This window comes from Flammeovirga aprica JL-4 (genome assembly GCF_012844305.1).
Lineage (GTDB): Bacteria > Bacteroidota > Bacteroidia > Cytophagales > Flammeovirgaceae > Flammeovirga > Flammeovirga aprica.
Genome location: NZ_JABANE010000003.1, coordinates 1 through 57,671 on the forward strand (window position 1 = coordinate 1; position 57,671 = coordinate 57,671).

42 protein-coding genes (1 of these 42 running past the window's edge) are annotated in these 57,671 nt (G+C 36.0%); 13 read left to right on the forward strand and 29 right to left on the reverse strand.

The window, feature by feature from the left end:
• Positions 1–864: 864 nt before the first annotated feature.
• From HHU12_RS01485 to HHU12_RS01495, 3 genes are all read right to left on the reverse strand, one after another.
• A complete protein-coding gene (locus tag HHU12_RS01485) occupies positions 865–1,221 on the reverse strand; it encodes a carboxymuconolactone decarboxylase family protein (protein ID WP_169654371.1) in 357 nt (118 codons plus the stop codon).
• Between the two features lie 36 nt (positions 1,222–1,257).
• The gene (locus HHU12_RS01490) at positions 1,258–1,836 is read right to left on the reverse strand and encodes a TetR/AcrR family transcriptional regulator (RefSeq protein WP_169654372.1); all 579 of its coding nucleotides are present in this window, start codon (positions 1,834–1,836) and stop codon (positions 1,258–1,260) included.
• A 572-nt stretch (positions 1,837–2,408) separates the two neighbouring features.
• On the reverse strand, positions 2,409–4,124 hold the full coding sequence (locus HHU12_RS01495) for a SulP family inorganic anion transporter (protein ID WP_169654373.1): 1,716 nt from the start codon (positions 4,122–4,124) through the stop codon (positions 2,409–2,411).
• 285 nt (positions 4,125–4,409) lie between these two features.
• Between HHU12_RS01495 and HHU12_RS01500 the strand changes: the two genes are divergently transcribed.
• Both HHU12_RS01500 and HHU12_RS01505 read left to right on the forward strand, forming a co-directional pair.
• Entirely contained in the window at positions 4,410–5,138 is a 729-nt protein-coding gene (locus HHU12_RS01500; protein ID WP_169654374.1) for a metallophosphoesterase, read from the forward strand.
• Positions 5,139–5,246: 108 nt separating this feature from the next.
• Positions 5,247–6,149 carry a diacylglycerol/lipid kinase family protein gene (locus HHU12_RS01505; protein WP_169654375.1) on the forward strand — a complete coding sequence of 301 codons (903 nt, stop codon included), beginning with the start codon at positions 5,247–5,249 and terminating at the stop codon, positions 6,147–6,149.
• On the opposite strand, the gene HHU12_RS01510 is transcribed toward HHU12_RS01505, so the two are convergent.
• Positions 6,144–7,004: a LysR family transcriptional regulator gene (locus HHU12_RS01510; protein WP_169654376.1), complete on the reverse strand. Its 861-nt coding sequence runs from the start codon at positions 7,002–7,004 to the stop codon at positions 6,144–6,146. The two genes, HHU12_RS01505 and HHU12_RS01510, sit on opposite strands and share 6 nt — an antisense overlap.
• Before the next feature lie 155 nt (positions 7,005–7,159).
• Here HHU12_RS01510 and HHU12_RS01515 point away from each other — a divergent pair, with 155 nt between their 5' ends.
• Positions 7,160–7,567, forward strand: coding sequence for a hypothetical protein (locus tag HHU12_RS01515; protein ID WP_169654377.1), 408 nt, complete (start codon positions 7,160–7,162; stop codon positions 7,565–7,567).
• A 134-nt stretch (positions 7,568–7,701) separates the two neighbouring features.
• Here HHU12_RS01515 and HHU12_RS01520 read toward each other — a convergent pair whose 3' ends face one another.
• The 5 genes from HHU12_RS01520 to HHU12_RS01540 all read right to left on the reverse strand — a co-directional run bounded on the left by HHU12_RS01520 (position 7,702) and on the right by HHU12_RS01540 (position 17,051).
• Positions 7,702–9,864 carry an endonuclease gene (locus HHU12_RS01520; protein ID WP_205959743.1) on the reverse strand — a complete coding sequence of 721 codons (2,163 nt, stop codon included), beginning with the start codon at positions 9,862–9,864 and terminating at the stop codon, positions 7,702–7,704.
• A gap of 124 nt (positions 9,865–9,988) precedes the next feature.
• Complete coding sequence (locus tag HHU12_RS01525) at positions 9,989–12,268, reverse strand: DUF5689 domain-containing protein (RefSeq protein WP_169654378.1); 2,280 nt, start codon at positions 12,266–12,268, stop codon at positions 9,989–9,991.
• Between the two features lie 101 nt (positions 12,269–12,369).
• On the reverse strand, positions 12,370–15,093 hold the full coding sequence (locus tag HHU12_RS01530) for a TonB-dependent receptor (protein WP_169654379.1): 2,724 nt from the start codon (positions 15,091–15,093) through the stop codon (positions 12,370–12,372).
• A 2-nt stretch (positions 15,094–15,095) separates the two neighbouring features.
• Complete coding sequence (locus HHU12_RS01535) at positions 15,096–16,133, reverse strand: endonuclease/exonuclease/phosphatase family protein (RefSeq protein WP_169654380.1); 1,038 nt, start codon at positions 16,131–16,133, stop codon at positions 15,096–15,098.
• A 21-nt stretch (positions 16,134–16,154) separates the two neighbouring features.
• Positions 16,155–17,051: an endonuclease/exonuclease/phosphatase family protein gene (locus HHU12_RS01540; protein ID WP_169654381.1), complete on the reverse strand. Its 897-nt coding sequence runs from the start codon at positions 17,049–17,051 to the stop codon at positions 16,155–16,157.
• A 650-nt stretch (positions 17,052–17,701) separates the two neighbouring features.
• On the opposite strand from HHU12_RS01540, the gene HHU12_RS01545 reads away from it, so the two are divergent.
• A complete protein-coding gene (locus HHU12_RS01545; protein WP_169654382.1) occupies positions 17,702–18,823 on the forward strand; it encodes an MBL fold metallo-hydrolase in 1,122 nt (373 codons plus the stop codon).
• A gap of 170 nt (positions 18,824–18,993) precedes the next feature.
• On the opposite strand, the gene HHU12_RS01550 is transcribed toward HHU12_RS01545, so the two are convergent.
• The 11 genes from HHU12_RS01550 to HHU12_RS01600 form a co-directional block, all read right to left on the reverse strand.
• Entirely contained in the window at positions 18,994–19,824 is an 831-nt protein-coding gene (locus HHU12_RS01550; protein WP_169654383.1) for a hypothetical protein, read from the reverse strand.
• 107 nt (positions 19,825–19,931) lie between these two features.
• Positions 19,932–20,831: a homocysteine S-methyltransferase gene (gene mmuM, locus HHU12_RS01555; protein ID WP_169654384.1), complete on the reverse strand. Its 900-nt coding sequence runs from the start codon at positions 20,829–20,831 to the stop codon at positions 19,932–19,934.
• A gap of 167 nt (positions 20,832–20,998) precedes the next feature.
• Entirely contained in the window at positions 20,999–22,963 is a 1,965-nt protein-coding gene (locus HHU12_RS01560) for a DUF3857 domain-containing protein (protein WP_169654385.1), read from the reverse strand.
• Between the two features lie 2 nt (positions 22,964–22,965).
• Positions 22,966–24,828 carry a DUF3857 domain-containing protein gene (locus tag HHU12_RS01565; protein ID WP_169654386.1) on the reverse strand — a complete coding sequence of 621 codons (1,863 nt, stop codon included), beginning with the start codon at positions 24,826–24,828 and terminating at the stop codon, positions 22,966–22,968.
• Positions 24,829–24,926: 98 nt separating this feature from the next.
• The gene (locus tag HHU12_RS01570) at positions 24,927–25,511 is read right to left on the reverse strand and encodes a hypothetical protein (RefSeq protein ID WP_169654387.1); all 585 of its coding nucleotides are present in this window, start codon (positions 25,509–25,511) and stop codon (positions 24,927–24,929) included.
• On the reverse strand, positions 25,511–26,494 hold the full coding sequence (locus tag HHU12_RS01575; RefSeq protein WP_169654388.1) for a Smr/MutS family protein: 984 nt from the start codon (positions 26,492–26,494) through the stop codon (positions 25,511–25,513). Before HHU12_RS01575 ends, HHU12_RS01570 begins: the two co-directional genes overlap by 1 nt.
• 3 nt (positions 26,495–26,497) lie before the next feature.
• Complete coding sequence (locus HHU12_RS01580; RefSeq protein ID WP_169654389.1) at positions 26,498–27,223, reverse strand: carboxypeptidase-like regulatory domain-containing protein; 726 nt, start codon at positions 27,221–27,223, stop codon at positions 26,498–26,500.
• Positions 27,220–27,822, reverse strand: coding sequence for a ribonuclease HII (locus HHU12_RS01585; RefSeq protein ID WP_169654390.1), 603 nt, complete (start codon positions 27,820–27,822; stop codon positions 27,220–27,222). Before HHU12_RS01585 ends, HHU12_RS01580 begins: the two co-directional genes overlap by 4 nt.
• Before the next feature lie 283 nt (positions 27,823–28,105).
• Entirely contained in the window at positions 28,106–29,320 is a 1,215-nt protein-coding gene (locus tag HHU12_RS01590) for a peroxiredoxin family protein (RefSeq protein ID WP_169654391.1), read from the reverse strand.
• A gap of 161 nt (positions 29,321–29,481) precedes the next feature.
• On the reverse strand, positions 29,482–30,498 hold the full coding sequence (locus HHU12_RS01595) for an ABC transporter ATP-binding protein (RefSeq protein ID WP_169654392.1): 1,017 nt from the start codon (positions 30,496–30,498) through the stop codon (positions 29,482–29,484).
• A 337-nt stretch (positions 30,499–30,835) separates the two neighbouring features.
• The gene (locus HHU12_RS01600) at positions 30,836–31,960 is read right to left on the reverse strand and encodes a PAS domain-containing sensor histidine kinase (protein ID WP_169654393.1); all 1,125 of its coding nucleotides are present in this window, start codon (positions 31,958–31,960) and stop codon (positions 30,836–30,838) included.
• A 467-nt stretch (positions 31,961–32,427) separates the two neighbouring features.
• On the opposite strand from HHU12_RS01600, the gene HHU12_RS01605 reads away from it, so the two are divergent.
• A complete protein-coding gene (locus HHU12_RS01605) occupies positions 32,428–33,210 on the forward strand; it encodes a nuclear transport factor 2 family protein (RefSeq protein WP_169654394.1) in 783 nt (260 codons plus the stop codon).
• Positions 33,211–33,450: 240 nt separating this feature from the next.
• Here HHU12_RS01605 and HHU12_RS01610 read toward each other — a convergent pair whose 3' ends face one another.
• The 6 genes from HHU12_RS01610 to HHU12_RS01635 form a co-directional block, all read right to left on the reverse strand.
• Positions 33,451–35,961, reverse strand: coding sequence for an endonuclease (locus tag HHU12_RS01610; RefSeq protein WP_169654395.1), 2,511 nt, complete (start codon positions 35,959–35,961; stop codon positions 33,451–33,453).
• Positions 35,962–36,226: 265 nt separating this feature from the next.
• A complete protein-coding gene (hemF, locus tag HHU12_RS01615; protein ID WP_169654396.1) occupies positions 36,227–37,138 on the reverse strand; it encodes an oxygen-dependent coproporphyrinogen oxidase in 912 nt (303 codons plus the stop codon).
• Positions 37,119–41,678: a translocation/assembly module TamB domain-containing protein gene (locus HHU12_RS01620; protein ID WP_169654397.1), complete on the reverse strand. Its 4,560-nt coding sequence runs from the start codon at positions 41,676–41,678 to the stop codon at positions 37,119–37,121. The genes hemF and HHU12_RS01620 overlap by 20 nt, the downstream gene beginning before the upstream one ends.
• 332 nt (positions 41,679–42,010) lie before the next feature.
• A complete protein-coding gene (locus HHU12_RS01625) occupies positions 42,011–43,135 on the reverse strand; it encodes a phytase (protein ID WP_169654398.1) in 1,125 nt (374 codons plus the stop codon).
• Between the two features lie 92 nt (positions 43,136–43,227).
• Positions 43,228–43,770, reverse strand: coding sequence for a 5-formyltetrahydrofolate cyclo-ligase (locus HHU12_RS01630; protein WP_169654399.1), 543 nt, complete (start codon positions 43,768–43,770; stop codon positions 43,228–43,230).
• Entirely contained in the window at positions 43,763–45,148 is a 1,386-nt protein-coding gene (locus tag HHU12_RS01635; protein ID WP_169654400.1) for an MATE family efflux transporter, read from the reverse strand. The genes HHU12_RS01630 and HHU12_RS01635 overlap by 8 nt, the downstream gene beginning before the upstream one ends.
• 347 nt (positions 45,149–45,495) lie before the next feature.
• On the opposite strand from HHU12_RS01635, the gene HHU12_RS01640 reads away from it, so the two are divergent.
• Positions 45,496–47,934, forward strand: a complete 2,439-nt coding sequence (locus HHU12_RS01640; protein WP_169654401.1) for a bifunctional UDP-N-acetylmuramoyl-tripeptide:D-alanyl-D-alanine ligase/alanine racemase — start codon at positions 45,496–45,498, stop codon at positions 47,932–47,934.
• A gap of 70 nt (positions 47,935–48,004) precedes the next feature.
• On the opposite strand, the gene HHU12_RS01645 is transcribed toward HHU12_RS01640, so the two are convergent.
• Together HHU12_RS01645 and HHU12_RS01650 are read right to left on the reverse strand one after the other, a co-directional pair.
• Positions 48,005–48,502 (reverse strand): hypothetical protein, encoded by a 498-nt coding sequence (locus HHU12_RS01645; RefSeq protein WP_169654402.1) that lies wholly within the window; start codon positions 48,500–48,502, stop codon positions 48,005–48,007.
• Position 48,503: 1 nt separating this feature from the next.
• The gene (locus HHU12_RS01650; protein ID WP_169654403.1) at positions 48,504–49,229 is read right to left on the reverse strand and encodes an outer membrane beta-barrel protein; all 726 of its coding nucleotides are present in this window, start codon (positions 49,227–49,229) and stop codon (positions 48,504–48,506) included.
• 172 nt (positions 49,230–49,401) lie between these two features.
• On the opposite strand from HHU12_RS01650, the gene HHU12_RS01655 reads away from it, so the two are divergent.
• A complete protein-coding gene (locus tag HHU12_RS01655; RefSeq protein WP_169654404.1) occupies positions 49,402–49,908 on the forward strand; it encodes a biotin/lipoyl-containing protein in 507 nt (168 codons plus the stop codon).
• A 68-nt stretch (positions 49,909–49,976) separates the two neighbouring features.
• Here the strand turns inward: HHU12_RS01655 and HHU12_RS01660 are convergent, their stop codons facing one another.
• Positions 49,977–50,783, reverse strand: a complete 807-nt coding sequence (locus HHU12_RS01660; protein ID WP_169654405.1) for a hypothetical protein — start codon at positions 50,781–50,783, stop codon at positions 49,977–49,979.
• A gap of 462 nt (positions 50,784–51,245) precedes the next feature.
• On the opposite strand from HHU12_RS01660, the gene tgt reads away from it, so the two are divergent.
• The 6 genes from tgt to HHU12_RS01690 form a co-directional block, all read left to right on the forward strand.
• Entirely contained in the window at positions 51,246–52,382 is a 1,137-nt protein-coding gene (gene tgt / locus HHU12_RS01665; RefSeq protein ID WP_169654406.1) for a tRNA guanosine(34) transglycosylase Tgt, read from the forward strand.
• Positions 52,383–52,785: 403 nt separating this feature from the next.
• On the forward strand, positions 52,786–53,355 hold the full coding sequence (locus tag HHU12_RS01670) for a hypothetical protein (protein WP_169654407.1): 570 nt from the start codon (positions 52,786–52,788) through the stop codon (positions 53,353–53,355).
• A 96-nt stretch (positions 53,356–53,451) separates the two neighbouring features.
• Entirely contained in the window at positions 53,452–54,201 is a 750-nt protein-coding gene (locus HHU12_RS01675; protein ID WP_169654408.1) for a class I SAM-dependent methyltransferase, read from the forward strand.
• A gap of 99 nt (positions 54,202–54,300) precedes the next feature.
• The gene (locus HHU12_RS01680; protein ID WP_169654409.1) at positions 54,301–55,989 is read left to right on the forward strand and encodes a DUF6909 family protein; all 1,689 of its coding nucleotides are present in this window, start codon (positions 54,301–54,303) and stop codon (positions 55,987–55,989) included.
• Between the two features lie 295 nt (positions 55,990–56,284).
• Positions 56,285–56,539: a hypothetical protein gene (locus tag HHU12_RS01685; RefSeq protein ID WP_169654410.1), complete on the forward strand. Its 255-nt coding sequence runs from the start codon at positions 56,285–56,287 to the stop codon at positions 56,537–56,539.
• A gap of 140 nt (positions 56,540–56,679) precedes the next feature.
• Positions 56,680–57,671: the 5' end (the start) of a hypothetical protein gene (locus HHU12_RS01690; RefSeq protein ID WP_169654411.1), read on the forward strand. 2,284 nt of this gene lie beyond the right edge of the window; 992 of the gene's 3,276 nt are visible here — the first part of the coding sequence; the start codon lies at positions 56,680–56,682; its stop codon lies beyond the right edge, outside the window.

The following is a 57,671-nucleotide window of genomic DNA, read 5'->3' on the forward strand; positions in this document are numbered from 1 at the left end:
TTTACCCTAGTTTTAAAAAGCAATTTACCATCTTAGATAAATACAACACTATAAATCTAAGGTTTTGTCTTGAAACAAAAACGAAGCAAAAAATTCAAGGCTTAGAAGTCAAAAGCTAAATTTCATTCCTCTTGCCTAAATGATTTTAAACTCGCTCTGCTCAAACAAGAAAATCATTTTTAACGGCTCAATACATGAAATTCTTAACGCTTTTCCCTTCAAGGCCGAGGGTTGTACTACCAAACTAATAAGGTAGAAAGCCTACTGGCGCGAATGTTAAGCGTTAGCGTCATTCGTGTCCTGCAGATCAACAGAAATCTCCTGATTTCTAAATACTGTAATTATTCAAAAACTCAGTTTACAATGTACTTAAGGTAAACGGATAAAATATTGTGTACCATGACTGAAGGTGCACGAAACATTTATTTTCCTCTGTCCTAGTACTTCATAATTATGCTCATTCATTTCATACATAATGGTAATAACTCATCATCACTTTAATGATAATTGGTCATTATTTGAATAAGAAAAAAACTGGATTGCATTAATACATCAAAAATACTACAATTTTACGTAGTCCTCTTTTTTTAATTTTTATCAGAGGGTACAAGTAATTTTTAAATAGTGATTCTACTATAAAAAACTACGATTTATGTTTCTCAAAAGGGGTACTATACTAAATTGAGCATAATGTTATTGAAAGGAAATAATATTGTTTTTCAATTGTATCTCATTACGAATCTTTAGTAATACTTTCAAAAAAATTTTATGATCACACCCTCCTACAAAACAGAGAGGTAAGAAAAAAGCCCACAAAAAATTATGGGCTTAGTATATATAGAGAAATTGAATGGTATTTTTCTTTTATTCTTGACTTTCTTTTTCTTCGAACAAAGCATCAAGGTACTCCATGGCTCTTCTTAAGTGAGGAATGACGATGGTACCTCCTACTACATTGGCTACACCCATTCCTTCTACGATCTGCATCTTGGAATAGCCCAACTCTACGCATTTTTCTAAGTGATACTTTACACAGTCATCACATCTTAATACTAATGACGTTGTTAGACCGATCATCTCTTTGGTCTTTTCATCCAATGCCCCTTCAGCGTAAGTGATTGTATCGAGGCTATAGATTCTTTTGATGACTTTGTCAGAGTTTTTAATCACTTTTTCGTTGAGTGATGCTCTTTTATCTCTGTATTCTTCTAAAATGTTCATGTATGTTTAGTTTGTTAGTGTGTCTTTTTGATACTCTTAGATAAAGCTGAGATTCAGATCTATCAATTCTTTTAATTCATCTTTTTCAGCATAAACCCTTCTTGTGACATTAATTCCATTCCAGAAATTGATCAGGTGTCTGGAAAGTAATGCAGGTGAATGTGTGGAGGTGATCAAACCTTCAGTTTGTGCTCTTTGAAGGGTACTTTGTAAAATACTTTCAAAACGTTGGAGGTATTGAATAGCCAATGCTTTTAACTCTTCGTCTTTTCCTGTAAACTCAATGATCGAATTCCCCAAAATACATCCTTTACAGTGTTCATCAAATGAGGCATCAACCATATCATAAAACAATGCTTTGATATCTTCTATTGGTTGTGTACTCTCTTGCATTCTTTGCTCAAGACGTTCCAAACCTCCTTGTTCCATTTGCGTCAGACCTGCTTTAAACAGTTCTTTCTTGCTCTTGAAAACATTATAAAGACTTCCTTTATTTAAGTTTACTTCTTTGAGAAGATCATTAGTGGTGGTTGCTTCGAAACCATTTTTCCAAAATAAATGTATGGTTTGTGAAAGCAATTCACCCTGATCGAAAATTCTGGGTCTACCTGCCATATAAGGGAAAATGAATTATTAAGATTACAAAGTTAGTCTAATTGACCCTAAGGTCAAATATTGCATAAAAAATTTTTGGCGATCTAAATACCAAAACATTATTTCTTGTAAAATGTTTTGGTACTTATGCCAAAAATTTGAGTCACAACTGTATTTCTCTTTTGTCTTCGTGTTTAATCGAATAAATTTTAAATGGAATTACCAAACAATTCAGTAAGCAAACGCCTAATAAAATTGTAGCATAGATTTTTAAAACGAAGATCTCAGGAATAACAACATACGATAAAACAAAAACACCAATCAATGAAAATATCAGTGCTATGTAATATTTCGAGATTTTTTTCATTTCGTAAGTAAGTTTATATATGCGAGTTACTGTAATATAATGAATTAATACCATAACTACGCTACTTACATAAGGAATAAAATACTTCTGTTAAAAATGAGCTATAATTCGCTAACATTGTGTATGTAAGATGATTTTAGAAAAGACATCAATTTGATATTAAAATCAATGTTATGATGTAAGAAGTCACTACCTCATTCACAAATTCAGCAGATGAAATTGAACTTTATTCTACGCTTTGGTTGGCAATCTGCTTATTCCTGAAAGAATAGTTTTCTTTATCATCCAAGAACTGCATCACATCATAAAGGTTAGCGAATAACTGACGGCCTCCTAGCTTCTGAACAATATTCATTTTGAATAAAAGATCACGAACAGGTCCCACTACAGTTGCAAAATATACTTTGATGTTTTGATCGTTGAATTTATCAATCTGAAGTTCTAATTCATTCAAGGCTGTCACATCAATATAGTTGATACTCTCTGCCTTGATCACCACAGTATGAAGGTCATCCCTTTCACTTGCCCAACGATTGATAGTTTCCATCACATATTTGATATTACTGAAATACAAAGGAGCATCAATTCTTACAATCATTGTACCCTCACGTTCTTTAGCTGTGGCAAAACGTAGTACATTTCTATGGATCTTTGTCCCTTCAATCTTACCAAGAATGGCAATATGAGGATACAAAGTGTGGTACATAAATACCGCCATTGAGACACTCACTCCTGTCAGCAAACCAACGATTACTCCAAATTCCATGGTGGTCAAGAACGTGATCAACATCACAAAGAATTCTCTTTTCTTTACTTGGTAATATTTCTTGAAATAATCGAAACTTAAAAGGCTTGGTGTAGCGGCGATGATTATTGCTCCTAAAATGGGTTTAGGGAGGTAGTAAAATATATCAGTGAAGAATAATAATACTAAGGCAATCATCAAGGTAGATACAAGGTTAGAAGCTCTTGTATTTGCACCAGAAGACGCATTAATTGCAGTCCTTGAGAAAGACGAGCTCGCTTGATAACCTCCAAATAAGGCTCCTATACTATTGGCTAAACCTAATGCCACAAACTCTCTATTGGGATCAATAGGTTGTTTTGGATCATCAATAGATTTAATAATGCTGTTTGATACAGTAAAACCAATAATGGCTACCACAAGGGCCAGCGGAATCACATCGGTATAAACTACGGCTGTAAAATCAGGTAAAATAAAGGTAGGCAAACCTGATGGAATAGTACCCACAACGGCAATTCCCAAAGCCTCAAAATCAAAGGAAAGGCTCATTACAATACCTAAAATTACGATGATGGGTGTTCCTAACTTACTGAATTTAGTTTTCTTCAATAGTGAAATAATCACCACTGTGCCTATCCCGATTGCCGCAGAGACCCAATGAATACTCGACATCTGAGAAACATAGCTTAAGATCTCCTGATGCAGGTATTTTGACGGTTCGGGTGAAATTCTGAATATATTTTTCAACTGACTGAATGCAATCAACAATGCAGCCGCCGTTGTAAATCCTTTTAATAATGGAGCCGAGAAAAAGTTGGCAATAAAGCCTAATCGTAGATAGCCTGCTATCACCTGAAAAATACCGGATAGAAAAACTACAACAAGAATGGTATTGACATAATTAGGCGAAGTCGTTAAGATTCCTAACCCTAAGAGGCCTGAGGCCAAAAGCATGGAATCTAAAGCGGCCGGTCCAATGATCAGTTTTTTGGATGAACCGAAAAGAAAATATAATAAAGGTGCCATCAATGAGGCATACAATCCATATTGTACAGGCAATCCAGCAATGACGGCATAAGCCATACCTTGAGGAATCAGTAAAACGCCCGTTGCAAACCCCGCTGACAAATCACCTGAAATGTATTCTTTCTTATAACTTTTAATTAATGAGAATATACTTAATGGATTGTTTGTCATCTTCTTCAATTTTTACAATAAGTAGTTATTAACACCGAAAGTTGAATAATCAATTGACACAAGCTTAATTGTGAACAATCTATCACAAATCGTAAAATTATTCAATAATTTATAAATATAATCTAACAGTTATCAACATAGCGGTGTGAATAGCTGTGAATATTGTTGATAACTTTAAATTAACTTTCTCATTATCAACTCAATTCTATCACATTACAAATATACAGTGGTATTTTTTTTATAAAGAATTATATTTGATTTTTCAGTCATCTTTTATCTTTTATTTTGAAATCGATTAAGTTAAACACCGATCAATACGTTAGAAGGTTTGCCATTGGCGATATCCATGGATGTTTCAAAACTTTTGAAAATCTTCTTCAAGAGAAAATTCAGATTACGAAAAATGATATTGTTTTCCTATTGGGAGATTATATCCATAAGGGCCCTGACAGCCAGAAAGTAATTGATTATATACAGAAATTGAGAGATAACGGTTTTCATATTTACCCGATTATGGGAAATCATGAAGATGGGTTAATTAAGAAACAGCACAGTTATAAACATACTTTTTTCCGTTTTGTAGCTAAAGTGACCAAAGGAGAAAAAGTCTTATTGAATGAAGATGAAATGCTTTATTTCAAAAATAAGTCCTTCTTGAAAACGTTGCCTATCCATATTCAGATAGAAGATTACCACTTTGTACATGCTGGTTTTAATTTTGAAGCTGAAAAACCGAAGAAGGATTATGAAAGCATGTTGACCATCCGAAAACCCTATCCTACAACACCTCAGAAGATGTTGAAAAAAAGAAAAGTGGTACATGGTCATACCCCTATTGATCTTGCTCAAACGCAAAAAATGATTGATGAAGGAAGTCGTTTTATCAATTTAGATACTGGCTGTGCTTATCATAAAGCTACAACAGCTGAACAACGTGAAAACCAAGGATATCTTACTTGTCTAAACCTTGATACTTCTGAATTAATTTATGTAAAAAACAGAGATCAAATATAAGACGTTGGTTTTCGGAAAATAGATGCTTAAGTTTGTCTAAGTCGATCATTCAATTAGAATGCTTATTGTATGATTGCTTCACTCCATCATTAAATCATAATTGCCCTAATGAAACTTTTACTTGTCGTTAACCCTATTTCAGGAGATATTGATAAAGAACCTTTTTTAAACGAGGCTTCACAATTTTTAGATCATTACAGTATTCAGTATGAAGTTTTTAAAACCACTGGAAAGAATGACCTTGAAAATCTTCAGAAAGTAGTAAAAGCGTTTCAGCCTACCAAAGTAGCTTCAATTGGCGGTGATGGTACTACCCTTTTCACCTCCATTGCCCTTTTAGACACAGGTATTCCAATGGGAATCATCCCTTTAGGTTCTGCAAACGGTATGGCAGTAGAGCTTTTTGTGAGTGATGAACCAATGCAGGCTTTGAGAGATATTATCATGTCTGACATGATCGTAGGCCTAGATCTTTTGAAAGTCAATCAAGAGCATTATTGTCTTCATATTGGTGATGTTGGGGTCAATGCACAGATTGTAAAGGGTTACTCTAGTGATCCTAACCGTGGGATGACTACTTATTTCAAGTACTTCATAGAACAACTTAAGGAAAAGAAAATCATCGATTATAAGATTGAGATTGATGGAAAACTCTATGAAGAAACGGGTATTATGATGGCTATTTGCAATGCTCGTAAATTTGGAACGGGTGTGCCTCTCAACAGCATCAGTAATCCTTTTGATGGTAAATTTGAATTAGTAGCGATCCCTGAAATGAATTTCGAAGACCTGATTATTGTAGGCCTTTCTAAATTTGATGAGAGTTTCTTGGAGGACACCAACGGCAATGTTTATAGTGCTGAAAAAGCTACAATTCACTTTGATCAGCCTCAGTTATTGCAATTGGATGGTGAAGTTATTGGCAAAGAAAGCAAACTGGAAATTGAGATTCTTTCAGGTGCCATAAATTATATCACGAACGGAAATAATCAACTGCTTCACGACTTATAAATTCTTCACACAAGTATCAATAAAGTTCTTGACCGTATGCTTCCTTTTAATGAGGTCTTTATTCCACGCCAAATAAATATCTCTAGTGATTGGTGCATCTTCTATGGGCAGATACACCACATTTTCGGTTTTAAAAGTAGGCATAGGCATTAAAGAAATTCCCATACCGGAAGCCACTAAAGTAGACACTGTACCATTGTTAGGTGCTGTAAATACCTTTTTGGGTTTGACGTTCATTTCCTTTAGTTTTTCCGTCAATTCATCATACATCGCACAAAAACTTCTTTCTATAAATGGTTCCTCGCTCAATACTGAAAGTGGAATACTTTTTTTATTGGACAAAGGGTGCTTATCATTAATAGCAAATACTAATTTCTCAATAGTGATAAACTGAAAATCTATATTTTCATGTTCTATTTCATAGTCTACAAACAACACATCTAATTGTTCATTTAAAAGCAATTGAAGTAACTCTGCATCCTTTTTCTCTACGATATTCACCTCAGAAAAAGGATAAGTAATTTTGTATTGATTGATGGATTCTAAAATCGCGTCCAGTAAAATATTCTGAACAAAACTAAGCAGAATAGGTTCGTCCTCTTTCACTTCAAAACTAATTTCAATATCATTCCAAAGCTTCAATAACTCCATAGCTTTCGGTAGAAACAACTCCCCTTCCGACGTCAGCTGTACATTCCTTTTATCTCTTTCAAAAAGCTTTACTCCAAAATGTTCCTCTAGCTTTTTTATTCCTGCGGAAAATGTGGATTGCACTACAAACACCTGTTCAGAAGCTTTCGTGAAGTTTAATGTATTGGCAAGTGCGACGAAATATTTGACAAACTGCAAATTCATAAATCGGAATTTTAGATTATTATAATCGAATTAAACTATTTCCACGATAAAATACAAGCTTGTATATTTGTAATGTATTCAGAGGTAGAGCATTAAGCTAAACTATTGAATTCAAGAAATAAAAAATTATTAATCATTGCATACGCAAAGCTGTTATGAAATACATCTATTTTTATCTTAGAAACGATGAGCAATCCATCAAATTATTACTTCAGAAAATAGGTTATAAATATGATTATAATTCAATTTATAGAAACTCCTTTTCGAAGTATAACAGTACAAGAGAACAGTTAGGTCTTTTAAGAAGTGAGATTATTCACTGGCAAAAGAAACTGCTGGACAATGCTGAAATTGATGTTTTGGATAAGGCTAAAATTGATGTATTCTTTGTCAAAGCTTTCCAAAACAATGATGATTTCTTCTCCATCTCATTGGTCTATCCTGAAGATAGTATAGACAATAGATATGAGATTGTAATTGAAATGTTTAGAGAAATTATTCAAGAAGGCGGATTAGGTAGTATTCGTTTTGATAGAGGTGATCTGCATTTTTATGCTGGGTAATTTTTAATGAAATAAAAAGAGACTTACTCCACGTGGAGTAAGTCTCTAAACCAACAGTCCTCTAATAATTAGATCTTTAACATGTTTGGTTTATATTATTAGGTAGTTGTAAAAAAATCGTAAGATTCAATTATTTAGTTTACCGAATTTCCCCAAATCATGTTGGCATATTCTGGATGATCAATGAATGGGTTTCTGTTCCCTTGTCTTTCAAAGATCTGCTCGTTTCTATCAATTTCTTTGAATGATACTGGATCATTGTTGTGCCATTTTAGCATTAATGTCAAGAACCATTCTTTATATACTTTGTCTGAAGAACCATCCAATACAGTTCCTGCTTGACCATTATTTACCCATGAACCAATTTGGTCTTCATAACGAGTGGCCATATATAAATACATTCTTGCAAAATCACCTTTGTACTCATCGATAGGCTCAAATACTTTTCCTGTATAACCTGATGCTGAAGTACCTGAACCTAGTTTTGAACCATTTTTTGATGTCCATGTAGATGTAGCTACTTCTCCGTGAGGGTTGTTTGATCTCATTGTGTTTACATAAGCATCTGTAGGAACGATATGATGTGCATCTGTTCTCATTGGATATTCTTTGTCAAACCAGCTTTGAGGCATTACGTGCTCTCTGTTATAACAATAACCCTCTCCACTTCCTGAATTTCCACACTGATCATCTGTAATTGTATATTCATATTCGCCAGGCTGAGCCCCGTCAGGTACTGAAGGATTTTCTGGGTCAGGAATATCACTGTACATATCCCAAATAGTTTCTGATTTTTGATATTTATCATCTGATGTGTGGTATAATGTCCAAAGACCACCGTAACTAATATCTGTATGATTTGCACTGATAATTTCTGATAAAGCTGTTTTCAATGAAAAACCTTCTTTACCATTAGCCTTATCATAATAATCGCCATTATCAGGATCTGTTGTTGTATCGTCAACATCAGTGACAACAATATTGTCGATTTCTACCTTTGTCGAATTAGTGTTGCTTCCGTAGTATACAAATGCAATTGTCACGTTACCAGAGAAAGAAGATAAGTCAATTTTAGACTCTTTCCAATCCCACCAATCACCATCACGATTACCAAAAACAGGTAAGTTTGCTTGATCAGTAACATCCTCCCACGTCGCCACTGAAATAGAGTTATTGTAATTTGTGGATACTTTTACTCTTAATACATCCAGGTGATCTTCTACAAAGAAACCTGCCGCTGCACGGAATGATAATTGTAAATTACTCTCATTGATAGTAGGTAGTACCATCCAAGCTTCAGAAACAGCATCATTTGATTGATAGGCGTTAGCATAAGCATATTTATTGCCGTTGCCGTCACCTTCTACTTTCCACTTTACAGTTCCTTGTTCATTACTATTTGTCCACCCCTCTATTGAAAGTTCACCTTCAGTTACTTCCTCAAACTTCTCTTCTAAATAAACATTTCCTTCTACTGGTTCTCCAAAGTTAACCATATCAGTTTTTGGGTTATTGATAAGCAACTGAGGTGAACCATTAAAAGTACCAACAATTGCATACATTGTCCCCTTACCACTTGGCATTACAGCACCTGCAAAATCAGAGAAACCACTGCTTCTTAAGGTGATATTACTAGAAGAAGTCCCATCATTGAAGTTCCTATTTTTTGTTTTTTCATTCTCAGCATCAGCATAAGTAGTACCTTCACTATCCGCTGATTCGATTTGATCTATTCTTACTTTTCTACCTAAATAAGTAGAAAGATCTTCTTGTATTTCTTTTACTGTTGCTGTAATAGCTTCAACTGAATCAATTGTCCCAGTAAACATATATTGCTCCATCAAAGGACCTGGTACACGACCTGCCGCTGGAGAACCTTTATAAAGACTAGGGATACCTAATTGAACATTTCCACCATAAGAACCTAAAACTAAATCATCACAAATAATTCCTACTTGTTGACCATACCTGAAAGTAGGATATAAAGGCGATTTGTCTAAACGGATAAGTATACCGCCTGTAGCATCTTTTAGATAAAGCTCTTTATAAATGTTACCCGCTTCATCATCAGAAATTACTTGACCAACAATTACTGTATTTTCAGGTATAGAAGTCGTATCGTTATCTCTTCCTGAATGCATTGCTTTTAACTCTCCAATTGTGATAGTAGCACTACCTTCTGGAATTGGAGAGATTTCTTTATTTTCTGGGTCATTGTAGTTCCTGTCTACACAACCGAAAATTAATACGCCAAGAAAAAGCGTGATAAAAGATTTATTGAAAATAAACTGTTTCATCGAATTAGTTAATATGAAATTTAGAGGATTTTGGACTCCATGCACTTTGTAACGCTCGTGTTGGAGTTTTTTAGTTTTGTTCCCCACAAAAGTTGCGAGCTTTTGTGAGGATAATATCAGTGGATTAGTTTACTGTATGTGAACCTAAACCAGATACGTCATCTTTATCTAATGCAGTCCATTGACCATTTTCTCTTGGGTCATTGTCACCAACAACTCCTGCTCTAACCTCTCCGTTTCTTTGGAAAGTTACATCTTTACCAAAGTTTACTCTTACAGGAGATTCAGGGTTTGTTAGATCAATAAAACCAATTCTATCAATTTCAGTATCACCTTTGAAGATCGCTACTCTGTCATCTCCATTGAAGTTTACTGCATTACCACTTTCGAATACACTAACACCTGCAGGTAATTCAAGTACTGCTTGATTGTGAGCAATCACAAATGTTGCACCATTAGGCAAGGTACCTTCTAAAGTTGTAGTAGTACCCCACTCTAAGTTGGCATTTGACATAATTTTAATAGAGTACTCTGATAAATCAACATCAGCACCGGTACCATTGAAAATCTCTAAATATTTATTATTTGATGAACCTTCAACATATTCTGAGAAAATTAAATCAGAAAAACCACTTACCGTTTTATCACCTAAGTTTACACCTGGAGATAATTCAGGATCAATTGGCTCCTCACCTTCTTTTTCTTTTACAGCTACAGATTTTACTAACCATTGCATTGAACCTCCTGATGTCCCATCAACAGATGTGTATTTGAAAGCTACATATTGTTGACCTGAGAAAGAAATATTTAATGTGTTCTCTACATCATTCCCTTCGTTTCTTACTTCATCAAAAGTTGCTGCTGTCCATGTTGCAACATTAGGGTTACCTGTACCTGTATAATCAGAAGATAATAAGATTTGAACGTGACCAATTTCAGAGAAATATTTAAACATTTCAGATACTACTAATCTTGGTGTTTCAAACTCCGTTCCTTCAAGTGTCAACTTCTCCTTAGAGATCATCCAAGCCTCAGATTTACCTTTACCGTAAGCATTAATGAAAGCACTTTGATCTTTAGTTTCCCAAGCAGAGAAAGAAGCAACATTGTATGTAGAAAAGTTAATGGAAGTAGCAGTCATTTCTGCACCATTGATATCATCACCTTCGCCATCATAATCAGGGTCTGGCTCCACTTCATTTACTCCATCAACTGAATAAGAAATCAAATCTCTTAAACCTTGCATTGAGTGGTAATTTTTGATTGCACCTTTGATCCAAACTTTTTGTTTATGATTTGATGGATTATCAGATAAGTTTAAGTTGTCTTGGATATAACCATGACCCGTTAATCTTACTGCAAGGACCTTTTCTTTTGCTGTTTCATCTTCACTAGTTGCAATTGCAATACTAAATGCAGTAGCACCATCAGTACCTGGTTGGAAAGAATCTGAGTTTGGAATATAACCTACGATATAACCAACAACCCATCCTTCTTCACCTAAACCTTGAAGTTGAATTGCATCTTCTACACTGTAAGGTTTTTCTAAGGTACCTTCACCATCTAATTTTATTTCAACTTCAAAACGATCAGCATTAAACTGTAAGTCATCTTTAGAAACTAAAGTTAATTGTGAAGCACCACGAAAACCTGTTAAAATAGCTGTTATATCACCGCTTTTTGAAGGAATAGTATCAGCAGCAAAGTGTGATGATTTAGATGTTCTTAAAATAATTTTTTTACCATCCTTATTCACAAGATCTAAGTTTGTATCAAAATCAGCTTCCGAGAAAGTTACTCCCTCCTCTACGAATTGTACACCTGAAACCTTTACTAATGTATTATATAGATCTTCAATGTTTTCAGCAGCTAAATCAAGTGCTGTTGGTGTTGGCATTGAAACTTCGCCTTCAACTAAAGTAATATGATCAGGAACAAGTTCTGCGTCCAAGCTACCAAACCCATCATTGTATAGTCCACCTAATTGCACTAAACCACCATAGTTACCAACATACATTCCTTGAGCTTTTACAAGTACTTGTCGGCCTTGAGGGAATGATTGATAAATGTTATCCTGATAAATTTTCACTTGGATACCTTTGCCATTTTCATCTTGTACAGTGATATAGTTTCTAACGTTTCTAGCTTCATCAGATGAAATTACTGTACCTGTAAAGGTCATTTCTTCTGTCACCTCGAAGAAATCATCTTCGTTCTGTTTTTTTTCAGCATACATTGCTAAAATTTCAGAAATGCTACTGTTAACTTCCACTTCACCTGGCACTTCAGGATCAGTACCTGGACCATCAATTTCGTCTTCTTTTGTACAACCGAAAAAGGCTGTTGAAATAAAGCTACCAATTAATAAAAATTGTAAAACTTTGTTGATTGTTTGCGTTTTCATTGTGGTAAAAAAGTTTAATGAAATGCTGTTTAATTATTAGAAAAAATTAGGAAATGTATATTGAGCAGGCACCCCGAAGGGCACCTCAATATTTTTTGACTTTAGAAGGTCAAGCTTAAGTTTAAGAAAGCTCTGATTCCTTGAGCGTAATAATATTTGTTAGGGAATTTCTCAGGATTCTGTCCCTGGAAATCATAACGATACTGTTGGAAACCTGTTGTAGCAATGTTTGTATTGTTTAAAGCATTGTTCACGTTCAAGTTCAAGCGGATCAATTTGTTGTCGATTTTCCAGCTCTTACCAGCGAAGAAGTCTACCGTAAAGGCATCATCCATCTTTTCTTGATGCAAGATTTCGTTGTATTCATCTGTACCTTTATCTACACCTTCTACTGCTCTGTCTGTGTAGCGAACAGGGTTAAGCGTTACATAACGGTCGCCTAAGAAGTTCACTTGGAAACCTACATTCCAGTAATCTTTTGACCAGTATTCTAAACCAATTGTTCCTGCAATCTCTGGCGAACCACCTACGTGACGGCCATTGAAAAATACTTTCTCGTTTTCAATCAATACTTCTGAATTGTTGTCTACTGTAGCTGTTGCTCTAGGGTTAGCACTGTATAAGTAAGAAGCGTAAGTTGCCGCACCTCTTAATCTTAATTCATCTGTAATGTTGTATGAAGCACCTAATTCAATACCTGTATGTGTTTGTCCCATGCCTGTCAATGCATAGTTCATAAAAGCATTGTGTCCGTCGTCAAAGTATGAAATCACTTTTGAAAGGTCTGAAATCTGAGTGTAGAATCCAGTTGCTCTTACTTTGAATCTTTCACCTCTGTAGTAGTAGTTTACATCACCTGATAATACTTTAGAAGAAGTAAGTCCGTCTACTGTTTCATTACGTGTTCTTAATGAAAGGAAAGAGTCCATGAAGTAAGGTGCTTTTGTATAAGCCGTACCGTTTACTGTCAATACGTTTCTACCGTTCAGGAAGTACTCACCACCTGCTTTCACACCAAAATCCAAGAAGCTTAATACTTCTGATTTTCCGAAAGAGTTATCAGGGAATAAACCTTTTCTTCTGTGGCTGTCTCTGTACATGCTTGTGTGTGTTACGTTACCGCCTACGTATACAGATCCTTTCTTGAAGCTCTTTTTCACTTGACCCCACCATCCTGCAGTTTGGATATGTGCTGTGTAATCGTGACCAATTCTATCACCTTGACCTCTGATCCAAGTAGAATCGTTTAGGTTGTTGATTGATTTTTCACGCTCCACGAAGTCTCTGTCTGCGAAGTTGTCAATGTCTAACCAGAAATCACCGCCTAAAAGGTCCTCTACTGTATTGTAGTTGTTGGATTGGTAGTATTGTAATTGCACACCAGTGATGATGTCTAATGTTTCAGTTGGTTTGAACATTAAAGTAGGGTTCACATCAATTCTGTGATAATCGTTGTGTCTTCCTTCAATGATATAATGCGATCTGCTTCCTGAGTATTGCTCACCGTCAGGATTTCTCCAGTCTACAGGTACCGTAGAAGGGCTGTTGCGGTTTACATTGTACATATGATCCCAGTTTACTTGACCAAATGTACCGTTCTGCCATAATTCAGTTACTCTGTCACCGATCAAATCACCTGCATCTGTTCCTTCATTATAGAAGAATGATGGCATATAACGGTAGTAATCAGGACGAGGATCTGGCGCATCGTACCAGTTTAATGCTGTTCTTTTCTCTTTACCCATTTGGTACCCTGCTGAAGTTCTCAATGTCAGCTTGTCACTGATTTTCCAAGTATCTTTTACAATAAACTGTGGATTGATTTGAGATTTCTGACGTGAGTTACGCTTCTTACCATCTTGCCAGCCCCATGTAGGGTTGTAGTAATTAGTACCTTTCAACTCATATGCTTCTTTTGTAGTTGCCATTTGCTGTCCAACCGTTCTTGGAGCTACAAATGCTGTAAACACCATTTTGTGTTTGTCACTGAATCTTTTTTCAGCACTTACAAAACCTGCCCAAGCATCATAGAAAGTACCTTCTGCATAGCTTTCCTGTGCCCATCTTCTTGAACCTGACACTGTAAATGCCCAGCCATTGTCTAGCAATCCTGTGCTGTAAGTAAGCATTAAACGGTGGTTGTAGTTACCGTTACCTAATGAGTAAACGGCCTTGTAACCTGGTTTTTGGCTTGAAGGATCGGATAAAATATTCGTTGAACCACCTACATCACCAAAATCAAAATCGATAGGCTGTGTAGAAGTTGTTACCTCTTTGTTTCTGATTACATCATTCAGACCGCCCCAAAGCGACCATGAAGCATAACCCCTTTCTGGTGAAGCCATATCAATACCATCGAAATAAACTTTCATATAGCTTGAGTTGTAACCTCTTTGTCTGAACCAGTATGGTCCCCATGCAAAACCCGCAATTGAGCTGTATGCGTCTCCAGAAGAGAATAATAAACCTGGAGTGGACTGAGAGTCATCATCATCCATGTCTAAATCTGTCAATGACAATGCGATAGTACTTGCCTCATCTGTTTCAGCAAATAATTTAATCACCATATTGTCTTCCAAAAGAGCATCTACCTGATAGTAGCCGTCCTGTAAAATATGGACTTGTGTTCCTTCACTAACTATTTCAGTAGGAATAGAAAAAATACCTTTATCGTTGGTCAGAAACTTGCTGCCGTTGACCTCCACTTGTATTGCCACCATTGGGATGTCAGTTTCTCCAGACAATACGGTCCCTTTAATGAAATTTCCCTGCGCGAAAGCCGCTGCAGCAAAACTCATTAGAAGTAAAGTAAAAAAGTGTTTCATTATTATTTCGAGGAGTTGGAATTTGCTTGTTTTAATAAATAAATTACTACTGGAAAGTGATCAGAATAGCCTCCTGATGTAGATCTGAAAGGATATCCTTTATATCTTCCTTCTTTATTTTTTAGCTCAGGATAACTGCAGATTTCAGCTTTCCAGAAAAACCAGCCGTTGTTTACTTTCGTGAACTCTTTGGTGAAAATAATTTGATCAAATAAGTTCCAGCTGTCTCTGTATCCTAAAGTACCCAAGCCTTTTTTATACATTTTGTAGAAAGGATTGTATAAGTATGACTCTTCTGTCAAATTCTTAATATCCCCTACAGCACCCAATTCATTTTTGATAGATTTGTTGGTAGGATCATCATTGAAATCACCCATTGTGATACACTTAATACCCGGATGTTCATTTCTTAATGAGTCAATGATACTACGTTGCAACGCTCCAGCGGCTTCTCTATAAGGAGATTTTGCTCTTCGTGAAGGCCAGTGATTTACAAGGAATACAAGAGGCTCACCCTCCAGTTCTGCTTCCACGATCAATTGATTTCTGGATTTGAACTCCCAGTTATCACCCGCATAAGTTTCTTTGATTCTAAGATCTCTTGCTGATACTTTATTGACTTTCAGAAGATCTTTCTTATAAATCAATGCCACATCTACACCCCTTTTATCAGGACCTTCAATATGTGCAATACCGTAGTTTTCTCCTTTCAGGCTAGGCGTTTTGACTAAATCTTCAAGAACATTTCTATTCTCAATTTCCGCCAAACCCACTACCAAAGGAGCCTGTTTTGTTTTGTCCAAACCAAGTTTAGCAATGATGGTCGACATTTTTTCCTGCTTTTCCAAGTACTTTCTTCCTGTCCATTTGTAGTCGCCGTCCGGAAGGTACTGATAGTCGTTTTTACCTTCATCATGCAAGGTATCAAACAGGTTCTCCATATTGTAAAACGCCACTGAATACACTTTGTAGTCGTTTTTCTGTGCCTGGAGAATTAGAGGAAATGTGATAAAAAATAAGAGGATGGTAAGTTGTTTCATAATTGTTTAGTATAAACAGAATCAATTCCTAAATACCGTCATCACTGGTCTGTGATCACTTACTTTGGCATCAAAGTACTTAGAACATTGGTCCAGCGATAATGTATAGGATTTCTGAAATTGATTAAACCATTCATTAGTCATTAATATGTGGTCAATATGGCTCCCAATAGGGCCCCAATTAGGATAAGATTTGTCTAATGAATTTTCACTTTCGGCTTGATCCGTGGTTGAAAAAGCGTAATTCCCGCTGTCTTCTATGAAATTATTAAAAGACGATGACGAGGCAGGATAAATTTCTTCATTAAAGTCACCTAACACAATTACGCGCTCGTTGCTCAAGTTAGAATCAATATACTTTTGTAATCTTTTGCTTGCTTCTTCTCTTCTTTCCTTATCAGAAGGCTTATAGTTACAGCATTTCAAGTGAATATTGATCACATAAAATGTTTGTTCGTTGATCTTATTCAAAAATTTCGCAAGCAATGGTCTTCTAGGAAAATAATAACTTTCAAAATCTCCAGCTGATAAAATCTGACGCTCTAGTACTTCTAATCTTTGGTTATTATAAACATAAGCCAAGTGATAATTATTATTTACCCCCTTAGCGATGTCGTTATCTATCAACACTGAATAATCAGGATTGACCTGCGGGACTTGCTTCAATGAGCTGATACCTTCAATTTCTTGAACGCCCCAAAGATCATAATCACTTTCAGAAATGGTAGCATTGACGAAACCTGCTGTTTCATTATGTTTAGGAAAATGCTCGATGTTCCATGTCAAAACCTCCAATGTAGCATCAGAAGCGTCAACGTTCAAACATTCGACCAAAGTGTTATCATAGCCAACAGGAGTAGTTGTCGATGGTGAACTGACTTCTGTTACGCATGAGTTTAAAACACTTCCAACAACCAATAATGATGATATAATAGGAAGAAGTTTAATAATTTCGATATTTAGTTTAATAATTCAATTAGCGACTCATTTATTGTGAGGACATCGCAAAGGTGTGGGTGAAAAAATGTAAAAGCAAGAGATGAATTGTTAAGAGCATGAAATTCAATTTAAGTTCACGTTGAAGTTAAAATTGTAATACAGGTATTAATCTATGTTATTCGGTATATTGCACAGTGTTTGTAAAATTATATTACATATTTTTATTATTTAACCAATTTTTATTTTGGTTTCATTTTAATAGCAAACAATTGTTAAGTTAAAAATATGTGACATTTCGTTAACGAAAAGTGGTTTAATTAGGATTGTTATTAAACAAACATTTACTAATACTACACTTTTAGTGTACACATCACCCTTTAAAAGAAGCCGATTTTGTAATTTATATTACTATGTGCACCTCTTTTCAGGTTCTATTTTTCACATAGATTTCACATAAGCTGTGAATTTTTAAGCCTTCATTCTGAAATCCCCTCTTTTTCCACTACTTTGTAAAAATGATGTAACAGTTTTTATGAGTCAATCAATCGATTTGACTTGTGAATGAACATCAATTCTCAAAAAGCCTATCAACATTGATAGTTTTAAGTAATTTTTCAAAATAAAACTTTATGCTTAAAAAGTTTCTTCTTTTCATTTTCTCCATTATCTGCATTATTATCGTCATTGGTTTTGGTTTCTTAACATTCAGTCCTCAGTTTGGCGGCACGCATTCTGAAGCAGATATCCACCGATATGAAAAATCAGGACACTATAAAGAGGGTGAATTTTTTAATCTTGTGGATACAAATTTGGACATGAGCCTTTCAAACTTGTGGGCAACACTTAAAGAGTTTGCAGAAGGTGTTCAGAACGGTCGTCCGACTAAAGATATTCCGCCTATTAAAATCACTGCCGAAGACATTATCAAAAAAGACACACTGACCAAAGTAACTTGGTTTGGACACTCGGCCTTTTTACTTGAAATCGATAACAAAAATATTTTAGTAGACCCAATGTTTGGTCAAGTGGCCGCTCCTCACCCATGGCTTGGTGAAGCACGCTACAGCAAGCACCTTCCTCTTGAAATTGAAGAAATGCCAGACATTGACGTCGTCATCATTTCCCATGATCATTATGATCATCTGGATTATGAATCGATTGAAAAGTTGAAAGATAAAGTAAGTGCGTTCTTTGTGCCTCTTGGTGTTGGTGCTCATTTCAGAGCTTGGGATGTTCCAGAATCAAAAATCCATGAAATGAACTGGTGGGATACGCAAAGTTTCAAAGACCTTCAATTCGTCTTTACTCCTTCAAGACACTTTTCGGGAAGAGGATTGTCAGACCGTAATAAAACGCTTTGGGGCTCATGGATTGTAAAGGGAAGGCATGAGAACATCTATTTCAGTGGGGACGGAGGCTATGCGGATCATTTTAAAGAAATAGGACAGAAATACGGTCCTTTTGATCTGGCTTTTATGGAATGTGGTCAATACAATGATAAATGGGCTGCAATTCATATGATGCCTGAGGAATCTGCACAAGGAGCCGTTGACTTAAATGCTAAAGTAATGATGCCAGTTCACTGGGGAGCTTTTACGCTCGCCTTGCACTCATGGACCGATCCAGTGGTAAGAGTGACAAAAGCGGCAAAATCCCTGGGAATGCCAATTACCACTCCTCAGATCGGGGAAACCTTTGTGGTCAATGACAGTGTTTCTTATCCGGCACACCGCTGGTGGGAAGCGTATTAAGAGAGGGAAGAATTAAGAATTAAGAATGAAGAATGAAGAGGTGGTTCGTGTGGTGGTCCTTAGGATGTTCTCTTTAAGCGGATATGCTATTTAGATGTTGTCATATCCTCACATCAACCTCAACACGAACCATTTTTTCTTAATTCTTCATTCTTCCCTTTTCATTCTTTTTATTTATGAAATGTCAATGGTAATATCAAGTCTGATGCATACGGTTGATTATTGAGCGTACATGGCTTCCACTCTCCTGCTTGCTCTACTTTACTGAGAATGTAAGTCTCTACATCAGAGTACTCATGACGGGGATCTTTTTTCACTTTACCGTTACTATCCACAATGAATTTGACGTAAATCTTTGTTGTTTCATCAATTTTAAAATCACTATGATGAATATCTTGATTTAACTTTTCATATAAAGATTTCATTCCGTCCTTAAAAATCGCCTCACTTCGTTGGTGTTGATTATTTACCCACATTAATGTATCTCCTGAAGTTAGCACTCTTTCTTTGGAAGCGTGGGAGTGGTTTTTATACACCACTTTGAATTTCGTTTGATCGCGTTTGTCTACGTATTCCAAAATACCCGAACCGTCAGTCAATAACTCTTCCCCTTTAAAAGTTACTTGATTCACTTTCCTTTTTCCTTTCACTTCAATTCCAGTCTCAACAATCTTATTCACCTGATTATAGCTAGTATATTCATAAGATTTACCTTCATATTTTTTCTTTGAACTGTCGAAATAAAAATCTTCGGCCTTTTTCAATTTACTGAAAGGATAAACGACTACTTTTTCATAAAGCATATGGTCTTTCACTAGTAGAACCGTTACTTTATTGTCTTTCAATTGGAATTTTCTTAAGTAAGGAGTTTCTGCTTTAGTTTCCTTTTTCATGTACTTTGATTTATAATACACTGTTTTGTTTGCCTCTTGAGAAAATACAGTTAGTGACATCAAAAGTGATACACAGACAGTGAGTACACTCGATTTTAGAAGTTTCATTTTAGTTAGATTAATATGATTGAAAATTTATTTAGTACGATTTAAGTTTCCTTCAATTTAAAAAATAAAGTGCTATTACTTCCTCAAAATAACAAACTTTACAACTTTTATTTAGTAATGGATTCACTCATTGCTTTTATGTGTGTATACCCCATCTGACAGCATCCGCCCACAATATCTGCTCCCAGTTTCACCCATTCCTGTGCCATCATTCCACAATGATGAGGATCTGAAATCCCCGACCATGTTTTAGTGTCTGTATGATACACCTGACCGGAATTTGGGTACACTACAATTTTTATTTCCTTGTTTGCCTTTCTGATTTCTTTGATCAATGATGAGATATAAATAGGTTTGGTACAGTTCACTCCCATGGCATAGACATTAGCTTCTTCTTTCAAAAATTCTGCAACTTCACGAATAGGTGTTCCATCATTCAAGTGCATTCCGTCCTTGCAAGAACAGCTGATCCACCCCTTATGCTTGGCTGATTTTAATAAAGTGGCAATTGCTTTTACTTCATCAAAACTCGGCACCGTCTCACAAGCAAGAAAATCAATGGCGGTATTATCAATAATTGAAAAACGTTTTTGGTGAAAAGCAACTAATTCTTCAACTGACTTATTATAATTGCCTCTATACTCTGATCCATCTGCCAGAAAAGCACCATAAGGGCCAATACTTCCAGCAATAAAAATCTTTTCCTTCGGTTGCTCTTGAAGGAATTTATTTTTTGCATTGACTGCTAAAGCTGTCGTCTGTTTTAATAGTTCAATACTTTCTGTGTTAGATTTCCCTTCCTTTAAAAATCCATCAATCGTTGCCTGATAACTGCTTGTGATGATACACCTAGCCCCTGCTCTAAGGTAATTATAATGCACCTTCTCTATCATTTCCGATTGTTCTATCAATAGTTTTGCTGACCATAAATGATGATTCAAATCTGCTCCTTCTTGTTCCAATGCATTGGAGAGGCCTCCATCGAGTATAAGTGGGGAATTAATCAAGCTCTTCTAATTTCTAATGGTGCGAAAACCAATTGTACATTTCATTGCTCTGCGAATAACGTGAAAGTATTTTTTAATTGAGCATTCTAAGTAAATAAAAATGGTTCGTGAAGATATTGTACACCAACATCCTCACGAACCATTTCTCTTCATTCTTTATTAAGAAATTAGTTCTCAATAGGTTCCAATACCAATTGCACATCCAATTGATCTACCAAAACAGCGAAAGCTTTCTTCACTTCTAAATAATCTTTCGGTGTATATTTTGCTCTTTTAAAGAAATAAGAATAGTCAAAAATCACTTGATTTCCTTCCTGTTTCGTAGTGAAATTGATTTTGATTACTGGGTTATCAACTACCGTTTCTTTGGGTAGTTCCAGTACTTTATATCCTTCAGGCACCGTCACTTTTGATAAAAATGAATTACTTTCAGTGAAAATAAAGTCGATGTCATAATTTCTACTTTCTTCTGTAAATGGATTTGTTGCAATAGGGAATCGATAGAAAGGACGAATAATCACTTTACCCATAAGGTTTTCAGTAGTGTTTTCCGATTCCACGGCTAGAAAGTATGGTTTATTTGTTTTTTCGAAGCTTCTTGTCCTAACGTTTTCAATATTTTCAAGTCCTTGTTTTTTGAAGTAATTCTTTAGCTTTTTCTCACTGTCTTTATATTCAACCTTATATTTAAATGCAGTCATACCATTTAATGACTTCATGATAGATGTTTTAGAAGTAGAAAGATCTTCTGAGAATGTGATGTTGATTTCTGTTTTATCATAACTGCTTACGTGGTTGTAAACACTTACCCATTGATTTTCTTTTTCTTTGATTAGTCTACCTTTGTCATTAATACAACGAATTGGCAACTCATTAAAACCTAAAAGTGGTGTGGTAGCATCTGACAAAATCCTTCCAGTACCTACATCAGTATATGCAATCACATAGTTAAAATAATGATTAAACGGATAATCTGATGTAATTTTCCCATTGTGTCTTGAACTTAAAATTAATGGATATGCTTTCAACCCAGCCCCTTGTAATAAGCCAATCAAAAATAAGTTAATATCACCTGAAGCTCCTGATTTAGATTCTAAAAATTCCTTTAGGGTCTTACTCGTTTTTTTCCCGTAATACTCATTCCAGATGTAGTTGTTTTTCACATACTCCACTATTTTTTTGGTTTTTTCAACATCACTACCAACCAAAAGATCTGGATTATCTTCAAAAATTGATTTCGATTGTTTTTTCACTTTTGCAATGTGCTTACCAAAATATTCTCCTTTGTTGAGGTCTTTTCCATACTTCTCCCAAGTCGTCACATACTCTCTTGAACTTCCAGTAGAAGGAAGGTAGATTTTAGCTAATTGGAAGTCAATTTTCATTAAGTAATCCTGAATTGATGTAATATAACTTTCATCTCTAAACGCAGGCACATCTTTCATCACGAAGTTATATAGCATCTCCTGATATTTCTGACCATTGTAACTAAGATCTCCTTTTAACTTTTTTGAGTTTTGAGAAGTAAACGATTTAATATTTTGAGCAATAAAGCGATATTCGTAATAAGGAATTACTTTTAGATCAAACTCACTGTGTACCGTTGGTATTCTATCTTGGAAAGCCCATTTAGGTAACTTTGAAAAAAAAGGAGTAACCAATGTATATCGATATTCAATTACAGAACCAATAGAAACCTGTGGCAAAGTGAACTTGCATTTAGTATAAAATTCATTCACTTTTTCATGATATACTTTTTTCTTATCAAATTGAATGATAGTGGGTTTTCCATCTTTCATATTGTATACTTTAGCCTCTATTTTCTCTACTTCCTCTCTGTCACCCTGATTACTATTGTATAACAATACCTCAACATTGGCTCTATCTAACCCCTCTTCTTTTAGTACTTTTATTCTAGTTGTACGTTTGAAATGAGCCTTAAACCCTCCATGTCTAGCCTGATTAAAAGATACTTCTCCAACATCAAATAATATAACTGCTTCAGCTTTTTTATCTTTAGACTGATAATTCAAATCAGCCATGGTTATTTCACCAAATTCTGTGGATAATTTCTGTGCATTTCCTATGATTGAAAAGAATAGGAAAAAGTTTAAGATGAATAAATACTTCATGACTAAGTTTGTTGTTTAATAACGATTGATGATTGTTTGCTACGTTTATGAATTGATTTATAGAATTCGTAAAATGCCGGATAATCTTCTAAACTGACCTTATTCGGTTTTACATAAATACTTCGATCTAAGTATATTTTATTGCCTTTTATAAAGTAATGGTCTTTGTATTCTCCAAACTCGGATTTCAAATGAAAATCTTCTGGAAGTTCAATGGTCAGTTTTTCCATTTGCTCCATCGGAAATTCATAATGTTCCTTTTTATGGACTACAACATTTATCCAATAAGGATTTACCCTTTCTGAAGGTTTTTTGATTTTAGTATCCATAATTTCCGGAGGAGTAATCACTCGCATACCCGCTATTTTTCTTTCCAGTTTATGATACTCTCCTGTCAGGCTATAATGAATTGATGCTATATTTCTGTCCTCTTTTTTGATTTGAATACTATCAATTTTGCTGAAATCAAATGGCAAAATATAACGACGAATTACCTCTTCCTGTGTTTCTTCTCTATCATCTGCAAAGTAATTCAGCATTTCGTAACGTTCTCCTCCACTTGAGGAAATATTGACCCACACCTTTCTTTTACTGTTTTCATCTGCCAACGAAAAAGTATAAGCAACACTATCCAGCGTATTTTCTTTGGATAAACAAGGCAAGTCAATCAGCCTGCTTTTCCCTTCCTCAATCCAAAATCCTTTTCTATTCTGAGTGAAAACCCCAAGATGATTGTATGGATTTGTCTTTGAGGTATTTTCTAAAAACACTGTATCCTTGTCAAGTACCACACCCAAAATCACATGATTAAACTGCTGTGCCGGAAAAGTTGTATCAATAGCCTTTATCTTATTACCTGCATACACATCTACCATATAAGACGGTATGCCCACTTCCTTCAACATACATTGCATATAGTTAGTCAACGCCTTGCAATCTCCGTATTTATTCTCGCAAACATAACTTGCAGGATGAGCTCTCAAACCTCCTATACCAAATGATATATTAATGTACCTAGTGTTATCCTGCATATAATTATACAGTACTTTCACTTTTTCAGCAGGTGTTTCAAGGTGATCCGTCAATTGATGTATTTTCGTTTTTTCAGCTTCTGTCAAATCATCCAAACCTGCATTCAGACCATAAATCCACTCTCCGTATTCTGTCCAATTTGTTACTTTCTGATCTATACCATACGAAAATTTTTCTGGTACAAGCATCACTACCGGCAATAAATTACGAGCATGTGGACTGTTTTTTTCAGCTGTGAATGGAATGCTTTCATTCAGCTTCCAAACCATTGTCTTGTATTCCTCTTCTTCTGATTCTTGAAATTCAAAACGGTCATCTGCTTTTATCCTTACAGGAAAATCAGAAGGATAAGTGATTTTAAAAGTTGCTTTCTCAGTAGGAATTCCATCGAAGACATTAGGTGAAAAATATCCCAGATAAAGCATATTCTTTACCGTTGACGTGTAGGAAAACTCCAGGATATGCGGATATTGATTGGTTTTCAATTCGGCATACAGCATATAATTATCATCATAATAAGTACTGCCACCTACTGCGTTTTTCTTATGAAAATCTTTTTTCTTCAGCGATCTTATAACATTTCCTTTCAGATCAGAGATAGAAGCATTATGAATGTCGATATCTTCTCCCAGTGAGTAATAAACTGATAAATCACCTAAGTCATGATTGGCTTTACTGCTGACAAGTACCTTGTAACTATGGGTGGTTTTCTTCTTTTTTCCATCAAAAAACACTTCTTTATCATAAGATAAAACGGAGGAGGATTGTGCTTTTGATATATGAATAGAAGTGAAAAGAAAAGTTATTAATAATAAAAAATTTAGTTTGCTCATTGTATTAATTGAAGTAACTGCTTTGTAAAGATAATTGAAAAAAATAAAGGTACCAGCTCTCGCTAATACCTTTATCTAAAATTTATCCTTTGTTCATGTTACTTTCTTACCACTCCCCACACTAAAAGAGGAATGCCTAAGATGCCCAACCCTACACAAATCTGTGTCAGCAGTTTGACTCCTTCTTCAAGCAACTGAATGTAGTTTTCTTTCTCTCCTGCATAACTGTACTTTACCGCCACAGTTTCGCCTTTTTGCTCACCTAATACCAATAAACGGGCATTTTGTTTCACACCCTGCCATTGTATAGGCGCATTAGAAGACGTTTTTTCTTCCAGGAGAACATGAGCAATTTCTTCCCCTCTGAAAGGTGCTTCTTCAAACTCTAAAAGCTGAATACCTGAGGAAGTCTGAAGTTTCAGTGTTTGTAATTGCTGTTGAATAGGCTTAAATCCCCTGTGCTTTCCTGCTCCGGTAAACTCTTCTTTAGAAGCCAGTACAAAGAAGTTCTGAATTGTATCATTTTGAGGTGACACCGTTCCTTCTAAAAACACTTTCCCTTCCTTGTTTTCTAAAGCGTCTTCTAGATAATCCAGTTCTTTTGAAAGCCTTGGTTTGCCTACTCCATATAACGTCAATGCAATTCCCGTCAGTAAGATGCCTATAACGATTCTGAAATTCATTATTTTATCTTTACATAAGTGGCACCATAACCGAACTTCTCTTTACGGGCGTCTTCAAAATATTCCACATCAGCATGTTTAGAAAGACGCTTCTGAATTTCTGTCTTCAGTTTTCCTGACCCAATGCCATGAATAAAAGTAATATGATCCATACCGCTGACAATCGCCGCATCCAATTCTTTTTCAAAATGAAGAACCTGCATGCTCAAAGTACTGTTTCCCATATTTGGGTCCAATCCTAATGCCTCTGCATGTAAATCAACTTCTGAAGCGGGCTTCTGTAATACCTTCTCTACTTTCTGTTCTGTTTTCGAGCCAGACTCCACCAAGCCGTCCTTGATCTTGGCCACATCTACTTCTGTCAGTGCTTTGATGTCCAATTGGAATACATAACCATCCTTGTTCATGCCCGGCACTTCCTGTTTGTTATTAAAGAAAGTGGACGCTTTAAAACGTAGTTTCTTTACCAAAGGCTCATGATTAACACTTCTGCCAGGATAAAAGAACAATGCCTGGAAAATATAAGCGGGCCATTCTTCAAAATTCTGAAGTGTTACCTGATCCGCCTTTACTTGCGTTCTAGGGTTTAAGGTTGAAGTAAAAATACCTTTGTATTCTCCCTTTCGATCTGATCCTAAAACGAAAGGAATTGTAAGATCCGAGTTGTTGCATACATACACATCCAGAATCTGATCATTTTGATGCACGAATGCGATAAATACACCTCGCTCTGAAATTAATGGCAATGCCGCTTTCGGTCTGTCTTTATGCTTTTTCTTCTGAGAAGTTGAAATAATCCTGTCCTCCTCTTCCACACTTCCAAACTCTTCTGATTCAACAGTGGAAACAACCGCTAGGTCATTTGGAATAAAATCCATTCTGAAACCATCTGTATCTTCAATCTCCACAATTCCACCTTTCATCGCCACAACAATACCTTCAATATCGTCATGTAAACTTCTTACTTTATCTCCTATATTCATTTTCTAATTACTTACTATGTTGTCATATACAATAAAATCAGGTCCGTATTGTGCTATCATCTGCGATTTACTAGCCGACACTATATAAAGACCAAAACGGGTTTGTTCCAGGGTATCTTTGATAATAATGAAAGACCCATTACTCACCGGTGAGAACGTCCCAACGAAATTATCATCTATAGTTTCATCACAATTCTTCTCTTTACTGATATATTCAAAATTACCATTACGGTAAAAAACCAGCTCATCATCTTGTAAACATTCCGGCACCTCCCTTGTCTCTCCTGTGGTTACATCAATAAACTGACTGTACGCCCATCGCTTTCCTTCGGCATCCACCATATTACTCAGGAAAGAATCCCAGATGATAACGGTAATCGAATTTCTAAATCCAACTTCAGAAGCTAAAACCTCGATCTCCGAAGACACTAAAAGGTTGTTTTTCTCCACATTTGTACCATCATATTTAGCAGCAACGTAGTACGTCCCTTTTGAAAGGTTCAAAAAGAATGCCCTCCCGTTTTCATCCGTTACATGCGGTCCCTGTATTTCATTTACCTCATTGATAAAGTCATCATAACTGCTATAAATTGTCACCTGACAATCCTTTACAAGATTACCTGACTCATCTCTGATCAAAACATACAGATCACCATAAGGCTTGGGTACCTCGCACTGCAGACTTAATGCAATAATTAAAAAGAAAAGAAAAGCTCTGAAATACCTCATGAAAAATCGATGGTTTTCTGTTCCGGTAATAATTTAAAAGAGTTTCTATGCCAAGGCGTTGTACCATGTTTGGCAATCGCCTCTCTGTGCTTTTTGGTAGGATAGCCCGCATTTTGCTCCCAACCGTATTCAGGAAACTCCTCTGACAATTTCGTCATTAATTCGTCACGATGCGTTTTTGCCAAAATAGAAGCGGCTGCAATACTCAAGTATTTGCCATCTCCCTTCACAATACACTCATGATCAATCCCTTTATAAGGTCTGAACCTGTTACCGTCAATCAGCAAAAGATCAGGTTTTGTTTCTATACCATCAATACAACGGTGCATAGCGGTAAAAGAAGCTTGAAGAATATTGATCTTATCTATTTCTTCCGCTTGCACTTCCACCACTTTATAGGCAATCGCTTCCTTCATAATGACTGCTCTCAAAGTCTCTCTTTTCTTTGCCGTCAGCTTTTTGGAATCATTTAAATCGGGATGAGAAAAATCCTTGGGCAAAATAACCGCCGCCGCCACTACAGGTCCTGCCAAACAGCCTCTGCCTGCTTCATCTAGGCCTGCTTCTACTTTATCTTCTGTAAAACTTGATGCTAACATCTACAATACATCTATATTTTAATTGAGGAAAGATACCAAAATCTATCCTCCTGTAATTTTATGCTAGTTAAGTATAAAAAAAGAGTGAAACAAACCAAACGTTTCACTCTTTTTATAATGATGAATTAAGAATAAAAGATGAAGCGCCAAGAATGAAGAAAATGGAGTGTGTTATGACCCGTAAAGTAGTTGTTATGATAGTTCGACGGACGTTGCAATGCTAAGTTCCTACAAGAACCATTTTCTTCATTCTTAACTCTATAATTCTTAACCCATAACGTTTTTATTCCTTAATCAGTGAGTCAATCAATGCTGTAAATTCTTTGACATAATCATCATAATAATGTCCTGTAGAAGGTCCTGAAAAACCGGTATGGATCTGTGCCACTTCTCCATTTCTCTCCAAAACAATAGAAGTTGGAAATGACATCACTTTATTCAACATCGGCAATGCTTGCGCTGTCTGTTTTGGAGTACCCGCATAAAGCACCTCATAATCAATATTCAGTTTTTCTTTCATTCTATTGATGCGCTTATACGCCTTTTCAGATTCAGCAGCTCTTTCAAAAGAAAGGCCAACAATCTCCAGTCCTTTTGGTTTGTACTTCTCGTAAAGCGGTACAAAGAAATTGGCTTCATCTAAACAGTTTGGACACCATGAACCCATAATCTGCACGATAACTACTTTATCTTTATAAACAGAATCTTCTAAAGAGACCATCTCTCCCTCCTTATTATTAAAAGAAAAAGTAAACTTATCGAATCCTTTTTTCAGGTAAGTCAAAGCTTTTGGATCTGGCAGTTCCGCCCTTGGGTCATTGATGCCTTTCCAGTCTTCCACCCTTGATTTCCCTGACCACATTTTACCATTTACAATCTTCTCTCCTTCCAATTCAGCTTCAAAACGTAAGATATGTACTCCATCAAAAGACGATAAATACATCTTATTACCGCTTACATTGCCTTCCAGAAATCTATAATCTCCGGTAGAAGTCAGAAAAGTACCCGTCAGGTAATCTTCATGTTGATTGAAAAGTCCAATTGCATCCGTTTTTCCTAATTTCACTGCATAATTTCCGGTGAAATTGACGGTTGGTTTTTCTCCTTTTGGAAAACGTCTGTCTCCTCCTTTTTTGGCCACAAAAGGCAAGCGGTAGGCCTCTTTTCGAACAAACTGCCCATTCATCATATCTTGACCTTCTTTCACGACCAATTCCGCTTCATACATCAATAATGGAATATGCAATGAGTCTCCTTCATAAAAGACTTCATTCAGCACCATTCGTTCTTCACCATTGATAACGGTCCAGACTTGCTGATCGCCACTGCCTTCTACTGTAAGGTAAAAGGGCACTTCTTTTTGATGGGTATTGGTAATAGTCGCTCTCCATTTCGTGATGTCCTTTTCTGTCTGTGATGTTTTATTTTGTTCAGGCTCACAAGAGAAAAGAATGCCTGTAATAGCGATTAAAAAAAATAGGATGTTTCTGTAAATCATTAGAGTGATTGATTTGTTTAGTAGGTTGTATGATAAGTACTAATACTTAATAAAATTTAGGACATAAGTACATCTTATTGTGGTGTGAACTTATGTCCTAAATTTTCCGATAGTTTAAAAAAATAGGCCTTCATTTGTGTTTGCAAAGCGCCTTATTAGGATTAATTATCCAATGCCCACCAATCCACGTCGGGTTTTAGAGCAATTCCTTTTTTATCTCCAATGTGAAAAGTGGCAAAACTGTCATGGTGCACCCATAATTTGCTTCCTTCATCCACTTCCCATTCACCGTAACTTGCATTGCCAAAGTAGTCAATATGACGAAGCACAGCAGTGTGATCTGCACTTTCTGCCTCAATCATTTCCAGCCACTCTGGTCTTGCCATATATTTTCCAGAAGGTTTATCAATACCCAGCTTTTTCAGTTCTTCCGCTTCAATCACATTACAGTGAGGGAAGAAATGCGCAGCATATTTATTCTTCGGTTGCTTATAAATCTCCTCAGGAGTAGCTATTTGAATTAGTTTTCCTCTAGACATTACCCCTATTCTATCAGACATTGCCAAAGCATCGTGCGTATCATGCGTTACAAATACCACCGAAATATTCGCTTCGATTGCAATATTTTTCACCATTCTTCTCAAATCACTACGAAGTGCCATATCAAGGTGAGAAAAAGGTTCGTCTAATAAAAGGATTGGCGGTTCATCTGCAATCGCTCTGGCAATCGCCACTCTTTGCTTCTGACCACCTGATAGTTCTTTCGGACGAGTATCGCGGTATTCTTCCAGCTGACAGATACGCAACAGCTCATTCAATCTATATTCCTGGTATTTTTTGGTTGTTCTACGGATGGGATATTTGATATTGTCAGCCACTGTTTGATGATTGAACAAATTGTAATCCTGTTCTACCAGTGCAATTTTATCATGCCCGGCCAACAATCGTTCATGGGGTCCAAGAATCCTTTCTCCGTGTACATAGGCAGCCCCTTCATCAGGTCTCATTTGTCCTGAAAGTAGTTTGAGTGTTGTTGTTTTTCCACAACCACTTCTTCCAATCAAAGCAAAAACTTCCCCTTCTTTTACATCAAAGGACAGCTGATCAACAGCTCTTTTCCCTTCTTCATAAGATTTTGAAAAGTTTTCTACTCTTAGTATAGTTTTTTTCTTTGACATATAATTTTCGTGTTCTGTCACAAAAATAACTGAATATTTATAAAGAGTATGAAAAAAGGCGAAAAGTGTTTTATCACTCTTCGCCTTCCTTGAATTTAATCTTAATTTTTTGATTGGTTATAAGTACTTAAGTACTAGGACAAGATAAACAGGTGTTTTTTATGAAGAATTAAGAATGATGAATGAAGAAAAATGTTTCTTGCTCTGGCATATAATCTTGTCTTTATGACGGAAACCGTTTCGGAGATGTTGTACTGCAATTTTCACATGGACCATAGTACTGATCATCTTTTCTTCATTCTTCATTCAAAAAGTCCCTTTTCTTCTGTCACAGTACTTATTTTGGAATGGTAAAGTAAAAGCAACTTCCTTTGGTTTCATTCCTTTCTACCCAGATTCTGCCACCATGCAGTTCTACAATTTTCTTACACTGTGCCAGCCCTATTCCTGTACCTTGAAACTTCTCATTGACTCTTTTAAAAAAAGAGAATATTTTATGTCTGTGTTCCATATTGATTCCAATCCCGTTGTCTTTCACATAAAACATCCAATCCTCTTTCTGTACAATGGCCCCAACTTCAATCTCAGGTGTTCTACTACTATCTTGAAATTTGATAGCATTGCCAATCAGGTTCTGCAACAACATATGAAATTCTACGGCGTATCCATTGATTTCAGGCAAAGTTCCTTTTCGGATCACAACATCTTGATTTTGAATTTCAAGGGCGAAATCTTCTAGCACATTTTTCAAAATTTCCTGAGGGCGTATACGTTCTTTTTCACTTTTTATTCCCAATTGACTAAACTCTAAGATCGTATCAATCAGACGCTCCATTCTCCCTACACTTTGATTGATGTAACCGAAATAGGTGTTCCAAGCAAGCGGTATTTCACCTTCACTGTCTTCATCTATCAACTGCAGTACACCTTTAATATTTCTGAGGGGTGTATTCAAATCATGCGAAACAATGTAAGCAAACTGTTCCAGTTCCTTATTTTTCTGAGCCAATTCCTTTACTTTCTGATTCAAAAGCTGATTGGATTTCATAAGGGAAGATTCCAGCTCCTTTATTTTGGTAATGTCTCTCCAACAAGAATTACTGAACATGATCTCTCCCTTATTATTTTTGACTGCCTTCGCACTGAGTAAAACTGGAAAAACTACACCATCCTTTCTTCGAACACATAGTTCTTCATTCTCTACAGCATCATCGTTCTTGAATCTGCTGAACAATACTTTAACTTTATCGTGACACGCTGTGTCATAGAGTTCAAAAATAGACTTACCAATTATTTCTTTTTCGTTGTATCCTAAAGTTTGACATAGGGTTGAATTACAGGTAATTAATTTGGCTGTTTTTGGACAAATGGACATAAACATCTCTGGAGACTCATGATATAAAACCTCATGAGAATTATAAGGGTCACGTAAGTTAGTCTTTTCTATTTCATGTAAATCCATGCTACTTTAATTAAATCGGCGAGATCATTCTTTTTAATTTAAGAATATGATAATCAAGTCGTTTACATTTATTAAAATATTACAATAAAATCATATATTATTAAAAACAAAAGTGCGTTGATTATTTTATTTTAGCCTTTCAACAAAAAGCGTTATTCCTCTGAATTATTCATCATAATGTTGCGTTATATCAGGGGATAACTCCAACAGTTTATGAAGTACTAGTACAAAGGTAAAGTGATGTTTTTTAATGAAGAATGAAAAATTAAGAATGAAGAAAAAAATAGTTCTTGATGTGGTTTGCAAAGAGGTTGAAAGGCAAAAGACTTTCCAACAATCACCTTTTAAACCATTTTAGAAGCCATATTACAAACCATTTTTCTTCACTCTTAATTCTTAACTCTTCCCTTAAATGACCTAGTACTTATCAACCTTTTTTCATCAATACTAATTAATCCAAAAACACTATGGGACAAAAATTAGACAATGCTGTAGGCTTGTACACAGAAGGAATCAATCAAGGAAAACCTCATGAAGCACTCGACAAATACATTGGGGACCGCTATACTCAACACTCTACAGGAGTGGCCGACGGTAAAGAAGGGTTTCTTGAATTTTTTATTCCTTTCTTAAAAAGAAACCCTGTAAGAGATATCCGAATTGTGAGAACAATTGAAGATGGTCAGTATGTATTTACACATGCGCATCAAAGCCTCAATAATGGTGAGTGGTACTATGTAACGGCCGACATTTTTGATACAGACAGTAACGACAAAATCATTGAACATTGGGATGTAATACAGGAAGAAGTAAAGGAAACAGTTTCTGGAAGATCAATGGTTGATGGTGCTACTGAAATTGAAGATGAAGACAAGACAGAAGAAAACAGAAAATTAATCACAGAATTCGTAAATAATATACTTATTGGTGGTGCTTTTGATCAAGTCAGCAACTACATTTCCACTGATGAATACTTACAGCACAGTCCTACTGTGGGAGATGGCTTAGAAGGGTTTGGTAAATTTGCTCAAGAACTTGCAGCAGCTGGAAGAGCTATGCAATATGAGAAGGTGCATAAAATTCTTGTTCAAGGCAATTTCGCTGCGACATTATCCAAAGTAAAATTTGGAGAAGAGGATTGGTGCATTATTGACATCTTCAGAATGAAAAATGGTAAGATTGTAGAACACTGGGATGTACAAGAAGTGATAGGCCCCAAAGACACTTGGAATAATTCAGGCAAGTTTTAATAATGATATTTGGCTGTCTTTCGTAATGACAGGCAGCCATCTTGTTTCCTTCCTACCCCAGGCAACTACCAATAAAAACAACACAACCTAAATACTTAACTAACAACACATTAAGCACTCTGAATAATAAACAGCGAATAACGATTATAATAACTTCTTCATAAAAAATCCTTCTTCATTTAAACATCTTAAACAAAGAAGGAATAAAGTGTCAACCTATCACCAAATAGTTTAATTTAATTAGTTTTTAACGAAACGTAGATTTTGAATTTGATCACCAATTAACATTTTCAAAATGTAAACACCTTTTGGTAATCCTTCTGTGGCAATAGAAACTGAATTCCCTAAAACTCCCCTATTCACTGTCTTCCCTTCCATGGATATAATTTCATATTGCATTCCTTCTTCAGCATTTTGAAATCTCAAGACATCCGTAACTGGATTGCTGAGTAATTTCAATGCCGTAACTTCTAAAGCAAACTGTTTACGCGAACTTGAAGTTTGTGCTGCTGTGGTCCATGTGAGGTTGTCAATTTTAATCTGACCTGATGATGTATTTTTTTGAACCAACTTGATTCGAGCGCCTCCAGTCACACCCACTTGTATTTCTCCTGTATTTTCAGCTGAACCTTTTGATCCACCTTCTACAGTTGTATAATACACATTATTGACATAGACTTCTAATTTCACAGCAGAACTGTAAGCCTGTGAGTAATCAAAAGACAACGTTTGAACCCCACCACTGATTGTACTTGACTCCAAAGCTCCAGCTGGTGCTTTGCCCTTCCCTAACGTCAAAGCAGTACCATTGAAGTTCAAATCACCTCTTGCACTAGCATAAGTCCATGTAATGCCGTGAGATCCAACAAAGGATCCACTTTTATAAGAACCTCCTTCTGAAAAATTATCAAAAGTTTCCACAAACTCTTCAGTAACGACTGGAATTTCATCCAATGTTGAAAAAGTGGAAATAGCCGTCGCTGAATTATTTCCTGCGGCATCAAATGCAATAACCTCAACAGTGTAAGTTGTCAATACCTCCAATTCCTGCAAAACAAATGAAGTTGAAGCAGTTTGAGCAATTTCATTTCCATTCACAATTACTTTATACCCTTCTACACCTATGTTGTCTGAAGAGGAAGTCCAATTCATTGTAGCTGTAGTGGTGGTAATTTCACTTACATCTAATGTTGGCTGAGTAGGTGCTTGAGTATCGGCTGCAGCTAAAGATGTCCAAGTCACATTATCAATAGCAACTTGCCCCGAACTGCTTCCACTTTGTTCAAATCGCAGTGTGCAATTTCCATTCATGTTTACATTGAACGGTCCTGCTGAAACAATCTGATTTTGACTTCCACCTTGTACAGTGGTCACCAATACAGAATTTACATAAACCTTAAAACTGACCGAAGTACTAAACGCTTGCATGTATTCAAATGAAAGTGTTCCGATACCTCCAGCGATGACAGAAGATTGCAATGCTCCAGCTGGATTTTTTCCTTTTCCAAAAGTTGGTGTACTTCCTTCAATACTTATATCTCCCCTTGAACTATAATAATTCCATGAGATCTCATTGTCTCCTACAAAAGAGCCTGATTGATAAGAACCTCCTTCTGAAAAGTTAGTAAACGTTTCTACATAAACATCTGAATGAGGAGGTGTTACGTCATCATTATTTGTTGTTACATTAATTGAGGTAGACTGTGAAGATTCATTGCCTACTTGATCAACAGCAGAAACTGCTACTTGATAAGAGGTACCGCTCGTTAAACCTTCAATAGATACAGATAGGTTGGAAGTTGTTTTTGATAAAATGCCGTTGACAAACACTTTATAGCCCGTTACACCTACATTATCTGAAGATGGTGACCAAGCTAAGTGAAATGAAGTAGAAGTAATAGAAGTACTGATTAAGTTAGATGGTTTTGTAGGAGGTGCAGTATCTGCAGGTGTTCCGCAATTATACACAAGGCAAACATATTCGGGATGATCAATATAAGGATTTCGATTGCCTTGATAGCTGTAAACGACTTCATTCCTGTTTCTTTCGAAATCATCAACAGGATCTTGTAAATGCCATGCAATCAATGTAGATAATTTTGCATGGATAGGTTCAGAAGTATAATCATTGGATGGAAGGTAATCTACTAATTCCAAATCAGGATCACCTGAAGTTCCTTCATAACGTGTGGCCATATAAAATAGCATTCGTGCCACATCTCCTTTTACTTCGGGTCTTGGTTCCCAAATCCATTCACTGGAACTTGTATAGTTGCCTGTCGCTCCATCACCATCAATATATTCCACACTGGCTTCATCAAACCATCGGCTATCTCGGGCTGAATTCACAGTAATGTCAGTAGGTCTTAGATGATGGCAGTCTGTTCCGGCTCCTTGAGATGTTCCAAAATTACCATGCGACTTTGCCCATACATGTTCTCTGTTCCAACCTTTTCCACTATTGTATTCTTGGTTAGCATTAACAGACCATCCTGTATAAAACAAAATCACATTGTTGGGGTTGTTAGGATCTTTATCTGTTTCTTTCAAAATATCCCATACGTCTGTAGAAGAAGAACTGTAAGGGTATTCTCTATGCCCATCAATAATTGAATGAAGAGCACTTTTTAATTCCGAGCCTGATTTCCCCTGAGCTGATTGATAATAATTGGCTGGAATTTGAGCGTAAGACGTTGTGATTATCAATGCCATGAGCTTTAATAACAACATCCCTTTAAGTTGGTTTTTCATGATCGAAGTTTAGTAATAGATTGACGCCCAAAAGTAAAAATTCGACCTATACAAACCCCTTAATGAGAGTTAATTAATACACAATTAAGTGTTACCAAAAAAACACTAAAAACAGCCTTTTCAGCCCATGAAAAGAGAATATTCTAACCTCTAAGAAGAGTAAGAAATATTCTATCAAAAAATCACCATTATACTTCCAATTATTATTGAACTAAAAAAAAGTAGTCCTTTTCTTTAAAGACTACTTTATGAATTTATTGTGAACCTAAAGGTTTAACCAATCTATTCCTTTCTTCAGCAAGCTCAACGTTTCTTCTTCTTTTGATCCTGCTTTAGGTTGATAATCATATTCCCAATTGGCTTGAGGTGGTAAACTCATCAAAATAGATTCCGTTCTTCCGTTGCTCTCTAAGCCGAACTTGGTACCTCTGTCCCAAACCAAATTGAACTCTGCGTATCTTCCTCTTCTTAATTTCTGCCAGTTTAATTCATTTTCACCAAAAGGAACATCTTTAAACTTCTCTACCTGTTCTTTGTATGCTGGAATAAACGATTCTCCTACATCCTGTACGAAATGCCAAAGCTGATCAGGGTTCAGCCCTTCTGTTTCAGGCTTTAATCGATCAAAGAAAATACCGCCTATACCCCTTGTCTCTTCTCTGTGAGGAATAAAGAAATAATGATCAGCCCATTCTTTAAATCGCTCATAATAACCGATTTTAGTATTTTCACAGGCTTCAAATAAATGCTGATGGAAATCTGAGGCAGCGGCCTTATCCACATAATGAGGAGTTAAATCAATTCCTCCACCAAACCAGAACTCACCGTTTGAAAGTTCAAAATAACGGACATTCATATGAATAATAGGCACCATGGGGCTTTGAGGATGTAATACAATAGAAACCCCTGTGGCTTTAAAGGTTTCTGCTGCTTCCACTTTCAAGGCCTTGGCCATTTGATCTGATAATGTACCTTCAACTAAAGAAAAATTAACACCGCCTTTTACTATAATATTACCGTCTTTGATGACTCTAGTTCTGCCACCACCGCCACCAGGACGTTCCCAAAGGTCTTCACGGAATTTTGCTTTGCCATCAATCAATTCAAGATCTCTGCATATATCGTTCTGAAGCCCTTTGAACCAGGCTATGATTTCACTACTTTTTATTTGCTTCATTTTTCTTTCGCTTTTCTTCTTTTTTAAGTTTTCTAAGGTGTCTCCTATAGTGTTTGGGACGTTTAGTCTTTTCTTGTTTATTTTTATCAGAGGTGATCTGTTTGAAATTATCAAAACTTTTGGTGTGCATCACACTGGCTCCAGTCAATGATGTATTATCTTGATTGGCAGTAGTTAAATACACATCTTGTCGGTACTTCTGATAGAACTTAGCTCTCAATGCTCCGTCTTGTGAAAGTACAACTTCCACAGTCCAATCTCCGAGTACCGAAGCGGCTGTTGTCTGATTTTGATTATCCGTAAAACCTCCATCTCTCGTCACCCGGACTTTCCCCTGAGCAAAGGTATAGGACAATCGCATCTGCAAATTCTGAAGCGCTTCCCGGTCCAAACCACTCATATCAAGGTCAATCTCGAAGTTGTCATCTACTTGTGATAGAATATAACTCAGCTGATTGGTCAGCAGTTCACTCACACTACTGGAGGCGGTCTGTCCAAAACCTCCATAAGAATCATTGGACAGTAACTGACGCATTACAATCAATCCAAATACCTGACGGTTGAGTTCCTGCTCATCTCTATGAATTCGTTCTTCAAAAGCCGCCACATAACTTTCTAGTGAAATAGGCCCCGATTGTGTCACGACGGTAGCTGGATAATCATGAATATCTATATCAAAAGCAAGCTGAGGATTTGAAAGATCACCTTTTATGATCAGGTCTACATCTGCTGGATATCTTTTCACAATTTCCGGTGCATTTCTCACCGTACTATCCTGAATATCAATCAAAGGAAGCAAACTTACTCTCTGCTCATATTTGGCTACAATATTCATCTGTGCTTCATAAGGATCGCCATTCCATGAAAGTGTAGACCCTTTGTCAATGACAAACTTTTTATCCACAAGGTTGAATTCAGCTACTTTCATTGTGAAGTTGTAAGCTCCTTTCACAATTTCTACATTACCGAACATCTCAAACTCACGGTTTTTGTCAATGTTCATCTGAATTTTCCCTAAGCCATTTCCTCTAATGATATCTCCTGTTTTTTTGTCAAAAATTAATTCGCAATACGCATCAGGAGTAATTTCTAGATTCATTTTCATTTGGAAATTGGCTTGTTCAGTAGTAGTGGTCACCGTTTCGCTAACCTCTTCTATATTTTCCTTTTTCTGTACTGTATCCCTTTGTATGTATACGATATAAGGATCAGTCTCTGAATAATCTATTTCATTTAATGGGATATAAATCTTTGTTCTTTTGTTGGTCGTCGCATTTACATCAATGATGATGTCATCAAAAGGACCTGATACATTAACATTTCCCGTTCCGAAAGCAGTACCATAAAACAGGTCATTGCCCTTTTCTGGCTTTTTCATGATAAAAAAGTCATCGAAATTGACATCAAGTCCAACGGTCATTTCTTCAAAACCCGGCTTAAAATTAATACCGCCATCGATATAAGCATAATGACCATATTCATCTACTGTTCTCAGATTTTCAGTATAAATTTTAGTTGGTCGTATTAAGATTCTTGGCAGGTCTTGTGTATCTCCAAAAACATAATCCACCCCAAGGTAAACCAACCTGATAAGGCCATCTTTCGCAAACACACTGCCCCAAAGCTTAGGTTTCTTCATATTGCCAGAGATTTTCACCCAACCTGTAGTTTTCCCCTCTAGCTTTTCGACCACCTCATCAATAAATGGTTGGAAAATACCTAACGGAAGATCGTTGACCTCCAGCTTCATATCCAACTGATTATTTTTGTTTTGAGGATAGTAATTTCCAGATAAATTAAGACGTTCAGAAAGATCATCTAAAATTCGAAGATTCACTGTCAACAATTCTTTGGTCCACTCTGATTCTCCTTTTAAATCACCTAAGAAATAATCATCAATACTCAAAGAATCTATGGCTACATGTCCGTATACTCTAGGCTGTACAAAGACATCTTCTATATAAAGGTCCAAAGAATCTACCCTTCCTCTGACGTCCTGTTCCAGGTATTTATTAAAAGAAGACAGATCCAATTGTTGAGATTTCAAATGCAGAGGCTTATCAACATTTTTCTTTGCCCATCCATTCAAGTAAACCACCTCTTGCTTGTTCCTTACATTGAAATTGACAAAATGAACGCCGTCTTGATAAACTATAATTTTGGAAGGTTCAGAGTCTATGGTGGTCCATGTTTCTTTTTCGAAGAAGATATTGGATTGGGGCATCCTGAAAATAACACTGTCCTTGTCTAGCAAAATATCTCCTTTCAGGTTCATGGCGAGGCCATATTTATAAACATCTATTCCAGTATCAAAAACCAGATGCTGATCTACAGTAAAAGCTGAGAATCTAAAGTCTTTTGACAAGAAACCATTAATATCTTGCGCTTTGGAAGTCACTTCCATAGACGTGTTATAAAAACTTGAATAACCGTCCTTTTCAGCAAAATAATTGACGTAATTGGAATCTAAGTCGACGCCATAAAAATGCAGGTGATCACTGAATAACTTGGAATGGAAACCGACTTTTTTACCAAAATTAGCTTCCAATATCAATTTAGTATTATCGGCAATCTGAATACTGTCTGTGAAAATTGATATGACATCATTGACATTTCTAAAACTTAATTCTGCGTCTACAGAATAGTTCTTCTCTCCAAAAGCCTCTTTTCTTTTTTTCTTTTTAGCGTAATATTTATGCTGCGTAACGGAGTCTTCAAACAACGACATATATCCCTCGTCAATGGCATCAATTACATCATTGGTCAGAGTAGGAAGATCAAAAAAGCCTGCCATATTGAAACTCATAAAGTCAGACTCAATATTAACCAACCTCAAACCTGTCGGCATAATATTGGTCACTCCCATTAGCTGCTCAATCTTTATTTCTCTTTTTTTGTTGAAGACTTTACTGTCGTAAAATGATAAGCCTCCAGAAATACCATTGTCTATTACTTTATCAAAAGAGGCCTCCATTCTAGTGTAAAGCCCCACATCTTTCGTTGATAAATTGACTTTCTTGAAGTTAGGTATATCAATTCCAGACTGGAATTTGAAGGTACTGTCATTGAAATCCAGTAACCCTTTGAGGTAAAACTTCAGGTTAGGATCTTTAATGACCAATTCTCCGTTGAAATACCCCTCTTTCATATAAGTGCTATCAAGGTAAATATTAGAGTAATTGTACCCATTCACCCCTAGCTTTTTGATTGATGCATTAATATTTAAAGAAAGTTCTTCCACAGAAAAACCTTTCCCCTTCACATCACCCTCAAAATCCAATTCTCCTAATAATGAATTATCAAAAACTTCACCCAGATCAAGACTGTCTGTTTTCAAATAACCTTCATAGGATTCATCTGGAATAGAAATATCCATTTTGGGCGTAATCACTCCATAATCTGAATTCAATATTCCATCCAGTTCAAAATCTTCAAGCGTCCCCTTAAATGTTCCATCCAAAGCTACAGCCCCAAACATATTGATATACTCACGCATAAACGCTGGAACATAAGGCACCAAATCTTCCGTAAAATAATAAGAGTCATGGAAAGAAAGATCCATTACAGTTCGCTCTTTATCTATCACTTTGTTGAACTGAAAATCGCCTTTGATGGTACTTCCTCCTCCAAAACGGAGATCTGCATTATTGACTACAAAATCGTTAACTGTACCTTTTAGCTTAAAGTCCCCCACAATGTAATCATGAAGGGAATCGAAATAGGTAAAGAAACTTGCAAGGTCATCGGTGTGCAATGTTGACTGCTTCAATTTCACATCCATTCCTACACAATAATAGAAATCGTTGTAATCAGTGTAGTCATCATAGATAAAATCAATATTTCCTTTCAGCGTACTTGAACCCAAATCTCCATCAAGATCATGCAAAGACAAACCTGTGGTGGACACTGCAAAATAGGTATCAATATCATATACTTTCAGCTGTGTTCTCCGTTCTACAGCATTCAAGTTCTTAATCTCCATCGCAATGGTATCCCTCACAATTTTGAGCTCAGTCACATCAGCATAAATACCGCTGAACTCCATATCGTGTACATCAAACTTCCCTTTTTCACGATAAGACGCGTCAGGATTGAGCATGATAAAAGCACCATTTTTGAGCTTTACTTTTTCAAAAACGAGATGAATATTTCCTGGTTCTTTATAGTCAAAACGGTGAATACCTTTGGGGTCTCCTACCAAATGCCTGATCCATTTTGTCATGCTGTTCATGGAATCCAAACCAGAATCCATGATCATTTCCACCCTAGGTGAGTTCAGTACAGTTTCTTCTACATGAATGTACTGATCCTCGTTATAAAGCATAGTGATGAAAGAAAAGTCAAGCACCACAGACTCCACTTCTATTAATGGAATACTGTCGAGGTCTAGAATTTTCACCTCCTCAAGCGTCCATTTATCAAACCAGTCAAATTTTACGGAGGAAATTGTAGTAGGGTGTGCCGTCTTTTTTGTGACCACCGAAGTCACTTGATGAATCAAGTAAGTTTGTACAACGGGAAGTTGTGAAAGGCTGATCAAAGCGATCCATATGAAAAGAAAAAAGGTAGAAAACCTGAAAAACCAAACACGTAGCTGCCTCAACACTTTCCTTATCAAAAAAAGTTTTCGAAGCTGCACCCATCTGCTTTCTTTTTCTTTTGTCTTTGTTTTACCCAACCTGAAGAATATTGCTAGATTGTTTCGTCTCCATTCCAGAAATGAAGAAACTTATTCAACCCACAAAAATAATAGTTTCGGGTGACACTTTTTATAAATAATGAATAAAAAAGGGCCTCTTCCCGAAGAAAGTGACCCATTGTAATCAAAATATATGGAGAAAAGATTCAAATATTTCCAATCGGCTATCTAAATTAAATAGCTTGATCAATAATATTCTGAACCTTCTCCCAAGAAATAATTTTGAAGTTCTGTGCTTTTAATGAATCCCCATCATAGTTAAATCCATCCTGCACTACCAAAATACCTTTTTTGTATTGTTCTCCCATCGGCATATTGCACACTTCCAAACCGTCTGTTTCCTCCACTCCATCAAACTCGCCAGATACAATTTTGAAGCTTTTTAAATACTTCTCTGTTTCTAAAGAGAACAAAGCATAAGTGAAGTTTCCTTGGCTAGAAGCGACCAAATAACCTGTTTTCTCACCTGTTTTATAAATAGCAATTCCTTCAATATCGGCTACTAAAGCTTCATTATTTTCAATAGAAGTAGCCTTAATAAATTCCATTTTAGAAGCACTGTCGTTTAAATCTACTTTCCATACTCCTTTTGCTTCTTCCCCGACATACAAAATACCAGTCGCATCATCCGCCACCATACCTTCCGGTTGTGAAGGCACACTAAATGTTCTTACCAAAGACAGTTCTCCTGACTTATCTTCTTTTAAAGTCAATTCAAACTGTTTGATTGTTCCGTCTTTAGAATTCATAATGAAATAAGGGGTAGAAGCCGTATCCTGATACATGCAAAACCCATAAGAGTCATCCAACAATACCTCTTTTGGTAATTTGATTTCAGTTAATTTACCCACGCTGTCCATTGTGAAAATACTCACATTATGATACGTTCTATTTGATGCAGACACTAGTGTAAGTGTATCACCACCCACCACAGCTTGACTACGCACATCAACATTATTGGCTTTACCACAACCTATAAAATCCAATTGCTCGCCTTTCAAGTTATAAGTATAAACCCCTTGTTTTTTATCTGTTCCAATGATTACTGATTGCTCAGGATGTGTTGCATTGTACCAAATTGCAGGATCATCTGCTGCATCTGCATCCACAGGAGAATTGACCGGAACAGTTTCAGCATCTGCGGTGACAGCATGTGCTATTTTTGACTGCATGTCATAAGCCACTTTCATGGCTGAATCATGATCACGAGGATCTTTATATCTTTGTTGAGAAGTTTCACAGCTGATTACCAAAGCCGCCGTAAAGGTGATAAGTATAAGATTCGTAATAAACTTCATAATATGTCTGTTATGTTTATGCCACAAACATAGTTTTTACGTTGAATATTTTTTGTATTCCAAAAAAGGTTAAAGGTTAGTTTACTTTGGGTTTACACCTCTGCGATAATTAAACGGTCCATTGCAACATCATGTTCTTCTAAAGGTAACTTAGGGATAACCTGAAAGTCATAACCAATACCAATCTTTGTCGCATTAGGGTATTCCACCAGAAATGTGTCATAGTAGCCACCGCCGTAACCCATTCTTCCCAATTCTTCAGAAAATCCTACTCCAGGCACCAATACAAAGTCAATTTCTCCTTTGTATTCAATTTCTTCCGAAGGCAATAATGTTCCAAACTTCCCTTCTTTTAACTGAGAAAGATCTTTCAAGACTAAATGTTTCAACTGGCGTTGAGGTAAAGTTTTAGGTACCACTACAGTCCACCCCGAAGTCAAAGCTTTTTGTATAATTGATATTGTTGACGCCTCATTATTGATAGGGATGTAGGTATGCAAAACAGCAACTTCCTGAGAAGTTCCCTCCCAAAAAGTTGCTGCTATATCTTTATCCGCTTTCTCTATTTGTGCTTTAGACAAAGCGTTTCTTTGTTGAATTATTTCTTTTCTTAATGTGTCCTTTTGATTATGCATTGCTCTTTATAAAGGCTTTCTGATTTGCCCTATTTTTTATTTCCCGATTTGTTGCGGTTGTAAATCTAGAAAACAATAAAATAGCAGACAAAGTTAGACCTGTAGAAAGACCTACCCAAACTCCTAAAAAGCTCCAATCTGTGTAATTTGTAAGAACAAAACCCAAAGGAAGCGACACTACCCAATACGAAATGAAGCAAATAAAAGTAGGGATTTTCACATCAGAAATACCTCTTAATGCCCCTGTCATGATCACCTGTGCACCATCAGACAACTGGAAAAGTGCAGCAAAGAATAACATGGAAGCCGCAAACTGAATCACCTCCAAATCTTCTGTAAATAATGAAGGTAAAAACTCATCAAACACCAAGAAAGTGACCGCGGAAATAGACATGGCAGACAGAGCAAACTGCATCCCCGTAAAACCTGCCAAACGTGCTTGCTCCCAGTTTCCTTCTCCATAAAAATTACTTACACGCACAGAAACCGCAGAAGCTACACCACTCACCATCATAAAAGTAAGTGAAATCATACTCATCACAATCTGATGCGCCGCCATAGGCTGTGTACCCACAGAACCTACAATCATAGCCCCTACTGCAAATGCTCCAACTTCCATCAAAGCCTGCAAACCAATTGGCAAACTCATCTTCAATTGTTGCAGTAACTTGCTGATATGAATTTTAGTAGATTTGAAATTCTCCAGATATTTATGGAAATGATTGCTATTCAACACATAAAGCATCATACCTGTTCCTCCAACAATTCTCGATATCAAAGTACCAATACCCGCTCCTGTCAAACCTAACTCTGGTGCTCCAAACTTACCGTAAATCAAAACGTAATTCACACAGAAGTTAATAATGTTAGCAGACAAGGTAAAATACATTGCCACCTTAGTATGTTTCACTCCTTCAGCGAATTGCTTGGCAGTAAAAAACAGCATCAATGGAATCAAAGAAAAAGTATTGATCATCAAATATGGCCTTGCCGCTTCCACTACTTCAGGTGTCTGCCCCATATAGTCCATAAAGAAAGTCAACAGCAATAATACTGCAACAAGGAACACACAGAACAAAGCATTTAAGGTCATACTGTGCTTAAATAGACTTCCCATTTCTTTGAAATCTCTCTGACCGTAAGCTTTACCCACCAATGGAGTAACACCAACGGCAAAACCAATTCCAAAAACCAAGAAAATGGCAAACAAACTATTCGCAAAACCTGCCCCTGCCAAGTCTACGGTGTTATAATGCCCCACCATCATATTGTCCACAATATTGGTAAGGTTTTGACCTGCTTGGGAAATAACAACTGGAGTGGCTATTCGAATAGTATCTTTGTAATGCGTTTTATATGTATTTAGTAAATTTCTCATTAAAATGTTCTCTTCTTACTTACTAGTAATTTGTATTACTATAAGTCTGTCGATGAAAGTTATGCGTAACTACGATGTAGGTGAAATGTATTGACTTTAAAAGTTTCACAAACATACGCGTTGTTTTTTAATTCTTTGATAAATTACTCATTTGATTAACCAATATTAAATCAAATCCCACAAGCTACACACCTCAATTAAAACACTGTATATCAAACACTTTCAACACCACTCTAATAATAAAAGAAAACAGCATTTGAATTATTGGCAACTGTACTTTAATAGTAAAATTCTGCAACTTATCTTTATTCATCGTTTCATATTTTATAAAAAAATAAAAGCAAAAAATGCCTCATTCGAACCTTGATTTCTCAACTTCATTTTGGAATGCAGAATACTTACTCATCGACAGCCGACAACTTTCAGCACCGTCTAACACCATCTTTTTTGCTTTGGATGGAAAGAAGAGAACTGGTCAGTCATTTATTCCAGAACTGTATGAGAAAGGTGTTCGTAAATTTGTTGTTACAAGCTCGTTTGAAAAGGCTTATCAATACAAAGAAGCGACCTTCATTTACACTGATAATACGCTTACTACATTGCAGGAACTGACGGCTTGGCATAGAAAACAACATCATGAATTACCTGCCATTGCTATTACGGGTTCCAATGCAAAAACGATTGTGAAAGAGTGGCTTTATTTCCTTTTGGAAATGGATTATAATGTGGTGAAAAGCCCCAAAAGCTATAATTCACAGATTGGCGTTCCCCTATCCGTTTGGCAGATTAATGAAAAACATGATCTAGGCATTTTTGAGGCTGGTATTTCTCAACCTGATGAAATGGAAAATCTGGAAAAAATCATCCAGCCTAACATCGGTCTTTTCACGAATATTGGCACTGCACACGACAAAGATTTCGATAGTTTAGAACAGAAAATTGATGAAAAAGCAAAACTATTCAAGAATTGTGAGATCGTAGTGTACTGCAAAGATCACCCTTTGATTGATGAAAAACTCTCTGCTTTAGAGGTTCCTACTTTTTCATGGGGAGAACATCCTGACGCTGACCTCAAAATAATGAAAGTGGCCGACTATGAAATCATGGTCAACTATGAAGGGGAAACATTCCCAATGAATATTCCTTTCCTGGATGATGCTTCGTTTGAAAATGCAATGCATTGTGTGGCTATGTTGGCTTGCTTAGAATATCCTTTTGAAACGATCCATAGCAGAATCAATAAACTGAAAAGAATACCGATGCGACTTGAGCGTAAAGAAGGCATCAACAATACTGTGCTGATCAATGATTTTTATAATAATGATCTTGGCGGTCTGCAAATCGCTTTATCCTTCTTAAGTCAAAATCAGGAAAAATACCCTAGGACATTGATCTTCTCTGATCTTTTACAAGGTGATCAGGACAAGAAAGCATTGTATGAAAGAGTAAATCAGCTGTGCAATGAATATTCAATTGACAGATTTATCGGTGTTGGCGAACAATTACAATCTTTCGCTTCTGTTTTCAACATCCGTGAACAACATTTCTTCAGTAATACAACTGAGATAAGAAAAGCCATCAAAGAAGGTGAGCTTCATTTTAATAAAGAACTTATACTGCTAAAAGGTGCTAGACAATTTGAATTTGAAAAAATTGCCGGATTACTACAGAAAAAAATACACAGTACACAGCTTGAAATCAATTTGGATGCAGTAGTTCATAACTTAATGTTCTATCGTTCTCAGCTTTCACCTCAAACAAAAATCATGGTGATGGTGAAGGCTTTAGGTTATGGAAGTGGCAAAAGTGAACTGGCCAATATTTTACAATATCACTTGGTAGATTACCTGGGTGTTGCCTTTGCTGATGAAGGAGTAGAACTGAGAGAGAACGGTATCAGAACACCGATTATGGTACTGACACCTTCCCCTGATGCTTTTGAAATGATGCGCATGCATCAGCTGGAGCCGGAAATTTATAATATTGAAATGCTGACGGCATTGGAAGATTTCATAGCAGAAGAAAATCATGATGAGCCTTTTGCTATTCAAATCAATTTTGACACAGGTATGCATCGCCTTGGCTTTACCTCTGATAATTACGATGAATTAGAAGAAAGACTGCTTAAACTGGGAGATAAAATTGAAGTTAAAGGTGTATTTACTCATTTAGCTGGGGCAGATGAAAGCGTGCATGATTCTTACAGCAAAGAACAGATTGAGGAATTCAAACAACTGACTTCCAAACTTGAAAATGCATTGGGTTATAAAGTGATCAAACACTGCTTGAACTCTGCCGGTATTGTTCGTTATCCTGAAGCACAGATGGATATGGTACGCTTGGGCATCGGGCTTCATGGCGTTGAAGTCAATCAGTTGAAGCAAGAAGATTTACAGCCCGTAGCAACTTTGAAAACAGTTATTGCTCAAATCAAAGAAATGAAAACTGGACAGACCGTAGGCTACAGCAGGAAAGGGAAAGTAGATGCTCCCAAGAAGATAGCAACAATTGGCATTGGCTACGCCGATGGTTTTGATAGAAGACTGAGCAATGGCGTTGGGAAGGTTGTTATCAACGGGCAATTGGCACCTGTTATCGGTAATGTCTGTATGGATATGACCATGGTAGATATTTCTGATATTCCGGCCAATGTTGGTGATGAAGTGATTGTTTTTGGTGAAAACCGTTCCATCTCAACTATTGCAAAAGAAATTGGTACAATACCTTATGAAATTCTCACTTCTGTTAGTTCAAGAGTGAAGAGAATCTATTATATGGAAGGGTAATAAAATAGGGTGATTTACTGACCGTATAAATCAATAAATCACCCTATTTAATTTCTCAAGAACACGATTCTTATCTGAATCTACGTCCCTTGATTTCTCCTTCTGTATATTTATAATCAGAATTATTTCCTAAATAGAAAGAGTTGTATTTGATATAAACAGAGTCCGTTGTTTGTAATACGTGATAGACAGTATTATTGTGTTTATACACTTCCATACCTATCACAGAGAAGTTATCACTATTGATTACAACATTCTGCTCTGGCACCTTATACAAGTTAGAATCACTTACAGAAATTAACTCATCAATACTCAAAGTCCAGTCTTCACCATACTCAGGCTGAATATCGATAGTTCCATTTCCACTCACTTCACTCACTCGCATAGAAAGATACCCCGTAAAACTTCTTTCCTGATCAACTTCACCACCCGGCACCTTATAGTATTTTATATGTGAAGTATAGATATAATTACTGTTTTCAGGCACATCATTGATAGGATTATCTAGTTCAGTACCACAGCTATATAATAAAGTCGCTACTATTGCTAATAATAATTTTTTATACATCTTATCCTCCAAATTTTAATCCTACAACAAGTTGAATATTCTGGTTATAATATTTTTCATCATCAAATGTGACATCTACCAAACCTCTACTGTATCTCCACTCTAAGAACAGCATTTTTGCTTCAGCTCCAATACCGGCTGTCACGCCAAAATCGCCACCTTTGAATAAATGATTTACATCTGTGTAATCACCAAAAAGGCCACCTTGTCTTCTCTGAGCTCCTGCTAGAGCTGCACCATAAACACCGCCTTTGATGTAAATATGATCATTAAGGTAATAATTAGCTGTTAGAGGAAATACAAAATAGCTTAATACATCTGTAGTTTTTACCACTTTATTAGACTGCCCCAATTCGTGCATAAAACCACTAAACTCTGTTTTTTGTCCCATTGAGTTAAACAATGCATCAAATTCAACAGAAAGGTTATTTTGAATGAAAAAATTAAACTTAAAACCAAAAAACACTGTAGTTCTTGTTCTCTCTCTTACACTACTATATTGTGCACCAGTGTTCAATTGAGGGGAACTTCCAGAAGGAAACGACCATGAAGGCCCTATAAAGAAACCCCACTCCATTCCTTTTTTTTCTGGTGCGTAGTATTTTGAGTCATAATTTGAATTTGAAAGTGAATCGCTTTGATACTCCTGTGCAAAACTCACATTCATTATCCCCATAAAGAGTATCAGAGGGATGAAACGCAGAAATTTGAGATAGTTTTTCTCCATAATTAGTTAAATAAATAGTTTTCTCTAAATCCTTTTTTTTTATATTTAGAAAAGTAGAACACCAATAATTATAAAATCATCATGCAATGATAATCAACTTTGATGCATTTTTATAATAGATAATAAAAACTTCGAACATACATTTTATAAACACCAAATTAAACACAACACTATGCTCAATATTTCTGTTAATGACAAAGTATATTCTATTCTAAAGGACAAACAATCCGTAGTGATAGACAATAAAAACTACAAAATTGACTATAAAGAAACACACCCCAAAGTCTTCAGTGTAAATCACAACGGGCAACGTTATGATATTGAGATCATTACAGCAGACACTTCTTTTAAAAACGTAACACTAAAAATTAATGGAAAGAAAGTCTCGCTTGAAGCAAAATCCAAATTAGATCAATTACTAGATCAGTTGGGCATGAATACCAAAAGCGGAAGCCAAGAGAATTTGATCAAGGCACCTATGCCAGGAAAAGTACTCGAACTGCTCTGCAAGGAAGGCGATGTGATCTCTGAGAATGACAATCTAATCATTTTGGAAGCCATGAAAATGGAAAACATTCTTAAAGCACCAATGTCAGGAGTAGTCAAGAAAATTGACACGGTAGAAGGAAACTCAGTTGACAAAGGGCACATCCTTATTGAAATCGGGGAAGTAGAATAAAGTCCAAACAAAAAAGCCTTCTTTAGTTTTACACACTAGAGAAGGCTTTTTATTGAAATAAATGAAACTTACTTCTTAAAAAATCTTTCGGTTTTATTGTCGTAATTAACGAAGTAGTATTTCCCTCCTGGAAGCTTGGCACAATTCACTTCTTTTGAATTGCCAGATAAAATTACCTTTCCGTACTGATCCAATATTTCGTATTTGATGGGTCTAGTGAAAGACAATGTTTTAGAAACTCTATTCGGGTAAAACTTAACTTGTTCTGAGTTGGAAGTGTGTTTTAAGACACTTGAATTGTAAACCTTTCCTGTTACTTCCAAATACTTAATTTTATATTGGTTTTCACCAGAGTGGTGTAATACTTTATAGAAGTATTTATTCTGTTTCTGCTTTGATAAACCCTGTATGATTTTCTCTTCTCTCCAAGAGTTATGCTCCATTCTTAGAATTACAAAGTTACCTTCTGCCGCTTCACCTGAAGTTATCCACTCAAGACCATCTTCAGTAATATCAAGTTCTACAAATTGGAAATGACCTTGATCTCGAATAGCATTGGGGTTAAGAACTCTAGGCACACAATCATTAGAATGGAAAATTATAATGCTGACTTGATCCCCTTTTTTTAAATGCCCCATGTCTAATTCAAAAGCACTCGCAAGTGGCAATCGCTGCATTTCGCTATGGTTGATCATTACTTTTTTCACACAAAAAGTACCATCTGATAGTAAAGGATTCTCAACGTATAAATTGGTTCCTTTGTAAACACCAGAGATAATCATTTCTCCATCTTGACCAAAACTTAGCATTGGGAACAGCATGAGAAGAAATAAATTATAAATCTTTATCGCTCTATAAAAGCTAATTTGTTTCATTTATAATAAGGATAATTAAAAGTAACTAGTCAGTAATTTAGTTATTATATAATATACTAATTAAAATAATAGTTTTGAAGAGGTTCACACCTTTCAACAATATTAATTAATAAAATACATTATTCTAGCAACTTAGTTATTAAATTATTAAAAAGGTTTTACAATCTGTCAAATTTACTCAAAATTTAACAATAACTACTAAGTCAAAAATACTTTATACATTATTTTTTGTATGCATAACGTAAAAAGAAAACAGTAATTGCATTGTTATATCGTTTTTTCCGGACTCTAACAACCCAAAATTCAGCAATAAAATCATCCTTCTGTCACATAATGACTCTTAATGTGAATTTTGTGGAATGAAATTCTAAATGTCTTTGTTTACCTTTGCAACTAGCTTTCTTAAGAGGCGCTTCAAATCGACTCTTAGCTCCTATTATTTTAAAGGAAGGAAAATAAAATATGGCATTAACATTTGAAATAAAACAAAAGGATCCGCAAACAAAAGCGCGTGCAGGTAAAATCACTACAGCTCACGGAGAGATTCTTACACCTATATTTATGCCTGTTGGAACGGCAGGTACAGTAAAAGCAGTTCACCAAAGAGAATTAAAAGAGGATATCAATGCCGAAATCATTCTTGGCAACACTTATCACCTTTACTTGAGACCAGGTACTGAGATTCTTGAAAAAGCAGGTGGATTGCATAAATTCAACGGATGGGACCGCCCTATTCTTACGGATTCAGGCGGATACCAAGTCTTCTCATTGGCCAACAACCGTAAAATCAAAGAAGAAGGGGTTACTTTCAGATCACATATTGATGGTTCGAAACACTTGTTTACTCCAGAAAAAGTAATGGATATCGAACGCTCTATTGGTGCTGATATTATTATGGCCTTTGATGAGTGTCCTCCTTATCCTTCAGATTACACTTATGCCAAAAACTCTATGCACATGACCCACCGCTGGTTGCAAAGATGTGTGGATAGATTGGCAGAAACTGAGCCTTTATATGGTTATCATCAATCATTGTTCCCTATCGTTCAAGGAAGTACTTACAAGGATTTGAGAACGCAATCTGCGGAGACAATTGCAAGTTTTGAAAGAGAAGGTAACGCTATTGGTGGTTTATCAGTGGGTGAACCTGCCGAAATGATGTATGAATTCACAGAACTTTGCTGTGACATTCTTCCTGAAGACAAACCAAGATATTTAATGGGTGTAGGTACTCCTGCTAATATCCTTGAAAATATTGCTTTGGGTGTAGATATGTTTGACTGCGTAATGCCTACTCGTCAAGCTAGACATGGACACGTTTTTACTACTCAAGGTATCATGAACTTGAAAAACAAGAAGTGGGAAGACGACTTCACTCCATTGGATGCTGAACTAGGTGGTTATGTAAGTACATTCTACTCAAAAGGTTATTTACGCCATATGTTCAAAGCCAATGAAGCACTTGCTGGCATGGTGGCCAGTGTGCACAACCTAACATTCTACTTATGGTTGGTACGTGAAGCACGTCAGCATATTTTAGACGGTGATTTCAGAGAATGGAAAAACAGCATTACACCAAAATTAATGCAACGTTTATAATCGGATTCCTTTTGATGTTCAACTGAACGCAATTCAGCCCCATCAAAAAAATCAAAGTATCAGAGTAAAAAAGGAAAGCTTAAATGTCCTTTACTCTGATACTTTTTTTATTTAAGTACAAAGTCAAAAAAAAATTATAGTTAATACTAATTTATTTTTTGTGAGTACAACGCTAAAAAACGCATTAAAAGTGGTTCTATTGAAAGTTTTTTGAAGGAAGTAATCTCAAAATAATAAATAGAATTAGCATTAGATAATTTTGAATTTCTACTTAACAATAACTATTTCAAGTACAATTAGTTATCAATATGTATGACTTTAAATAAAAGATTTACTTCCCATTATATACTGAAAGGAAGAAATTTTAAGTTATAAAATTGAATCATTTATTATTTCTGTTTTCATGAAAAGACTATTATTAATAATACTAACTACTTGCTGTATAACTATTGCTTGTCAACCTTATAAAGAAGTTGTAATAGATCCCTTCAGACCAAAGTTTGTCACTTTTGATCAAACAAGAATGTACTTTAAAAATGTGAGAGCGAGCTATTACAAAGAGGTTAATATTGCTCAACTTGATACTACTTCACAGATGAAAGTATTGCTTTATGATAAGGCAGTCGAAGATTCAACTCAAGCTATCATCAATCTTCATTTAGTTACTGTTGATCAAAAAGGCAACGCTTTTATTATGTTGGCCCCTAATGAGTTTTTCAAAGGGTATCAACTTTTCAAAGTACACTGGGTTGATCACGTCAATGGTTTAAAAGGGGAAATAAGGTACAAACAAGGGGGCATGCCCGATCAATTTTTATTTACTACTGAAATCTATAACCTGCTTAACAAGGGGAATGTGACTTTTGAGATAGAATTTGGTAACAAAAGGGTTCCTTTTCTTGATACTGTAGAAGAAAAAAATGCATTCAGAATCACTATGATAGATTTTTACCGATTGGTGACACTATTATAAATCACAGATATTAACACCTAACAATTGCCCATTCAAGAAAAATGTGGTTACTTGCATAAATTTTACACTTTAGTATTTTAACCATATTTTAAGGTCATGTCTCATATCACATACGGGAGAACATTAGAAGTAACAAAAGATGCAATGGGAGCGGCAATTGCTGCTTATGAAGAAGATAGAAATGAGGATTACTGTGTAAAAGTATATTCCGATTTTAGTGAACCTGATGACATTCCTGTACCTCTTTTATTCAGAGATGAAAAAGATATGCCGGAGATAGAAACACTAGCTTTGGATCACTGTAAAGGAAAGATTCTGGATGTTGGTGCCGGTGCTGGATCACATGCTTTGGCCCTTCAGAAAAGAGGAAAAGACGTTACAGCAATGGACATTTCTTCCCTGGCAGTAGAAACCATGAATAAAAGAGGCGTTCAAAACGTAATTCAAGGCGATATCTACGCTTATGACGGTCCTAAATTCAACACCCTATTGATGTTGATGAATGGTATAGGCCTTGTAGGCACGCTAGATGGACTTGGAGAATTTTTAGTAAAAGCGAAAAACTTCATTCATAAGGACGGTCAGATCATTTTTGACTCTTCTGACATTATCCATCTTTTTGAAGACGAAGACGGTTCTTACCTTATTGATCTTACGGCTGAATACTATGGTCAAATCCAATACTGGATGGAATTTGGCGACTTAAAAGGTGATAAATTCGACTGGCTTTATGTCAGCTACCCTGTACTAGAAGAGTATGCTGCAGTGGCCGGATACAAAGTCAATTTGATTCATGTTGGTGATTTAAACCACTACCTTGTTTCGTTAACTTTAATTAATGATTAAAACTGAACATTAAATACAGTATTAGAGTTCTAATACCATCGAAATAAGTAATTTACGCACACTAAATCAATTAATTAATTTCCAATTTAAATATAATATATGATAGAATTAACAAGAGCACAGGCGTCGAGAGCAGCAATTGAAAGAATGTATGTAGTAATGAGACACCTCTTTATCAGAGGGTATTACAAACCGGGGGGAGCATCGGGACATGCAATCATGCAAGATTTACTTATCCTTCAACCTGAAATTTACGGTTCCTTAGCTGATTCTCAAAAGGTCGACCTCAACGGACTTGTCTATGTTTTTGATCGTCTTCCTAAAGGAATTGAAGAAACACGATACATCAAGTTGACCTCAGAAGAAGGGTACGAAAAGTCTTCTTTCACTAAGATTATTCCTCAAGCAAGACGAAGAAATTGCTATCGTATTGACGAAGAACAGATGTTTATAGAAATCACTCGCGGTAGAAGTGAAATCTATGACATCCTTACGCACTTGACCTTTATTTATATTGAGGCTGAAAAAATCAAACAGCATGCTCAAGATAAAAAAGGCAATGCACTGAGAGAATGGGAACAGCTTGAAAAAATTGTAACAGGCGAAGAGGCTTTGACCAAAGAAAATGAGGAAGTAGCCTTTACTTACCTTGCTACAATTTTAGGCAGAACTTATCAAGAAACAAGAGATGCTCACCACAGATTTATCAAGCACTCTAAGAAAAATAACGGTTTATTCCATATTGTTTACTGGTTAGGAAAACTAGCTATCAATGAGGAATTGAAAAGCGAAGACCGTATCATCAGTTTCAGTCCTACACTTCGCGAAAGAATAGGACATCACATTTATGGTGAAAGATGGGCCAATAAAATTAAGAGAACGCTTTTACATAACGGTCTTTTACAACGCCCGATCCACATCATCAGCTCCAATCTGCACAGTGTTATGAATAGCTTTTACGCTTGTGACGCATTGGGCAAAAAAGGAAAAAATACTGACTTCCTTAACTTGATGGAAGAAGTAAGTCAAGGTGATAACGGACATCTGAGAGAGAAAATTTATCACTCTGCCATTGAAAAGGGAATGATTCAGGTGCAAGAAGAATCAGGCACCAACATTTCTGTGCAGATTTTTGATACTGCTAAGATCTTACCTGCATCTCTTCCATCCAACATCAAGATGCCAGAGACGCTGACAGAGGAAAACGCTCCTGTGATTGTGGTAATGGATTATGCTTTTGGAGAACAGGCGTTTGAAACGATGGACGAACTGTTAAAACCTTATGAGTCGGAGAACGAGCAGATCAACCTGGATATTCAAAGTATTTCGATTATGGGTAAAGCTGGAATTCTGAAAGGAGCCAAAGGGGATGTAATGACACCTACTGCTCACATTTTTGAAGGCACAGCAGATAACTACCCTGTAGAGAATGATCTTTCTCCAGAAGATTTCAAAGATATCAAGGACTTGAAATTTGTGGACGGCCCAATGGTAACTGTTTTAGGCACATCTTTACAGAACAAAGATATCCTCACTTACTTCAAAGACTCTTCTTGGGGAGTGATGGGACTTGAAATGGAAGGTGCTCACTATCAGAAAGCCATTCAGGGAGCTTCAAAAATTAGAAACAACATCAGTAAAGATGTAAAAGTACGCTACGCTTATTATGCTTCTGATAACCCGCTTATCACAGGAAGTACATTGGCTAATGGTAGTTTAGGTCTAACAGGCGTAAAACCAACGTACTATATAACATTAAAAATATTAGAGAAAATATTCAACAGTTAATCACTGGGATATATTAGGCAGTTGATCATTTAAAATGCTCAATTCTCTAAATATTTTTATGGTCTTGCACAATGGGAGAAAAAATTTCTTTCATTGTGCAATTTTTTTTCATGATAATTTGTTTTGTACAAAGACAAAAATATCACAACTATTGAGCATAGAATTGCCTATTCCTGTAGAATTTTACAAAAACTGTATTTAACTTTGCAATGGATAGTCTTATTAAAACCAACAATAGTTTATATAATAGAATTTTAGCTTAACGTGGCGAACGTTAAATATAAATAAGATAGTTATGAGCAAAGATAAATCTACTCAAAATCAGGAAATTGACTGGGATGCTTTGGAAGCGGAAGACAAAGCCAATGAAGTTTCAGCAGAAGAGCAAGTGGATGTTGAGAAAATAGAAGAAGAGAAGAAACTGCTTTCAGAAGAAGAGAAATTCAGCCCTTACCCTGATGATTTCCTTGCTGATATCAATATTATCCGAAAAGAATACGATGAGGAGCAAAAAAATGGCGATTTTCAAGAAAACGACTTGGAAGAATAATAATTACTAACTTTCTTGTACAATAGAGATAGTAATATCACGTTATTTTTTTGAAGGCTTCCTTTTATCCTCAAGTCCATCTATTGGGAAGACTATTTTTATGTTGAAAAAACTTTCATTAATACTCTAATATGCCATTGATGTTTGATTCATCAAAATCCCGAGCTATACTCATAGGTATAGGTACCTTTTTAAAAGATGATGATCTTCATAGACGAGAGCATGTTTATAAAGATATCAGCTTATTAAGAGATACATTAACCGATACTCAGATCCTTGGAATTCATGAGAAAAATATCATTTCTCTTGTTGACTCTGAAGGAAATACCATGATCAAAGAGCGTATTGCTGAAGTGGCTAATGCTACTCAGGATACTTTGATCTTATTTTATTCAGGGTACTTGATTGAAAGAAAAGGAAAATTAATTATATCTTCTCCTCATACAACTATCAGTCAAAGTCACATTAACGGTATTCCGCTGAATGAAGTATTGGAGATTATCAGTGAGTCGGAAGCCAAACGTGTATTCTTGATATTGGACACAGATTACAGAAATGCCAAAAAAACTAACGACAAGCCTGAATCTAAATCTATTCAAGAACTTTTACCACAAGGCCCAAAGAAAACATATATCGTCTCAGAATTTGGAAAATCAAATTCTAATAAGACAATCGCTTCTGAATTAACCGATCTATTCCAGACTGGAATTGAGGAAGAAAGAGAAGTATTGACGCTGAATGACGTCAAAGAACATTTCAATAAAGATAATGAACTTCGTCAGGTTTTATTCATCACTAATGAAGAAGACGATATTCCTATTTGTCTGAACAAAAGGTTCTCTAAAGCGAAAAAGCTGAGAACTGAAATTGACGCAAAATTCGAAGAGAAAAATTTTGAGGAGGCTTTACCGCTTCTTAAAGAAGGAATTGAACTTTTCGAAAATGACGATGAGTTCAATAATATGGCGACTTTTATAGAAACACTGCATCAAGCTGATCAGATGTTTGCCAATGAAAGTTATGACGCCGCCAAAAATAGATATCAAGCCGCTTACGAAATCATCAATGAAGACACTGCCTTCAAAGGCATTATTAAGTCTTTAGAAAAGATAGCAACTATCCAATATGACAA

Excerpts from the sequence above, each read along its gene's own strand:
- HHU12_RS01585 (WP_169654390.1), bottom strand. The coding sequence starts at position 27,822 with ATGTTAGCATCAAGTTTTACAGAAGATAAAGTAGAAGCAGGCCTAGAT.
- HHU12_RS01655 (WP_169654404.1), top strand. The coding sequence starts at position 49,402 with ATGCTCAATATTTCTGTTAATGACAAAGTATATTCTATTCTAAAGGAC.
- HHU12_RS01680 (WP_169654409.1), top strand. The coding sequence starts at position 54,301 with ATGATAGAATTAACAAGAGCACAGGCGTCGAGAGCAGCAATTGAAAGA.
- HHU12_RS01645 (WP_169654402.1), bottom strand. The coding sequence starts at position 48,502 with ATGTATAAAAAATTATTATTAGCAATAGTAGCGACTTTATTATATAGC.
- HHU12_RS01515 (WP_169654377.1), top strand. The coding sequence starts at position 7,160 with ATGAAATACATCTATTTTTATCTTAGAAACGATGAGCAATCCATCAAA.
- HHU12_RS01520 (WP_205959743.1), bottom strand. The coding sequence starts at position 9,864 with ATGAAACAGTTTATTTTCAATAAATCTTTTATCACGCTTTTTCTTGGC.
- tgt (WP_169654406.1), top strand. The coding sequence starts at position 51,246 with ATGGCATTAACATTTGAAATAAAACAAAAGGATCCGCAAACAAAAGCG.
- HHU12_RS01595 (WP_169654392.1), bottom strand. The coding sequence starts at position 30,498 with ATGTCAAAGAAAAAAACTATACTAAGAGTAGAAAACTTTTCAAAATCT.
- HHU12_RS01685 (WP_169654410.1), top strand. The coding sequence starts at position 56,285 with ATGAGCAAAGATAAATCTACTCAAAATCAGGAAATTGACTGGGATGCT.
- HHU12_RS01505 (WP_169654375.1), top strand. The coding sequence starts at position 5,247 with ATGAAACTTTTACTTGTCGTTAACCCTATTTCAGGAGATATTGATAAA.
- HHU12_RS01570 (WP_169654387.1), bottom strand. The coding sequence starts at position 25,511 with ATGAATTTCAGAATCGTTATAGGCATCTTACTGACGGGAATTGCATTG.
- HHU12_RS01610 (WP_169654395.1), bottom strand. The coding sequence starts at position 35,961 with ATGAAAAACCAACTTAAAGGGATGTTGTTATTAAAGCTCATGGCATTG.
- HHU12_RS01590 (WP_169654391.1), bottom strand. The coding sequence starts at position 29,320 with ATGATTTACAGAAACATCCTATTTTTTTTAATCGCTATTACAGGCATT.
- HHU12_RS01550 (WP_169654383.1), bottom strand. The coding sequence starts at position 19,824 with ATGAAACTTCTAAAATCGAGTGTACTCACTGTCTGTGTATCACTTTTG.
- HHU12_RS01530 (WP_169654379.1), bottom strand. The coding sequence starts at position 15,093 with ATGAAACACTTTTTTACTTTACTTCTAATGAGTTTTGCTGCAGCGGCT.
- HHU12_RS01565 (WP_169654386.1), bottom strand. The coding sequence starts at position 24,828 with ATGAGCAAACTAAATTTTTTATTATTAATAACTTTTCTTTTCACTTCT.
- HHU12_RS01510 (WP_169654376.1), bottom strand. The coding sequence starts at position 7,004 with ATGAATTTGCAGTTTGTCAAATATTTCGTCGCACTTGCCAATACATTA.
- HHU12_RS01525 (WP_169654378.1), bottom strand. The coding sequence starts at position 12,268 with ATGAAAACGCAAACAATCAACAAAGTTTTACAATTTTTATTAATTGGT.
- HHU12_RS01535 (WP_169654380.1), bottom strand. The coding sequence starts at position 16,133 with ATGAAACAACTTACCATCCTCTTATTTTTTATCACATTTCCTCTAATT.
- HHU12_RS01495 (WP_169654373.1), bottom strand. The coding sequence starts at position 4,124 with ATGACAAACAATCCATTAAGTATATTCTCATTAATTAAAAGTTATAAG.
- HHU12_RS01485 (WP_169654371.1), bottom strand. The coding sequence starts at position 1,221 with ATGAACATTTTAGAAGAATACAGAGATAAAAGAGCATCACTCAACGAA.
- HHU12_RS01630 (WP_169654399.1), bottom strand. The coding sequence starts at position 43,770 with ATGCATAATCAAAAGGACACATTAAGAAAAGAAATAATTCAACAAAGA.
- HHU12_RS01580 (WP_169654389.1), bottom strand. The coding sequence starts at position 27,223 with ATGAGGTATTTCAGAGCTTTTCTTTTCTTTTTAATTATTGCATTAAGT.
- hemF (WP_169654396.1), bottom strand. The coding sequence starts at position 37,138 with ATGAAGCAAATAAAAAGTAGTGAAATCATAGCCTGGTTCAAAGGGCTT.
- HHU12_RS01625 (WP_169654398.1), bottom strand. The coding sequence starts at position 43,135 with ATGAAGTTTATTACGAATCTTATACTTATCACCTTTACGGCGGCTTTG.
- HHU12_RS01490 (WP_169654372.1), bottom strand. The coding sequence starts at position 1,836 with ATGGCAGGTAGACCCAGAATTTTCGATCAGGGTGAATTGCTTTCACAA.
- HHU12_RS01575 (WP_169654388.1), bottom strand. The coding sequence starts at position 26,494 with ATGAATATAGGAGATAAAGTAAGAAGTTTACATGACGATATTGAAGGT.
- HHU12_RS01660 (WP_169654405.1), bottom strand. The coding sequence starts at position 50,783 with ATGAAACAAATTAGCTTTTATAGAGCGATAAAGATTTATAATTTATTT.
- HHU12_RS01650 (WP_169654403.1), bottom strand. The coding sequence starts at position 49,229 with ATGGAGAAAAACTATCTCAAATTTCTGCGTTTCATCCCTCTGATACTC.
- HHU12_RS01635 (WP_169654400.1), bottom strand. The coding sequence starts at position 45,148 with ATGAGAAATTTACTAAATACATATAAAACGCATTACAAAGATACTATT.
- HHU12_RS01670 (WP_169654407.1), top strand. The coding sequence starts at position 52,786 with ATGAAAAGACTATTATTAATAATACTAACTACTTGCTGTATAACTATT.
- HHU12_RS01640 (WP_169654401.1), top strand. The coding sequence starts at position 45,496 with ATGCCTCATTCGAACCTTGATTTCTCAACTTCATTTTGGAATGCAGAA.
- HHU12_RS01545 (WP_169654382.1), top strand. The coding sequence starts at position 17,702 with ATGCTTAAAAAGTTTCTTCTTTTCATTTTCTCCATTATCTGCATTATT.
- HHU12_RS01605 (WP_169654394.1), top strand. The coding sequence starts at position 32,428 with ATGGGACAAAAATTAGACAATGCTGTAGGCTTGTACACAGAAGGAATC.
- HHU12_RS01675 (WP_169654408.1), top strand. The coding sequence starts at position 53,452 with ATGTCTCATATCACATACGGGAGAACATTAGAAGTAACAAAAGATGCA.
- HHU12_RS01560 (WP_169654385.1), bottom strand. The coding sequence starts at position 22,963 with ATGAAGTATTTATTCATCTTAAACTTTTTCCTATTCTTTTCAATCATA.
- HHU12_RS01600 (WP_169654393.1), bottom strand. The coding sequence starts at position 31,960 with ATGGATTTACATGAAATAGAAAAGACTAACTTACGTGACCCTTATAAT.